The 57,671-nt window shown below is 63.4% G+C and carries 44 protein-coding genes (2 of these 44 running past the window's edge); 24 read left to right on the top strand and 20 right to left on the bottom strand.

Translation table 11 applies throughout. The features are described from left to right. The 7 genes from ACSQ89_RS42140 to ACSQ89_RS42110 all read right to left on the bottom strand — a co-directional run. Nucleotides 1-122: the beginning of a helix-turn-helix domain-containing protein gene (locus ACSQ89_RS42140; protein WP_436298082.1), read on the bottom strand. 241 nt of this gene lie to the left of the window's left edge; the window shows 122 of its 363 coding nt (coding positions 1-122); it begins with the start codon at nt 120-122; the stop codon falls past the left edge of the window. Between the two features lie 324 nt (nt 123-446). Beyond that, entirely contained in the window at nt 447-929 is a 483-nt protein-coding gene (locus ACSQ89_RS42135) for a hypothetical protein (RefSeq protein ID WP_436298081.1), read from the bottom strand. Between the two features lie 2 nt (nt 930-931). After that, nucleotides 932-1,423, bottom strand: coding sequence for a hypothetical protein (locus ACSQ89_RS42130; protein ID WP_436298080.1), 492 nt, complete (start codon nt 1,421-1,423; stop codon nt 932-934). Then, complete coding sequence (locus ACSQ89_RS42125) at nt 1,416-4,922, bottom strand: hypothetical protein (RefSeq protein ID WP_436298079.1); 3,507 nt, start codon at nt 4,920-4,922, stop codon at nt 1,416-1,418. Before ACSQ89_RS42125 ends, ACSQ89_RS42130 begins: the two co-directional genes overlap by 8 nt. 838 nt (nt 4,923-5,760) lie before the next feature. Further along, a complete protein-coding gene (locus ACSQ89_RS42120; RefSeq protein ID WP_436298078.1) occupies nt 5,761-6,852 on the bottom strand; it encodes a hypothetical protein in 1,092 nt (363 codons plus the stop codon). A 61-nt stretch (nt 6,853-6,913) separates the two neighbouring features. Continuing rightward, nucleotides 6,914-7,507: a hypothetical protein gene (locus ACSQ89_RS42115; RefSeq protein ID WP_436298077.1), complete on the bottom strand. Its 594-nt coding sequence runs from the start codon at nt 7,505-7,507 to the stop codon at nt 6,914-6,916. A 5-nt stretch (nt 7,508-7,512) separates the two neighbouring features. Continuing rightward, nucleotides 7,513-9,030: a UvrD-helicase domain-containing protein gene (locus tag ACSQ89_RS42110; RefSeq protein ID WP_436298076.1), complete on the bottom strand. Its 1,518-nt coding sequence runs from the start codon at nt 9,028-9,030 to the stop codon at nt 7,513-7,515. A gap of 372 nt (nt 9,031-9,402) precedes the next feature. Here ACSQ89_RS42110 and ACSQ89_RS42105 point away from each other — a divergent pair, with 372 nt between their 5' ends. Further along, nucleotides 9,403-11,553 carry an RNB domain-containing ribonuclease gene (locus ACSQ89_RS42105; RefSeq protein ID WP_436298075.1) on the top strand — a complete coding sequence of 717 codons (2,151 nt, stop codon included), beginning with the start codon at nt 9,403-9,405 and terminating at the stop codon, nt 11,551-11,553. Between the two features lie 382 nt (nt 11,554-11,935). On the opposite strand, the gene ACSQ89_RS42100 is transcribed toward ACSQ89_RS42105, so the two are convergent. After that, entirely contained in the window at nt 11,936-12,238 is a 303-nt protein-coding gene (locus ACSQ89_RS42100; RefSeq protein ID WP_436298074.1) for a hypothetical protein, read from the bottom strand. A gap of 451 nt (nt 12,239-12,689) precedes the next feature. Further along, nucleotides 12,690-13,721: a hypothetical protein gene (locus tag ACSQ89_RS42095; RefSeq protein WP_436298073.1), complete on the bottom strand. Its 1,032-nt coding sequence runs from the start codon at nt 13,719-13,721 to the stop codon at nt 12,690-12,692. A gap of 95 nt (nt 13,722-13,816) precedes the next feature. Between ACSQ89_RS42095 and ACSQ89_RS42090 the strand changes: the two genes are divergently transcribed. Next, the gene (locus ACSQ89_RS42090; RefSeq protein WP_436298072.1) at nt 13,817-14,773 is read left to right on the top strand and encodes a hypothetical protein; all 957 of its coding nucleotides are present in this window, start codon (nt 13,817-13,819) and stop codon (nt 14,771-14,773) included. Between the two features lie 860 nt (nt 14,774-15,633). On the opposite strand, the gene ACSQ89_RS42085 is transcribed toward ACSQ89_RS42090, so the two are convergent. Both ACSQ89_RS42085 and ACSQ89_RS42080 read right to left on the bottom strand, forming a co-directional pair. Further along, a complete protein-coding gene (locus ACSQ89_RS42085; RefSeq protein ID WP_436298071.1) occupies nt 15,634-15,993 on the bottom strand; it encodes a hypothetical protein in 360 nt (119 codons plus the stop codon). Between the two features lie 593 nt (nt 15,994-16,586). Next, complete coding sequence (locus ACSQ89_RS42080; protein ID WP_436298070.1) at nt 16,587-17,996, bottom strand: replication initiation protein; 1,410 nt, start codon at nt 17,994-17,996, stop codon at nt 16,587-16,589. Nucleotides 17,997-18,619: 623 nt separating this feature from the next. Between ACSQ89_RS42080 and ACSQ89_RS42075 the strand changes: the two genes are divergently transcribed. Beyond that, nucleotides 18,620-19,873 carry an AAA family ATPase gene (locus ACSQ89_RS42075; protein ID WP_436298069.1) on the top strand — a complete coding sequence of 418 codons (1,254 nt, stop codon included), beginning with the start codon at nt 18,620-18,622 and terminating at the stop codon, nt 19,871-19,873. A gap of 3 nt (nt 19,874-19,876) precedes the next feature. Beyond that, nucleotides 19,877-20,950, top strand: coding sequence for a ParB/RepB/Spo0J family partition protein (locus tag ACSQ89_RS42070; protein WP_436298068.1), 1,074 nt, complete (start codon nt 19,877-19,879; stop codon nt 20,948-20,950). A 220-nt stretch (nt 20,951-21,170) separates the two neighbouring features. Here ACSQ89_RS42070 and ACSQ89_RS42065 read toward each other — a convergent pair whose 3' ends face one another. Beyond that, entirely contained in the window at nt 21,171-21,827 is a 657-nt protein-coding gene (locus ACSQ89_RS42065; RefSeq protein WP_436298067.1) for a hypothetical protein, read from the bottom strand. A 718-nt stretch (nt 21,828-22,545) separates the two neighbouring features. Here ACSQ89_RS42065 and ACSQ89_RS42060 point away from each other — a divergent pair. After that, on the top strand, nt 22,546-23,007 hold the full coding sequence (locus ACSQ89_RS42060; protein ID WP_436298066.1) for a hypothetical protein: 462 nt from the start codon (nt 22,546-22,548) through the stop codon (nt 23,005-23,007). A 48-nt stretch (nt 23,008-23,055) separates the two neighbouring features. Beyond that, nucleotides 23,056-23,856: a hypothetical protein gene (locus tag ACSQ89_RS42055; protein WP_436298065.1), complete on the top strand. Its 801-nt coding sequence runs from the start codon at nt 23,056-23,058 to the stop codon at nt 23,854-23,856. Nucleotides 23,857-24,467: 611 nt separating this feature from the next. Here the strand turns inward: ACSQ89_RS42055 and ACSQ89_RS42050 are convergent. The 3 genes from ACSQ89_RS42050 to ACSQ89_RS42040 all read right to left on the bottom strand — a co-directional run bounded on the left by ACSQ89_RS42050 (nt 24,468) and on the right by ACSQ89_RS42040 (nt 28,357). Then, entirely contained in the window at nt 24,468-25,883 is a 1,416-nt protein-coding gene (locus tag ACSQ89_RS42050) for a hypothetical protein (RefSeq protein WP_436298064.1), read from the bottom strand. Between the two features lie 756 nt (nt 25,884-26,639). Next, nucleotides 26,640-27,227 carry a hypothetical protein gene (locus tag ACSQ89_RS42045; protein ID WP_436298063.1) on the bottom strand — a complete coding sequence of 196 codons (588 nt, stop codon included), beginning with the start codon at nt 27,225-27,227 and terminating at the stop codon, nt 26,640-26,642. Beyond that, nucleotides 27,224-28,357, bottom strand: a complete 1,134-nt coding sequence (locus ACSQ89_RS42040) for a hypothetical protein (protein ID WP_436298062.1) — start codon at nt 28,355-28,357, stop codon at nt 27,224-27,226. Before ACSQ89_RS42040 ends, ACSQ89_RS42045 begins: the two co-directional genes overlap by 4 nt. Nucleotides 28,358-28,980: 623 nt before the next feature. On the opposite strand from ACSQ89_RS42040, the gene ACSQ89_RS42035 reads away from it, so the two are divergent. From ACSQ89_RS42035 to ACSQ89_RS42005, 7 genes are all read left to right on the top strand, one after another. Continuing rightward, on the top strand, nt 28,981-30,867 hold the full coding sequence (locus ACSQ89_RS42035) for a hypothetical protein (protein ID WP_436298061.1): 1,887 nt from the start codon (nt 28,981-28,983) through the stop codon (nt 30,865-30,867). A gap of 240 nt (nt 30,868-31,107) precedes the next feature. Further along, nucleotides 31,108-31,551 carry a DotD/TraH family lipoprotein gene (locus ACSQ89_RS42030; RefSeq protein WP_436298060.1) on the top strand — a complete coding sequence of 148 codons (444 nt, stop codon included), beginning with the start codon at nt 31,108-31,110 and terminating at the stop codon, nt 31,549-31,551. A gap of 42 nt (nt 31,552-31,593) precedes the next feature. Further along, nucleotides 31,594-32,367: a type IV secretory system conjugative DNA transfer family protein gene (locus tag ACSQ89_RS42025; RefSeq protein WP_436298059.1), complete on the top strand. Its 774-nt coding sequence runs from the start codon at nt 31,594-31,596 to the stop codon at nt 32,365-32,367. Nucleotides 32,368-32,378: 11 nt separating this feature from the next. Further along, nucleotides 32,379-33,668 (top strand): ATPase, T2SS/T4P/T4SS family, encoded by a 1,290-nt coding sequence (locus tag ACSQ89_RS42020; RefSeq protein ID WP_436298058.1) that lies wholly within the window; start codon nt 32,379-32,381, stop codon nt 33,666-33,668. Beyond that, nucleotides 33,665-33,976, top strand: coding sequence for an IcmT/TraK family protein (gene icmT / locus ACSQ89_RS42015; protein WP_436298056.1), 312 nt, complete (start codon nt 33,665-33,667; stop codon nt 33,974-33,976). Before ACSQ89_RS42020 ends, icmT begins: the two co-directional genes overlap by 4 nt. Nucleotides 33,977-34,186: 210 nt before the next feature. Beyond that, the gene (locus tag ACSQ89_RS42010) at nt 34,187-34,645 is read left to right on the top strand and encodes a hypothetical protein (RefSeq protein WP_436298055.1); all 459 of its coding nucleotides are present in this window, start codon (nt 34,187-34,189) and stop codon (nt 34,643-34,645) included. A gap of 116 nt (nt 34,646-34,761) precedes the next feature. Then, nucleotides 34,762-35,175 (top strand): hypothetical protein, encoded by a 414-nt coding sequence (locus tag ACSQ89_RS42005; RefSeq protein WP_436298053.1) that lies wholly within the window; start codon nt 34,762-34,764, stop codon nt 35,173-35,175. 35 nt (nt 35,176-35,210) lie between these two features. Here ACSQ89_RS42005 and ACSQ89_RS42000 read toward each other — a convergent pair whose 3' ends face one another. Beyond that, nucleotides 35,211-36,629 carry a sensor histidine kinase gene (locus ACSQ89_RS42000; protein ID WP_436298052.1) on the bottom strand — a complete coding sequence of 473 codons (1,419 nt, stop codon included), beginning with the start codon at nt 36,627-36,629 and terminating at the stop codon, nt 35,211-35,213. A gap of 464 nt (nt 36,630-37,093) precedes the next feature. On the opposite strand from ACSQ89_RS42000, the gene ACSQ89_RS41995 reads away from it, so the two are divergent. From ACSQ89_RS41995 to ACSQ89_RS41970, 6 genes are all read left to right on the top strand, one after another. After that, nucleotides 37,094-38,461, top strand: coding sequence for a hypothetical protein (locus ACSQ89_RS41995; protein WP_436298051.1), 1,368 nt, complete (start codon nt 37,094-37,096; stop codon nt 38,459-38,461). 114 nt (nt 38,462-38,575) lie between these two features. Beyond that, the gene (locus ACSQ89_RS41990) at nt 38,576-39,340 is read left to right on the top strand and encodes a hypothetical protein (RefSeq protein ID WP_436298050.1); all 765 of its coding nucleotides are present in this window, start codon (nt 38,576-38,578) and stop codon (nt 39,338-39,340) included. A 163-nt stretch (nt 39,341-39,503) separates the two neighbouring features. Next, on the top strand, nt 39,504-45,581 hold the full coding sequence (locus ACSQ89_RS41985; protein ID WP_436298049.1) for a strawberry notch C-terminal domain-containing protein: 6,078 nt from the start codon (nt 39,504-39,506) through the stop codon (nt 45,579-45,581). 28 nt (nt 45,582-45,609) lie between these two features. Next, nucleotides 45,610-46,167, top strand: a complete 558-nt coding sequence (locus ACSQ89_RS41980) for a hypothetical protein (protein WP_436298048.1) — start codon at nt 45,610-45,612, stop codon at nt 46,165-46,167. A gap of 78 nt (nt 46,168-46,245) precedes the next feature. Further along, a complete protein-coding gene (locus ACSQ89_RS41975; RefSeq protein WP_436298047.1) occupies nt 46,246-47,094 on the top strand; it encodes a hypothetical protein in 849 nt (282 codons plus the stop codon). Further along, nucleotides 47,067-47,489, top strand: a complete 423-nt coding sequence (locus ACSQ89_RS41970) for a hypothetical protein (protein ID WP_436298046.1) — start codon at nt 47,067-47,069, stop codon at nt 47,487-47,489. Before ACSQ89_RS41975 ends, ACSQ89_RS41970 begins: the two co-directional genes overlap by 28 nt. Before the next feature lie 487 nt (nt 47,490-47,976). Here the strand turns inward: ACSQ89_RS41970 and ACSQ89_RS41965 are convergent, their stop codons facing one another. Then, nucleotides 47,977-49,359: a Fic family protein gene (locus ACSQ89_RS41965; RefSeq protein ID WP_436298045.1), complete on the bottom strand. Its 1,383-nt coding sequence runs from the start codon at nt 49,357-49,359 to the stop codon at nt 47,977-47,979. Between the two features lie 232 nt (nt 49,360-49,591). On the opposite strand from ACSQ89_RS41965, the gene ACSQ89_RS41960 reads away from it, so the two are divergent. From ACSQ89_RS41960 to ACSQ89_RS41940, 5 genes are all read left to right on the top strand, one after another. Beyond that, a complete protein-coding gene (locus tag ACSQ89_RS41960; protein WP_436298044.1) occupies nt 49,592-50,191 on the top strand; it encodes an HAD domain-containing protein in 600 nt (199 codons plus the stop codon). A 98-nt stretch (nt 50,192-50,289) separates the two neighbouring features. Continuing rightward, complete coding sequence (locus tag ACSQ89_RS41955) at nt 50,290-51,783, top strand: helicase HerA-like domain-containing protein (RefSeq protein ID WP_436298043.1); 1,494 nt, start codon at nt 50,290-50,292, stop codon at nt 51,781-51,783. A gap of 270 nt (nt 51,784-52,053) precedes the next feature. After that, on the top strand, nt 52,054-52,929 hold the full coding sequence (locus ACSQ89_RS41950; RefSeq protein ID WP_436298042.1) for a hypothetical protein: 876 nt from the start codon (nt 52,054-52,056) through the stop codon (nt 52,927-52,929). 912 nt (nt 52,930-53,841) lie between these two features. Next, a complete protein-coding gene (locus ACSQ89_RS41945; protein WP_436298040.1) occupies nt 53,842-54,369 on the top strand; it encodes a hypothetical protein in 528 nt (175 codons plus the stop codon). An 86-nt stretch (nt 54,370-54,455) separates the two neighbouring features. After that, a complete protein-coding gene (locus tag ACSQ89_RS41940; protein WP_436298039.1) occupies nt 54,456-54,980 on the top strand; it encodes a hypothetical protein in 525 nt (174 codons plus the stop codon). 91 nt (nt 54,981-55,071) lie between these two features. On the opposite strand, the gene ACSQ89_RS41935 is transcribed toward ACSQ89_RS41940, so the two are convergent. From ACSQ89_RS41935 to ACSQ89_RS41925, 3 genes are all read right to left on the bottom strand, one after another. Beyond that, nucleotides 55,072-56,469, bottom strand: a complete 1,398-nt coding sequence (locus ACSQ89_RS41935; protein ID WP_436298038.1) for a hypothetical protein — start codon at nt 56,467-56,469, stop codon at nt 55,072-55,074. 278 nt (nt 56,470-56,747) lie between these two features. Then, the gene (locus tag ACSQ89_RS41930) at nt 56,748-57,044 is read right to left on the bottom strand and encodes a hypothetical protein (RefSeq protein ID WP_436298037.1); all 297 of its coding nucleotides are present in this window, start codon (nt 57,042-57,044) and stop codon (nt 56,748-56,750) included. Between the two features lie 112 nt (nt 57,045-57,156). Continuing rightward, a protein-coding gene (locus ACSQ89_RS41925; protein WP_436298036.1) for an esterase/lipase family protein crosses the window boundary here: on the bottom strand, nt 57,157-57,671 show its 3' portion. Its footprint extends 1,204 nt past the window's final position; only the last 515 of its 1,719 coding nucleotides appear in the window; its start codon lies off the right edge, out of view; it ends in the stop codon at nt 57,157-57,159.

Here is a 57,671-nt window from a genome sequence, read left to right as displayed (position 1 = left end):
GCTCGACGCGCTAGATCCACTTGGGTCCATCGCTTCGCGGTTCGCAGTGCACGGATGCGCTCTCCGTAGAAAGCTGTCGACCTGATGGCTATCATCTCGGAGCCAAGAAGGCGCTTGTTCATGATGTTCCTCGTGGGACCAGTTGTGATGTCCAAAACAAGGTACCAGGGAGAGTGGAGTTCGGTAAGGTCTCACCGTTCGAAGTTCAGCATCTCGCGCACCTTCCTGTTGGTCACGCGGTAGCAGGCAGCATCGCGCCGTATGTACCAGCCTGGCAGTAGACGCAGCTAGCAAATGGGCACTAGGTTGGGCGGAGCGGGAGGTCTGTCGGCCGGCATGCTGGCCGGAGAAGGAGAGCAGCCAGCGGAAAGTCCGGCGACAAAGATCTACAGAGCGGCGTCGGCGGACCTTCGAGGCTCAGTGCGCTGATGGCTGGAAGCAGGCGATCAGCCGCGCGGCCTTTCTACCTCTTCTTCCTCTGATTCGTCGCGCGTGGGCAGCGTTGGCCCAGGCAAGATGAACTGCGCAGAAGACGCAGCCTGCTCGGCGGCCATCCATTCCCGACATTGCGCCCGACCTTCACTTCCGAAAACGGCACGTACTGCGTTCGACCAGTTGGACCGCTCCATCCGGATTCGCAGCTCCTTCAGCGTCGAGGCCAGTCGCGCGTTGTCGGATGTCATCGCTTGGAGGCGATATCCAATGTCGCGTGATTCCTTGCACTTGACTCCCCGAGCGGAGTCGAGCCGTCGGAGCTCCATCTGCAACCGAGCAGTCTCGGCAGCTTGCAGATTCTTTCTGGCGAGAAGCTCTTGCTCCGCCTCGACATCCGGCATGTATTGGACGCGCTCCAGAAACCCTTCTATCGTGGCGACGCGCGCCCAGTTGCTGCCGGGCAACTCGTTCTCTTGATCCAGGAGGGCGCTCATCATCAACCCATCCGCTCAGTCGAATGATCAGCCGGTTCACTCTCGGCCTCGCTGCCGAGCTCGTGGTCGAGACCGTTGAGTCCGAGGTAACTGCGAGCGACAGACGCCTCGAGGCGATCGCGAACAGCCAGCTCAAGCTCGATGAGTGCCGCGATGCCATCTGCCGCCGAACCCTCGTCGCTCGGATTCGCCAGCTTGAGATAGACGTTGTGCGCGGTGCGCGTCAGAGTGACGCCGCGCTGGTCGGCCGCAGCAAGGGACAGCGCTCTGAGGAGCTCGGCGTAGCTGAGCGTGACCTGAGCGATCGGCTGCCTGTTGTCGGGCACCGGCCGGGCCGCCGGAGTGCGTTCGCCCGCGCCCTGGTGCGCATGTCGACGCGCACGTTGGCTATCGAGCCGACGCTGTAGCCCCATACGCGCCGAGGCAAGATCGTCCTCGGGCGTCCATTGGCGAGTGCCGTAGTCGATCGCCCGGCGAGCCTTGTCGTCAACCACGGGGGGCCTCCGCTGTTTCGAGTTCTACCTGCTCAACTGCGTCCGCCGGTGGTGTCCCTTCGACAGGAGTCGCCGCGCGCGCACCCACGTCGCCCAAGGAACCGGTCATCTGAAGCTTTGAGTTGATGTAAATGAACTTGTCCGGATCCGTGAAGTGGCTCTTCGGGCGGATGAAGCGGAAATAGGTGCTCACCCCGCCGCGAACGATCTCGAGCCCGCCCTCGACCGCACCGCGCACCTCGGCCGCAAGGGGCGACTTCCGGGAAACAACAATTGTGTCGGCGATCGCGTCGGCCATCGCGTCGTCGATGCCTTTCCAAGGTTCTGCCTTGACGACCTTGCCGTCGACTACACGGGTGCGGGCGACCAGTGCAGGACCTCCCACGGCGGGCGCCTTGCGGGGCACCTTGATCAGCGCGGAGGTGATGGGATTGCCAACCTGCAGTTCGACGACCACGTGGCCGGTCGGGAGTTCTGCGTCGGGCTCACGCGCCTTGGCCCACTCCTCGCGGGTGTAGCGGCTGCCGGCAGGGAGGTCCTCGTGCGGCCAGACATCGGCCTTCGGGTAAGTGACCGGAATGCCGTTGGCTTCGTAGCGCGGTTCCTCGAAGAGCTTGGCGAAGTCCTGGTGTTGGCCGTTCGCGCGCGCTTGGTCAGGCGACAACCGGGGCGGCCCGCCAAAGCCAAGGGGCTGGGTGGGTGCGGAGACGGCTCTGCGCACGGGGGCGAACCCTACTTCTCCCGATGCTGCCGGATCGACTGATGCGGGAACTGGGCTGGTGCGTGCCTTCCCCAGCGACGTGGGGCGGTTGAACCCGAAGCCACGTCCGACACCTGGGGCGATCGGAGCGCGCGCGTTGGCTCCGCGCGCGAATGCCAGGACTGGCGCTGGCCGTGCAGAGGCAAATACGGCGGCAGATGAGACCGAGGAGACCGATGCGGCAGGACCACCCGCCTCGTCGGACGGTTGCTCCGCCTTGGTCACCCGCGGCGAGGAGGCGCCAGGCGCTTCCGCTTCGGTGAATGAATCGAGGTAGCCGTCGTCAAGGTCCGGCATGCCGGCTTGCTCCGAGTCATCCGGTGAAGGTTCGCCCCAGGACTCGATGAGATCGGGAGGAATGACGCCGGTTGCGATCCGCGCAACATCCTGCGGCGTACTTGACGCGGCCTCCAGCGGAGCAGTAGGTGTCGTGGACGCGGGCTCGATCACGGGATCGTTCGCACTCACCAGAAGCGGATCCTTGTTCTGGGCCTTGCGGGCCTTGTTCAAGAGTGAACGCTTCGACGCCTTTTTCCCCGCTCCCACAATGGAGACGGATGCAGGTTCGTCTGGGCTCGGCTGTTCGGAAGGAAGCGGATTCATGGTAGGCGCCTGGTTCGCCGGATTGTCCCGCATCTGACTTATAGAACGGAATAATGTTTTGGCAACTCGTTCCGACTCCGATGTAAGGATCGAATCGGCGCCCTCCTCCTGCCGATCTCCGCCGCTCGCCATGCCGCCGCCTATCGTGTCGGCCACGCACGCCGGCCACGCCGGCGGGAGGACGTCCGGAGCATCGGTCGCGCCGGCGCGATCACCTGTCTTACGCAGCAACCGCTCCAACACTGCGTTCATCCCGCGGCGACCCTCCGCCTGCGTTTGCAGCGCTTGATCGACGGCGGCCGCGGTGGCGCGCTCGTTGTCCTGTTTGAACGCCTCGGTCTTCGCGTCGAGCCAGGCCTGCACGTCCTCCGCGCTACCGTCCCCGGTGTATCCGTTGCCGCGGAGCCCCTTGAGGAAGCGTGCTTGCTTCCTCTTCGCGTTCAGGCGATTCCGAGCCTCCAGCTCGTCGGGGGTCAGCTCTGCTGCTTTGCGATAGGCCCTTGCCGGAGCCTCGCCTCGTTTGCGGGCTTCGGCAAGGCGGACCTTGTCGTCGTGACGCTTGAAGAACTTGCGGACCTGGTCGGTCCCGAGCTTCAACTCGTGAGCAATCCAGGCGCACAACTTCTGCTCCGGCACTGAGGTATCTCCACCCTTCAGCGCCGCGACACGCTCGTCGCGCAGTCGCAGCGCCTGGTCGTTCCACGAGTGGCGAACCGCGCGGCGCTCGGCGCGGCCTACCACCTGGCGATCGGCCCGCGCGCGCTTCTCGTTCTGATCGATAAGCGTGCGCATATCCCGCATCTCGTCGCCTGTGATGCCGAAGACGTTGATGAGGTAGTCGTTCGAAGGCGTGTATTTCGGATCCCACAGGCCGCCCGCGTGACGGACCTTGTGGCCGGCCTCACTCGCCTTGATTCGACTGACCAAGGTGTCCAGCGAACCGGACTTCTCAGGATGCTCGAACCCACGAGGCCCAGGCAGATCGGCGCCGTCGAACGCCCGCATCAGTCCATCGATCTCGCGATAGACGTTCTTCGAGTTCACGACCCGAGCTTGAGCCAGGAAGTTGACCATCCAGAGCATGGTCAGATCGCGCGAGCCCTCTTGAACACCGGTACCGCCAGTCGCCTCAGCGCGCCGATGCATGAGGTCGCGCAGGTCGAGGAAGCGATTCCAGGCCAGTGAGACACCGGAGAAGCCATTGCCCTTCCCTTCGGCCCTGGCCTTGGCCTCGAGGTCGAGGCGAGGGAGGCGCGTGGTTCCGAACTCTTCGAGGAGGCCGAGGTCGCCGCGCGCGCCCGGCGGCAGAATGAAGTCCGGGACCAATCTGTTGCGGCCAGCCAGATGCGCTACCTTCGCGCCCGCCTTCTTGATCGCCTTCGTGGTCTCCAGGTCCAGCAAGTTGACGGTTTGCCACAGCGTTTCGAACGAGTGGCGCTGGCCGCCATCCCAGACGACGCCGACCAGGCCACTGCCCGCGCGCCTCTGTTCGGCTATCACTTTGCCGTTCATTGTGTTCACGACGCGGAGCACGCGCGCTGCATCGGTAGCCTTGATGTCGGCGCCGAGATCCACATAGAGCTGGCTGAGGGCGCGCTGGACCTGATTCCAGGCCGGCAGCAGGCTGTCAGGAACCGGCTTGTCGAGGAGCCACTTCAGATAGAGACCGCGGCCCGAGGAGACGACGTGGCTCGGAGCGGGGATCCCAGCGAAACGCGCTCTTGCAATGAGCTTCTCGACGAACTCCGGGGTGGGGTCAATGCCTTCGTTGTAGCAGTCAAGGTCCACCCAAGCGACCTGGAGCGACTTGACGTTGGAGATCTGGCGCGACCTCTTGCTCGCATACAGCGCGTTGCCCACATAGAAATCCGGGAGGCGCATCTTCTCTGCAGCTGCGATCACCTCGTTCAGCTGGCTAAGGTGGTAGCTCCGTTGGGGCTTCGCGACGCCGGGCCCCAGGTTCAAGATCGTGAAGAAGCCGCTGCGGGAAAGCTGCTCGGACGAATAGCCATCGACACCGAGCGCGCGCGAAGTCTCGAGCACACCCCCATAGGCCAACTGCGCCAACGTGGACGGCTCGCCGCCGCCCCCGCCGTCCAGATCCTCGTCTTCAAAAAGTAGGCCGCTGTCTTGCACTGCTCGTCGCAAACGAACGAGCTCCGGTGGCCGCGCAGGCCAATTTCGAGAATGCCGCGGCCCCGAGGACCACGCTCAACGTTCAACTACCGCGCCGAATATCCCCTTGACTGGTACAGGTTATGTTGTCGGCCAAAACAGGCTGCCGAATCTCCACTTGGTAGAGAGATGGTAGAAGTCTGGTAGATGTAGTGCTGGATCGCGCTGCGCAACGACCACAAGGCACGCGAGCACGGCGTCGAACGAGCTTCAGAAGAGGTCGTCGCGTTGACACTTGGTAGATGCATCTACCATAATCGCGCCAACGTTTTGCCCTTTGGTGCTTTTCACACTCTGGGTGGCGCGATTCGGTGGTGATGCAGCTCTGTGTCCCTCAATCCTGCTACCCGGTACTGAGAACTGCCTTGAAAGGCATCTTCCTCGGTACTGAGGCAGCGGTTGAGTTTGAACGCGAGGATCTTCGGACTTCGTTTCAGCCTTGATCGGTGACTTGGTCACCCGCAGCGAGCATTCTGGATTTATCCGGTGCTCGCTTTTTTTTGCCTTTCCGATTCATCACTCGCCTGATGGCAGGCGCACTCTCAACCCCGTGATGCAAATGGCGCGTGCGTGCCGAAGCAGCGATCGCCATCGTGCTGGCGGCCTGTCACCGGATGTGTAGCAGCCCGCCTCGATCTGACAAAGAGCAGCCCCGAGGGAGTTGTCTGTTCGCATCATTGTCGCTCCACGCACGAATCCTGCGCAATGTTTTGGCACGTTTTTACGTTTGTACCAGACTACTCGCGCGGCGTCGTAAACCAAAAGATGTCAGTTCGCGACGCCGCGTGTCGCCGAGAGCTCAGCGAGGGGCGTCGGCCGCCGGGCCTTCGTCGTCGAGCACCGGGGCCGCCAGGATGTACGGCTGGCCGTTCACCATCACGTCGCTGGCCGCGATGGAGGTGCGCACCTTGAGCGATTGCGGCACCAACGCCAGCACCCTCTCTGCGTTCTCCGCGCTGTCAGCCAGGACAGTGAACGACTCCACGTGCGTGTAGGTCACGGTGTCGCCTTCATGGCGGCCGTTGCAGGCGCTGGCGAGCGTCTCGTGCCCGGCAGCATTCAATGCGACCTCGCCGGCCACGGCAGTGGTCACAGGCTGGCCGGCAACGGGTTGCGGCACACCGGTAAGCCCGCTCCCGTAGTCGTCGTACTCGTCGTCGCCGCCGCCCTCCATGAAGCGCAGCTCCTTCGGCGCCGCGATCTGCACCGTGAAGAGCTCGCCGCCGACTCGAGTGATCTGGGCAACCGCATCGCGCGCCATGCGTGCCTCGTTGGCCAACGCGAACTTTGCCATGGGGTTGGCTGCCAGGCCGACGCTCGCGTAGAGCTGTTCCCAGCGCGCACCACTCAGATGCGCGAGGGTTGCCTTCAGAGGAGCGACAAGAGCGGTCGGTACCGAGATGGTGACCGTTTCCGGCAGACCGCCAATCGCCGACATCAGGTCGCGACGCTGCTGGTCCATGCCCGCGCCCGGCTCGGCGCCGTCGACGAGCTGGAGCAGGTAGATCGGCTTCAACAGCGGGTCGGTGCGGAATTTGCCATCTTCCATGCGACCGAAGACGCCGCCGAAAACCTGACCTTCGCGACCGCCGCTCGGCAGCATGATGGTGATCTGCTCGGTCGCCGGGGCCGCAGCCGCGCCGTCGGCCTGGCTAGCGGCGTCGGCGGCCGGCTGACCAGGTGCAACGTTTGCGGTGGTGCCCGGATGCTCGGACGCAGTCGTCAGCACCGCTTCAGCTGCGACTGGCGTCGACGCCACGGCAGACGATGCGGGAGCAGCTGGGGCCGCGGCGGGTGCCGTGGCTGGCGTTGGCGCGAACGCGGCGGAGCGGCCGAAACTGAATCGAATGGGCGGCTTGGTGCCGGCGGCTTGGGTTGCTGGGTTCGTCATGATGCTGTCGCTCCTGGTGAATGGCTCTTGGGAGATGCCGTGTTGCTGACTGAAAGTTGGTTCAGGCGCGGGGCGCCTGATGGGACTCTGTGGATTCGGACCGGGCCGTGCCGCGCGCACGGATTTGCTCGCCGATGGCCTGGATGTCGGGCATCGCGTAGAGCCGGTCCACGAGACGCCCGTCCGGAAGCGAGATGAACTGGGCCTCCACTTCGCCGCTGATGATGTCCGTCTGGACGATCAGCCTTGGGAGGCCATTCATGATTTCGACGTACGCGAGCATCTGCGGCAAGCCGACGAGCTGGTCGTCGCTCAATCCGGCGGGGCGAATCTCGAGCAGGCCTCGATGCGGGTCCATGGTCATGGTGTAGGTCGGTTCTGCCTCGACAGGCTCGGTGGTTCCGTCCTCCACGTCCCAGCGCTGCAGGGTGCGCTGAGTCGGCGCCTGGGCTGCGCGCTCGAGCTGGGCGATGCGGTCCTGTTGCTCGAGGAGCTTTTGGAACATGGCCAGCATCAGGCCATCGCCGTCGGCGGACATGTCCCGCCACGGTAGACCGTTCCTCAGTGCAGTGAAGGAAAAGCGGCCGTTCTGGGTGCCGAGCTCGATGGCGTACTTGCCGTCGGCGAGAGTGATGGAGTCGGTGGTGCTGGTCATGGGGCTCAGGCCGCGGGGCGCGCGCTGGCGCCGCTCATGAACTCGAGGGCGCGCGTGCGCTCCACTTGGAGCATCGGAAGCTCCTTGAGCCACTGCTCGGTTTCATCGTTCAGGCGGCACATGCCGCGGGCCCGGGTGATGCCGACATACAGGAGGTTGACCTCCTGCTGGGTCGCCTGCGAGAGCTCTCCCGTCTCGCAGATCTCCTTCTCTGCCTCGAACAGGAACTCGAAGTCGTTCCCAATCCGAACGCAGTCCCACTCCATGCCCTTAGCCTTGTGGAGGGTGGTCAGAGTGAGCTCGGCAGCCGCCGGGTCCCGGACCTCGTTCTTGATCACCTGGTCGATCAGGTAGGGAATCTTGTGCTCGTGGCGTTCCACCACCTTGATAAGCATGCGGGTCTCGGCGTCGCGCGACGATTCCGAGTAGTCGACGAACTCATTCCAAGAGCGGAATCGCTTCATGAACGGAGCCCGGACGGCATGGAGCGAGCGAGCCCAGATGTTGTACGCATCCCGGATCACGTCCAGGTTGTAGTTTCCGACGCCGCCGAGCCAGTGGACGCCGCGGCCTTGGCGAGACACGGCCTCGTCGAAGAGGCCTGCATTCGTGCGTGTCAGGAGCGTGGACTGCCGGCCCCAGCCAGTGTCTTTGCCCATGCCCTGGATCACGATCGACTCGCCCTTCAAGTTCTGGAGGATCTTGTTGGCGACGTCGGCCGTCCGGGGCCCGAAGCGCCAGGTGCGGGGCATGGTGACCACGCGGCTGCCATCGATCTCGCGAAGGTTCTGCATGGCGTTGGTCGCTCCGCGGAAGCCGTAGATCGACTGGTGGCGGTCGCCGATGGCCAACAGTTTGCAGTGGTCGAGCTGCGCCATCACGAGCTGCTCCGTGAGCGGGTTTGTATCCTGCGCCTCGTCGAGGATCAGGTAGTCGTAGCTCAAGCGCGGGCTCTGCATGGTCCACAGCTTCAGGTACGTATCGTGCGTCACGGGCATCGTGGAGCCCGGGGCGATGATCTTCTTCCAGGCCGCGCGCGTGTGCTCGAGCACTGCGCCCTGCTCCGCCGGCGTCAGACCCCAATCGGCGACTGCCCCCAGGTGCGACTCGTTGATGTCGCTGTCGACGCTCGAGTAGAACGAAGCCAGAGTCTTGCCGATGCATCCCGCGATGCGGTTCTCCACCCCCAGCTGATCGGCGATGTCGCGCGGGCGCCAGGAGGGAACGAGGCGGCCCTCGAACGTGTGACCCAGCGCCTTGAATGCCAGGCCGTGGGTCGTGAAGACGCTCACATTCGAGGGGAAACGCTTCTTGGCCTCGTCCGCATTCGCGCGGCCGAAGCTCATGTAGAGGAACTTGTTCCTTGGGCGCGCAGCCGCGAAGCCGATCGCTGTGGTCGTCTTGCCGGCGCCGGCAACCGCCTCGCCGATGACGACTTTGTCCTGGGCATCGATGAGCTGCTGCTGGTTCTCGTCGTACTTGACCTCGGCCTTGCCACCCGACGTCGGCCGAGGCGTCGTCACGGCGGCAGCCTCCGCAGCCACCCGCGCAGTACTGAACGAGAAAGCATGTGCGCGCGCCGTCTGCTCGAACTGGGTGCGCAGTGAACGGGCTCGTTCGAGAGAAGACAATCCACCGCCCGCCCTTTGCTCTGGAGGCTGCGTGCGGACGCCAGGCCTTGCGGATCCGGGGGGTGCGGGAAGAATCGCCATGGTGGTCAGTGTGCGCGATGCAGGAAGATGCACACAATTTCTTTTGTTTGCATCGGACTATTGGCGCGCTGTAATTTGGTGGCGCAACAATACTCGAAACATCCGAGATCACGGCTTTTTTTTGGGTCCGCCGGCAGGCTCGAAGCCTTGACGGAGGCCCAGCCTTCCTGAGCACAATGTTTTATGCACAACGATATCCCCCTGTTCACCATCGACGAACCACATTCCCGTGACCTGGACGACGCGATTGGCGTCGCGAGGTCGAAGACCGGGTGGATCGTTCGCGTTGCGATCGCGAATCCGTCGGCAGCGGTGGCGATGGGCAGCGCGGAAGACCAGGCCGCCCGCCAACAGGGAGCGACGGTTTATCGTGGGCGCCAGGCCACCCAGCCGATGCTGCCGCGCCCCATTTCGGAACTGCAGGCCACACTTACCGCTGGCGAGCTTCGGTCCGCCATGCTCATCGACCTCGAGCTCGACCTGGCCGGCCGGCTGTCTGGCGCCCACCTCTCGCTCGGCGAAATCACTGTCGCGCAGCGCCTCGCCTATCGAGATGTCCCGGCGATCGCCGGCGACCAGGTGCACGAGCTTCACCTGCCGATGGTGGATGCGATCGCGATCGCGAGAGGTTTCCTGAAGCAGCGTCGCGCGCGCGGCGCGCTTGCCATCTTCGACCAGCAGCAGAGTCTGCTCACAGACGAGGAGGGTCGCATTCGGTACTACGACGCCAGCGAGATGGTCGGCCACATCCTGGTCCAGGAGATGATGATCGCGGCAAACGCGGCGGTGGCAGAGCTCGCGGCCCGGAAGGATGTGCCCTTTCTATATAGATGCCACGAGCCCCGGATCTCGGCGCCCCGCGGCACAGCCGCGCCGGAGTCGCTCGAGGCCTGGATCGCCGGCGGACACGCATCGTCTGCAGCGGCCGCCGAGCGACTGAACCTCATCGCCCAGAAGGCACGCTACATGAGCACCCTCACCGGTCACTACGGCCTGAACGTGCCCGCCTACGCCCACATCACCTCGCCCCTGAGACGCTACGCTGACCTGGTCGCCCAGCGCCAACTCGTCGCGCTCATCCAGGGCACTGCCCTACCCTATTCCCAAGACGATCTGACTGAGATCGGCAACGACCTGTTCGAGGCCTCCGAGGCGAACGTGGAAGCGACCTCAGAATTCTTCAAGGCTCCAGTGCTTTCGAAGGCACTAGCCGCGATCGAGTCGAACGCACAGCACGCGCTGCGCGGCCTGGCGGACAACGAGCTTGGCCAGGCGGTGAAGGTTGGCCTGGCCGGTACCTTCGCGCCAGCGCTGGTTGACGAACTGCTGCGCCGTATGGCCGCCGGCACGTTGGCAGACAAAGTCTCGGTTCGGTTCATCGAGGGTCGCGGTTTCCTGCCGCAGGCGCTGGCCGATGGGTTCATCGCGATGGTGAGCGCCAAGCCAGCGAGCGCAATGTCTTTCGTGAACCATGCGCGGGCGATCAACGCCATCGCAGCCTTCGATGTTCAGTTCGCGGAGGTTTCCGTACCAGGCGCCGCGGGCCCGTCCTTTCGCGCGACCGCCACCATGCGCGATGCCGAACGTGGGGCGACCTACACCGCGGTGGCCACCGATGTGAGGAAGAAGTCGGCCGAGCAGGCCGCTGCGCTCCAGACGCTGTGCGACTTCATGAATGTCGCGCGTCCGGTGGTGCGCGCCGTCAACACCGAGGCAACGTCGCCCTCTCCGGCCACCATTTCCGCGGCGGTCGGCAGTCCCCAGCTCCCGAACGCCAAGGGCGCCCTTCTCGAGTTCTGCCAGAAGAACAAACTTGGCACGCCGACATTCATCAGCTCGTCGACGGGACCATCGAACGCGCCTTCCTTTGTATGCGTGGTCGACCTCGCAGTGAATGGTGGACGCGCGAGCGCCAGATCGCGCGAGTCCTCGACGAAGAGACAGGCTGAAGCCCTTGCAGCCCAGGCGCTGCTCGAGCAGCTCGTGCGCGCGGCCAGCAATGAGAACCCAGACTCTGCGCCGACGTCGCCGGTTGGCGGAGCTGGCGAAGTCCCGGCCAGCGACCAGGCGGCCCACGCCGGATCGGTACCGGAGGTGGTCAATCCTGGTCGGGCGATCCAGCTGCTGCAGGAGTACGCGCAGAAGGCGCGCCTGGCACCACCCGTCTACGAGTTCGTCGAGATCTCGAAGACCCCGAGTTCGTTCGAGTGCCGCGTGCACCTGGCGCGGCCGGGCGACTCGATAGAGTTTCGCGCTGGCGGCGCGAGCAAACAGGCGTCCAAGTCCGCCGCGGCCGTTGGCGCGCTCGACCTGCTCGCCGCCATCGCGACCTGATGATCTTGGACCCTGGACGCTCCAGGGTCTAGGCCTACCGCCGCGCCGCTCCCGCCCGGGCACCGCGCAAAGTTCCGCTTGCCGTAGAACCTGGCCTCGGCACGGCCACGATCAATCGCTGGTCTTTGTTGCGGCTTCCATTTCGTGGCGCAACAATGATCGAAACGATCCGCTCGAGCGTTCCGCTTGTCGTGAAGCGCATCGAGGCGCCGACCACGCGTTCACGACGCGGAAGTTTGTCCGCCGGGGCCGTTCGCACCTGGAAGCCTGATCCGGGCTGGATTTCTTCCGTTTTGGAATGGTCCTGCTCGGACTGGTCCCTTGGGATCCCTCATCTAAGACAAAGCAATTCCGTCCGTCCGCCTCGCAGCCCGCCGGTGGATCACCTTGGACTCAGCCTGGCCGTTGCATGACGACCCTTTGGGCTGGACTGCAGCGCGATCTCGCACTCATAGAGAACGCCGGCGAGCGAGAACATGAGCTGCCAGCGCGAGCCCGGCACCCGCGGCCCGCCGGTCTCGTCCGCAAAGACGATGATCCCTGCTTGAGTTAGATGTTCGATTGCGAACTCGCTGATCAGGGTGCTGTCGAATGCGTCGGATGTGAGCGTGACCGTTCGCGCGGCGTCGTCGTACTGGACGTGGATCATGAGATCCGGCAACGACGAGCCGACGTGCTTCAACATGCAGTCTCCGGGACGCGAGCTGTCCAGGTAGCGAGGCGGTGTGGTCATGATGGTCCGATGCGTGGTGCGAGCTCGTGGTGCCGTCATTCTCGTCCGGCGCCGGACGGCCGCAAGGGCCGTTCGCACCTGGAAGCAGGATCCAGCCTGGGATTTGCTCATCGAACTGAGTTCCTTCGAGATTGTCACACTCGCTAGGCCAAGAAAATCAACGGCTTACGAGCGCCATTTTCAAAGTTGCTCCGCCTGGTTTTTCACAGTTGGGCCAGTGCTCCGAGGCCTGTCGCCCAATGACCGCGTATCGGCAATCCTGAAGTCCGCTGCAAGCCGGCTCTGGACCTAAGCCGCCATGCTTGGCCTTTGGAAAGCCCAGATACACGAAGGTCCGCCTGGCGCGCCGCGCGAAGTTTCCGAGGCCGAGCGCCTTACAGACCAGACGACAAAAAATCGGAACTTAAGCGAGATGGATCTCGAACTTCCCCGCCGCTACGAATTCCAGCGGTGGGAGTTCTCGGTCAGGAAACAGGAACTCCATCTGCATCGCAGAGACAAACGTGCCATGAAAGGCCAGCCCTGTCATACAACCGCTCGCCTCAACTGAATAGCGAATGCGCGCATCAAAGGGAAGCTCGCCCGCCTTCCAGGTGTTGATGTCAAAAGTGGGCGTGCCACGACTGACCAAACATTCACGACCTCCCATGAGTGTGTTGGGTTGAAGTTCGTTCGTGGAAATAGTCTTGTCGTGCGACAGCAACAACATCGCGTTGAGGCCGACCGTCGCGTTGAATGCCTGCAGCGATTCGATCGAGGCCTGCGTTCTATAGGCAACGACGATGCCGCCATTTGGCCCCCTCTGCACATGTCCTTCAATGATGGTCGTCACCAACTCATGGACCGGCGCGACAGCCGGCTCCATCCGTTCCACCTTCATCCGGCCACTGCTGACGCGAGCGATTGAGCCTAGGCCAGGGCCCAACGGGACACCCCTGTCGATCACTACGTCAGGGAACGTGCGCAACAACCCTTCAGGCCCCAACGTGTTGACGATCGCCTGCAGGTTATCCGGCAAGTCCTCATAGGTCAGGTCGAACAGCGGTGGTACACCTGGGCCCCGGCTTGTCTCGTGCAGCCTGAACTGACGCCCGTTCGTGAGGACAAAGTACACGGCCTTGACTTCGGAGTGGTTGGCATAGGACCACGCTTGAGCCTCGGTTTCAGCGTCCAAAGGGGCGCTCGGTGCCTTGGCTTCGACGACCCATCGAACCTTCCGACCGGCCTCGCAGATGTAGTCGGCCCGGCCGCGCAGCAACGGGTCCGTTGCCTTGCGGCGACCGAGTTGAATTCGGTCGTACGTCAGCGACTGCTCGCGAATGATGTTGTGCTCCGTCCCCCTGCGATAGCCAAGGTATCGCAGAAGAGGCGCAATAATTTCTTCGCGCACGTCAGCCTCTGTCATCGCATCAAACGGCTGAATTGGGAATTCCATGTCCTTGCCCTCCTGCTTTGGAGCGTATCAGGTCATGAGTTAACGGCAGGCCGTGTGCTATCGTTCAGATCGAAACTTCCACTCATCGACGGGCTATGCTGGCCCAGCAATTGACGCGGCCGGGCTATGCAATCGGTCTCGAATTGCGCAAGATCGAGCGCCCTGTTTTCCCGCCGAGGCGCAACCCAAGAGTGTCAGCAACTGACCGGCGCACTTGTCACCGAAAAATGGCGTTGAGTAACCATGATTGTTCGACATCAATGAATCCTGCATCCCGAGTATTGGCCGTCGTTCAGGAATTTCAGGGCATTGGGACTGGCCCGACGATCAGCAGCGGATGGAAAAAGGTCCTGCAGATCGACGGCGGTAACGACGTCGACGATGAAGTCTTCGCAGCGGCGCAGGCGTTCCTGACAGAGGTACGTCTGATCCAGTCCCGCCTCAAGGAAATCGGTGTCCCTGAATCTCTGTTTAGCACACATGCGGCCCGTCTCCGGAACGCCTTCAACCCAACGCAATTAGGCGCTCAATGGCAAAGCCACAGGGATGCCGTTGCGGCCGAGGCGGGAATCAACGCTCTACAGTGGGCGAGTTGGACGCTCAAGCATTTTGATGACAACGACATCGATGCGGAATCCTTCATCGCGCTCAATGCTTCATTGGCGGAGCAGGAGCGACTTCTTGCTGAAACCACGCTCCCCATGTCCCTTCGAGCAATGCTCGAGCGGCAGGCTTCAACCTTGAAGGCCGCGCTGCGGCTCTACAAAATCCAGGGGGTCACGCCTCTGAGGGAGGCAGTTCACACGGCGGTGGGCGAGATCATCAGCGAAAACAAGTTGGGTCCAGAGGCGCTAAGAGACGCAACGCCAGAAGCGAAGAATGCAGTTCAGCGCGGCTTGCTTGTGCTGACAAAGGTTGCCGAGGTGGCCGACAAAGGCTCTAAGGTGGCAAAGTTTGCGAAGGAAATGTACGAATGGAGCGTCACAGGCCTGGGCTACGTCCAGTCTCTCTATCCGACGCTGCCACCGTCTCCGACTGGTTACAGCGCGTAGTCTAAAACTCCGCCCCACCGGCATGTTGCTTGCGCTCGCACGCCATCGGAGGTTCGTGCGGCGCGCCACTGAACCTCTGCAAATTCCAATTTGGCGCCAGCGGAGCTTCGCGCCCCTCGCCAGATTCTGTCTTCAGGCCCTCGCCCCGGAAACCGCTCGGAGAACCGCGTCCCAGTGTTCGCCTAGATTGCCTCGCGAAAGATGAGCTGTGAGAGGGTGGGCGGTGCGGGCGAGCGTCACCCTCGCGAGTTCCGGGACCAGTTCGCGCCAAGTCGCCTCGCTGCGGACCAACACGAAATGGGACCCAACCTGCAGTTGATGTAGCACCAGCTTGCGAGCAAAAGCGCGGGAGGGCAGTCGCAGTCCCGCATCAAACGACGCTGACGCCCATGGGCACATCTGGACCGCCAACACGTTGTTGCTGACATGCTGGTCGCCCAGCGCCTCACGTAATTCGCGCAAGCGATCCCAAGTCCACTTTCCGTAGCCGGCCCTGTACGCCGGCGCCAGGCTTTGAAGGGGCCACCCGGGGGTCAGGGGTGGCGGGTGGTTGAAGGCATAGCCAGGCGACGTGTCGTATCCTGGGTTTGCCAAGAGCCAGGTCAGTGGCGCGCCAATGTGCCCCTCGTACGGCGTAGGCGGAATCTCCGTGCGCAAGCGAGTGCGCGCGTCTTCAGATCTTCGCGCGTTGTACGCTTCGATGAAGGGTAAATCAGTGCTGCAATCGAAGTCGAAGCCTGGCGGGGCCATCATCTCTGCCAGTTGTGAAGGGAAGTGTTCTCGATGCTTGTCTTCAGTGAGCGGCGGGCGTAATGGTCGTGTTCGACAACAACCGCCTCCGTGCCGCTCCAGCGTACCGTTTACCCCTGGGGCGGGTACTCGACTCGGCCGTTGGCACCGATCGTGACATGGCCCTTGTGCACGAGCTCGCCAAGGAGCTTCTCCTTGTCCTGATCCGAGATGCCGCCTTGGAACTGAAACATCGCGCCGATGGAATTGAGCACGGCGTCGCGCCGGCTGGCCTTCAGTTTCCTGAGTCGCTCGGCCACGTACGTGACCAGCTCGGGGTCTGACGGCGTCGTGGTGCTACCCGGCGCACGCCGGTCAGGGTTCTGCTCTTCCTCTTCCTTGCGACCTAGTTGAATAAGCAACTGGGCAAGACGCAGCTTGTCGCGATACCCCAACTGCTCTGCGTGCTTGGAGACTTCCTCATACTTCATCCGGGGCCTCTCTCATTGTTCGTTGCCGATCATATCGGCCGCATTTCAGGGCGAAACAGGGGGCGGTGAAAGTCCGGTCTTGGCTGCGGCCGTAGGCGATTGTTGCTGGACCATAGGTCAGTGTGCACGCGCTTCGAGACGTTGCTCCGATCGCGGCCTATTCGCCGGCGGCCCCCTGCCCTACCCTTGCGTGGAACTGCAAATGAGCCTTCGGTGTCAGGGCCGCCGTTTCCTTAATCTTGATCTTGATGGAATCTCTGTCCTAACAATGAACGAGCTCACTCAACTGATTCCCGAGGAATTGGCTCCCTTGGGATCCCTCTCCAAGACAAAGCAATTCCGGGTGTCGTCCTTGATGGCTGGCCCTGCCCCGCCGCGGCGCATGCTCTAACGTCCTTGACCGACCCAGCGCATGAGGAGCGCCTCGGCGGCGCGCCTGCCGATTTGTTGTTGTCTCGCCGATTGGTTCGCAGCGCAACGATGAGCGGAATACTGCGAGCGTCCGTTCGTAGCGACATTTTGCTGCGGGGAATAGTTCGCCGAGAAACGATGATCGCAACAATGCGCCATCCCGGTCTGGTGCGTCCCAAGTCTCAGTGCACGCCCGCGTCCCCGAGCTGCGCGGCTACGGTGAGGAGATCCTGATCCGTGGGCACGTTCCAGTCCTTGCCGACGGTCGCCTCTGCATACATCGAGAGGAAACGTCGCTTGACCAGGTCGTGCGTCCATCCGTCTGTCTTCAGGCGTTTGATCATCTGGGGATGAATCGGGCCCGGGCCCTTCAGCAAGAGCTGCTCCATGGTGCGGAGGATTTCGCCGGCTATCTGCGATTGCTCCGGAGCCGAGAGCTTGCGGAAGTCATCTTCCACTGCCTTCAGCCTTGCCGCCTTCCAGGCCGTTTCATAGGCCTCTCGGCGCCGAGATTGAAGTTCTTGTGACTCTCGACTTCCCGGATCCTTGCGCGCCTCCACTGCCACAGCGCGCGTCGTAGCCCGCTGTGCGTGTCCAGGCATCAGGGAAAGCAGGTACCGCTCCGGATCACGGATCGGCTCCGGGAACGGTGTCTCGATTCGTCGCCGGAGATCTGGCAGCGCTGTGGCCAAGGCCTCGGCTCCGTACGTGTCGACGATCTTCTCTACACGAGCATCGCTGATGCCAAGATCCCTCGCCTGACGCACCGACTCCAGATCCGCTTTCTCTGGAGCTTGCTCGAGGGCAAGCTGGCGCTGCTCGTTGGGTCGAATGAGAAACTGGATCTCGTGGATGAAGCGGCCTTGCTTATGCTCCCTCAGTTCGATCTGCAAATCGGTGACCGCATTGACCTCTGCGATCGCGGGCTTCAATACGTCGCGTTTGAAGAAAGAGTAGTCCAACTTCTCCAGGCGTGCAGCGTCCGGCGGCCGGCCGGTGATTGGGTCGTGCCACCAGCGCCATTCCTTGCGCGGGCTCTGCCCAACGTTCTTGTAGCGGTTCGCCACTTCGTAAAGGCACACGGCCGCGTAAGTGCGAAGCTGCGCGATCATGGCCAGGTTCATTCGCGCGAACACGCGCGGATTCAGAAGCTCATGCCGAAGGGCCGGGGCGAACGCCCACGAGATCCACACCTGCCCGCGGACCTTCTCGATTGAGGCCTGGGCGAGTAGGCTGCAGCCAATCCACTCATCGCCCTCCCCTGTCGTGGGCGACTGCCACTCCACCGTGGTCGTCAACATCGCCCTGAAGTGTTTCTTGACCAGCTCGAGATCGTTCGAGTCGTACTCAAGGAGGTGCACGACTTCGCTCAGCGGCGCGCGATGGACCTCGACGTCCTTGCCCTTTCTCAGTTCTTCCTGCGCCAGACATAGGAGGACGTTGTACGTCTTGCGCCCCAGCACGGTGATCGGATGCGACCGCGCTGACATCGCAAGTGTGCTGACCGGCTTCTTGAAAAGACGGTCGCCGTCTGCTCGATCCTGAGCCTGGATTTCGCCTGCCGATCTGAGGGACACCGACGCCTTCTGCACAACCTGTTCCTTTGAATGCGCGCCAATGTAACCCCGATTCCGCTCAGATGAAAGCACGAGTTCATGTGTGGATCGGGCCTCTTTTCGAGTAAATCGAACCCGCGCTCACGCCACCATGCCCATCGCCGGCGTCCAATATCCTGCCGGAGCTCATGTGAAGCACCAGATCGAGCTGCTGGAGGAACCCCGGAATCCTGTCGGAGCTCATGTGAAGCGCCGCCGCGGTGCTCATCAGCCCGCACAAAATGGTGTTTTCGGCGCTGCCGAGAGTTTCAAGCGACTCCCGTACTCACCCTGCCAGGCTCCTGACAAGGCTCATGTGTCGTCCCGCACCGACTCGGTTGAGCTCCTGTAGAAGCTCATCTTTCTCCTGTATCCCCTCGAAAAGATGACGTAAGTCATTGATTTATAACGTAAAAATGACCGGTAAAGGTATTAGAGGGTATTGAAGGGTCTTAGATAAATCAAACCCGTCGGGCTTTTCAGAGAAAACCCAGATGCAGCTCAGGCCCGTCACATGAGCTCTATCAGGAGTTTGCTTTGCAGTTTCTGTGTGATCGGGGACAATTCGTGCAAATCGCACAAACTGTTTTGTGCGACAGCAGTTCGAGCGAAGGAGCGCCATGAAGGAACTTGAAATCACCATTCCGGCCGAGATCTTTCTCCAGCCGTCGACGATGGCCGACATTAAAGCGCAGGCCCAGCGTGCTAGCGTGATGGTCGAGGAAATCCGGGCCAAGATGCTCGCCCCGTCGGCATCGAAGACGAGCCCTGTGTTCATCCAGAAAGAAGTGGCCGAGGCGTGTGGGCTGGAGCCAGGCCAGTTCTCCTATCGAATGAAGAATGCCGATCTCCCTCGCCTGCCTGAAGGTCACTGGGACGCGAAGAGTCGGCGACGCGAGTTCAGTCTTGCGGAGACGCGGACGTGGGTCAAGGAGTTTCGGAAGGATCGGCTGCGGCCTGCTGGCGGTGAGGCAGTCGTGATCGCAGTGGCCAACTTCAAGGGCGGCGTAGGCAAGTCCACAACGACGATGACGATGGCCCAGGGCCTGTCGCTCCTGGGCCATCGCGTCCTGATCATCGATGCGGATCCGCAAGGGTCTCTTTCGACCCTGACGGGGCTGGTGCCAGACATCGACGTCCAAGAGGAAGACACGTTCCTGCCCCTTTGCCTGGGCGAGGAGGAATCGATCCGCTACGCGATCCGCTCGACCTACTGGGATGGGCTGGACATCGTCGCCGCAGCTCCCCTCCTCTTCGGTATCGAATTCAGCCTTCCAGCTCGACAGGTCAAGGAAAGTCGTGATGGCTTCGAGTTCTGGAACGTCTTGAACTTGGGGATCGACGACGTGCGGCAAGACTACGACGTCATTCTGATCGACACGGCCCCTGCCCTTTCCTATGGCACGGTGAACGCTTTGTACGCCGCCAACGGAATCATCATGCCCCTGCCGCCCAATGCCCTCGACTTCGCTTCGGGTGCCCAGTTCTGGACGCTCTTCACAGATCTGACCGAGAACTTGATCGGTGCCGCAGGTGTCGAGAAGACGTTCGATTTCATCAACGTGTTGCTGTCGAGGGTGGATAACGACGACGCCAGCACCATGGTGCGCAAGTGGATCATTCAGACCTACGGCGACAAGGTGCTCCCGGCGGAGATTCCGCGGACGGTAGTGACTTCTGCAGCGAGTGCAGAGTTCAACACCGTCTACGACATCTCGCGCTACGACGGCAACGCCCGAACGTATAAGCGCGCTCGCGACGCTTACGACAACCTGGTGCAGTACATGGAAGGCGTGGTCCGGGCCGTCTGGCAGCGAGACATCAAGCGCAAGCAGGCATCCGGCCAGACCAGCGTCGTAATGGAAGGAGCGTGATCCATGGCAACGCGTAAATTCTTGGAAAAGGGTAACTCGATCGTTTTGCCATCGGAGCAGAAACGTGAAGAGCATGCGCCAACGGGTGGGACCACCACCGGACCATCCGCTGTGAACGGCAACCCGGATCAGGCGCCAGCTCGACCGCCGCGGCCGCCCAGGACTGCAATTGGCGGCATGGCCGCTTTCATGCGGGAAGAGTCGTTGGTGGTGACTGAACTGGAAGCACTCAAGGTCGAGCATGCACGCTTCGACGGGGCTGATCCGGTTCGGGCCTTGGACCCGCAGACGATCCGGCGTTCACGCTGGGCCAATCGGCACACCAGTTCGTTCGACACGCAAGACTTCGCCAACCTGCGCGACGAGGTTCGCAATGCGGGCGGCAACATCCAGCCGATCAAGGTGCGGCCCGTTTCGCCAGATAGCCTCACGCCGGAGGAGGTCGCGGCCGGGACCCTCTACGAGATCGTCTACGGCCATCGTCGGCACGCGGCCTGTCTTGAGTTGGGCCTTCCGGTGAACGCGGTGATCCAGGCTCGCACGGATCGCGAGCTGTTCGAAGACATGGAGCGTGAGAACCGGGAGCGCGCCGATCTGTCTCCTTATGAACAAGGCGCCATGTATCTGCATGCGCTGAAGGAAGGGCTCTATCCCTCCATGCGTCAGATGGGGGAAGCGCTCGGCGCCAATATCTCCGTTGTCAGTCGAGCCTGCGCGCTCGCGGGGTTGCCTCAAGCGGTGGTCGATGCGTTCCCGTCTCCGGTTGAGATTCAATTTCGCTGGGCGAAGCCGCTCAGCGACGCCCAGCAGCGAGATCCTGACGCGCTACTGGAGCGGGCACGGCGGCTGCGCGGCAACGGCGTAAAGCTCACAGCGGCCCAAGTGTTCAATGCGCTTGTTGACACCTCGCGTGAGGTTCAGGGTTCGGCGACAGACGTTGAGATTGCCGGGCCTGGGGGTAGGGCGGTGATTAGCCTCGACCGCAAAGGGCGAATGACGGTCAAGTTCGATCGACAACTGACGCCGCATGAGCGAACCGAATTCGAGGGCGCCCTGAGGCGCATGCTTGGGAAATAGAAGTTAGGTCGAAACGCTTGAAAGCGCCCTCGTGGGCGCTTTTTTCTTACGTCTGCCGAGTGACCAGAAGGCAGGCGAGGGTGATTAACCGTTAATCACTGCCGTCGCCGGCCGGCACTCTCGCGGTGATTAACGGTTAATCACTCGCTGGCTCTCGGGTCGCCCCGATCGCCACGAACCCTTGGGATGTGAGATCGGGTGGGAATCCGCTCAGGAGCGACTACCGCTTCCCCAGCGACTCCAAAATCTCGCTGAGCATCGACTTCATCACGCCTATGTCCCGATCGCGCCGGGCTTCCACCAAAGGATCCGATCCGCCTGCCGCCCGAGCTCCACCTGACCCGATCGCCTCCTGAGCGCGGACGACAGCTTCGTCCAGTTTCGTGATCAGGTTGTTGCGCATCGCCGAGAACTGCGCCACCTCACGCTTCACCTCAACCATCTCCTGGCGGAGCGAGGACATCTGCCGGAGCAGCTCCTGAAGGAGCTCGTTCGAGGGAACCGGGTCGGCGGCCGCCGCCGCAGGTGGCGGCGGGGAGGGCGCCTGCGCTGGCGCGACCAGGCGGGTGAGGCGAGACTCGAGACTATCCGCTGCGCGGGCCACGGCCAGGTCGAGCACCGCCTGCGATCCGGTGTCCGTTAAGTGCGGCCAGAGCTCGTAGACCCTGCTGATGGCCAAGCGCGTGTCCAGCCGCAGACCTGGCCTGCCACCGCGCTGCCGGCGCAGCAAAGCCTCGCGGGTGAAGGAGGAGGGGGCCTGCACTATCTCGAGCGCGGTCGACTCCGGCGCGATGCAGTTGGTGAACTCGCCAGCAGCGCTCCACTTCTTCAAAGATGACTCGGTCGGCGCCTGGTGGCCATGCATCATCGTCAGCATCCTGGCGAGTTCAGCCAGAGTGCAGAAAGGCGGCCAGCCCTGGGCGGTATCCGTAGCCGGCGCTGCCAAGGACTGAACACCGGACTCACCGTTTGGCGGCACGGAGGGGAGGAGGCTCACAGGGGCTTCAGCCATGGCAGTAGGTTTGGTTACTGAGTAACTGAATTATGCGACTGACTTGGCCGATGTTCCTCGAATCGACCTTCAGATGCGTTGTTTCCGTGAAACAATCCGCCGCGAGCGGAAGAAAAATCGGCTAACTTGTTGTCGCGTAACAAGAAAATCTGCGACCCAGTAAAACCGTGAAACATCCGCTTTCTGATTGCCCCAACGACGACGACGAACGAAGAGGTAGGTGTCGTGCGACACCGTAGCCTTGGTGTCGCGCGACAGAGGAGCGCGCGCGCGGGTGGGACTGGTCGCGGGGCCGGGTGTCGGTTCTCAGCTAACTCTGAACCTTTCTCACCCAACTCTGAACTCGCGCGACCGACGCGAAGACGCCTGTGATGGCGCGCAACGCGACGATCTGCCGACTTGCCGTGCTTGGCGACCGGCCTGGAGCCATCCAACGAGGAAGTTGATCGAGTAGGGGATCGAGCCTTTGACATGAGGACAGGCGTCTCGCGCGCTGCAAAGCCGGACTCCGCCTAGACTTCCGCACTCGGGCCAGTTGCGGAAATCTCGCCTCACGGCCGCGCCCCACAATAGAAGAAAATCCATGCAGCAGGACCAGCCTCAGGACAATTGCTCCGATTTCTCCACGGTGGTCAGGGCCGGTCTGCCCGTAAGCAGTTCCTCACAGGGCCGCGACGTACGCGGCCGGTTCCTGAGAGACGTCGTGCGCACCTACAAAAACCCGATAGTTGGGATCGACATTGAGGACCTGGAGGTCGTGTTTCGCGGTGTGCGATCGCCTGCCCTGGGAGTCGGGGTTGCGTCAGGCAACTACAGGCCGCAGCGGGCGGCGCAGCAAGCCTTCCAGGCGGCAGGCGGCCGCTCCGCCGACCACGCGTTGATCGTTGTTGCATTTGCGCCGGGCGACATGCGAAATGGCGAGGGCAAGATGGCAGCCAGGGAGATTTACCAATATATGGACCCGGACTGCTTCGTCAATATCGGCCTGATCGAGGACGAGCAGATTTCTCGGGGCACGATTCGAGTGAGCGTCCTCCTTGGCTGATGCCCGCGGCCTCGAGGCTACGATCTTCTCGTCAACGTAGAGTGTGCAATGAACATTCGAAGTTCTCTGCCGCGGCCGCAGCGAATCCGGTCGCTCTTCGAGTTCTTGGAGCGGAACAAGGCGATCAACCTTCGGATTCAGCGCGGCTACGTTGCCGAGTCACTCGCGCCGAAGAGGGTCGCGGACTGTGCACTGCTTTTGATGCAGCGTGTACTGAACACACAGAGCCAGCCAAAGCTCGATCCGATTGCGAAATTTCTTCAGGCCGCGTTCAAGTCGAACGCACTGCGTTCCTGCCAGGAATTCCGGTGTTGGCTCCTCGCGCAGACCGGTAACGAAAACATCCGGGAAGCGCTGGGGCACTGGCAAGGTTGGGGACCAAAGACGGCTGCGCTCTTCGTGCGCAATCTGGCCATCATCGAAATGGCCCCGCATTTGCGGAAACGCTTCTGGCCTGACGTGGACGTTCTAAGAAGAGAGGAGATCGAGGTCCCGGTGGACGCTGTCATCCTCGAAATCTTCGCGCACTTGGGCCCGCTCGTTGGGAAGGCCCTCAAGAACTACAAGACAATCAACAACTACTTGCGCGACGAACTCGAATATTCGGCGAAGGAGATGCTGGTTTGGGACGACCTATGGTTCTGGGGCTTTATCACTCAGCGCTCAGCCCCTCAGTCCCAGGGCGGTGGTCGGACCGTGGGATGGAACGAAGGCAAGTACTGGAGCATCCCGCACGCGCCGAGACGGCCGGCCGACGTTGCACAGATCATGCGGTTGTCCCGCGAATTTGTCGCTCACCTGGTACCGAATGGCACGTCGCAATTGGCTGTCACGAAGAGAAGGGCTTAGTCTTCTTGGGCGCACTGCAGTGTGCGCGTGCCAACGGACGCTTCCGGCCCAGAAGCAACCTTCGCACCTCCTCTGCGCCTGACATCCGTTGCGCTCCGAGCAGTCCGGCACGGAGCTGCAGCTAGGGGCAGACACCGGCCGGATTGCCGGAGGAGGGCGACCGGCCAGCCACAGAAAATTCAAACTTAAATGAGCGGCGACCCTGAAAGTTCAGGGTTGGATCAATGCCGGGTTCACCCTGTTGTGAACACAGACGACGCAAACCGTTGAACCGTCAAGAAGCCGAGTTCAGGGTGGCAGGAGTTCCGACACCTGGGGCGGGCGCCCGGGACGGGTGGAGTGCGAGGCGAGACCTCGTGTTCAGCAGCAGCTGCGGCGATGACGCGCCGACGGCCGGCTTGCGAAAAAACGCCCCGGCCAATGACGGCAAGGGCGGAAGAGGTCGGTGGTCGACCTTGGAGAAGCGATTGAAGTTGGGGCCTGGTGAGGGGCGGCCAAGTTCCCTCTGGGGTTCGGATCCGCGAGCGGGCCGCGTGACCACGGAGGCCCCCCGTGTGAAACGGCTCTGTTTCGCTCTTTGTTGCGCCGCGAATAAATGAGCGAAACAAAGCTCATTCGATTGCCGGCGCGTCTGGGGCAGCTGCCGCGGGTGCGTTGCCTGATCCGGCCGCCTCCACCGGCGACTGATGTTCGGCCGCTCGGTCCGCGGCCTGGTCGCGCTGGTTTTGGGTGTCGGCCAGGCCTGGCGCGAATCGACCGGCGCGACGAAACGCCCGATCAGATCCTGCGTAGTGGCCAGCGATCGTTCGCTTGCGCTTCATGTAATGGCCCATGACCATCGCGGCCACTTCCGGCCCGACCGTAGCCTTCATGTTCGCAGCCGCCGTCGAGCGGGTGTCATACAGAGAGTATTTCCGTCCGTCCGGGAATGCGCGATTACAAGCGGCATACAGCGCCGTGCGACAGCCGTTGAAATAGCGCTCGAAGGTGTGCTCGTCCCCGCTGGCCAGGTACTGCTGCAAACTGCTGAGGTGGGCGTCCACGGCGCCGACCCATCGATACGGCACCTCGACGTCGCGCCAGGCGAGCCCCGCGTTGCGCAGCTCCCAGGCGCGCAGGCGTCGCAGGTTTTCGATTGCCACTTCGTTGTTGACGTCGACCATGGCTTCGGCCTGATCGAAGAAGGTCAGGTTCCTCGAGACCAGCTCGGAATGGCGCTCGGCTGCTTCCAGGACGGCTGACACGTTGGCCTGGTCGGCGCCGGCCATCGCAGCCAGGTCGGCATCGGCGCGATTGAGCAGTCTCTCGGGGATGTGGCGCCAGTTGAAAAACGGCTGCTTTTTGAGCTTCAGGTTCGGAAGGCGAAGGATGTTCCGATCGCGGTCGAGCCAGAAGGCGGTCTCCCATTCGCCCGGCCGTGCGCCCGTTGCGATCCCGGCGTTCAGCCACGCGGTGGTCTTGGCGCCCCAGTTCTGGAGGGAGGGCCTGGCCGCCAGGAGCCCGTTCAGAAGCGGGCCGAGATCCTGCTCGGGAATGGCCCGGGCGGAGGCGCGCGATCGCCGCATCTGGATCGCTTGGGCACTGCCCAGCCGTGGGTTGTACTCACGAGCGAGCGCGAGGCCTTTCTCGCGGATCTCGGCCGAGAAGTCCATGTCGGGCTGGTTCAAGGCCCAAACGATGGCAGCGCGGTAGGTCGTCTTGGTGCCAGGCGCCAGGGCTGGATCTGCGGCCAGGTTTTCGATGAGATCCTCAATCGAAACGAAGTCCGGATCCTTGTTGAGCGCCAGCGCCACGCGGTCCACCATCATGAAGTAGCGCTTCCGGTAGAAGACCGCGGTGTCTTCGTTGACCGGCTGTACGGCGGACTCATACCAGTTGCTCAGCGGTTCGACGGGCTGCCCAGTCTGCGATCGATCGGGGTTCGGGCCGGAGCCGTGATTGCGCGCGGTCTGGAGGGTGTCGGGATGGATTAAGCGGAGATCCTGGTCCGCCTCTGAAGTCTGGTTTCGGTCTTGATTGTTTTGCATTGGTGCTTGTTTCTGGGCGCAAGTTGGTGGAGCTGGAGCCTTCTGGGGTTTGTGTTCTGGGGTGGCAGGGCTCTGGAGTGGACTTAGACCATCGGTGGGCTAAGTGGGCGGTGGGACGCTCTGCCGGGTGGGGCCTGGTGCCTGCCTGAACTGCACACCGCGAGGACCACGTCCGGCCCGGATTTCCCAGAAATGGCTAATAACTGATAGCGGTTTTGGAAACAATTCGGGAAAAGGACCCGAAATCCACCCCTGCGGCCAACTGCTGCTTACCGAGGTAACTAGCAGTCGCGTTCCGTTTCGGGCCTTTGTAGACCGAGGAGGCGGCTGTTTAGCCGCGCGCGGGCAAGTGCTAGTTAACTTGATAAGCCACAGTTGCCTGCCACGCGGGCCCGAAATCAGCGCCAGACGGCCGAAACTAGGAGTCGGGCGGGGAAATCCTCCGATTGCCCACCAACTGCTAATTACCCCGGTAAGCAGCAGTCGCCTGCCATGATGTCGGTGAATCGGCTCGCCGGTCCGGGCGCCGTGCCGAAGAGAGCCGGTTGCTCGCGCTGCCAGCAGACTGCTAGTTAAGCCGGTAACTAGCAGTGGTGCGCACGCGCGCTCGGAGGCGAAAGCGCCAGCCAACTGCTGCTTACCGGGGTAATTAGCAGTTGGTTTGATCGAAAGATGGACAGCCGCCCCTCCCATTGCCACTCGACTGCTAGTTAACCGCGTAACTAGCAGGCGCCTTCCATGCACTCGGACCAAAGGTCATTCGAGGGACTCGCCGGCCAGCATGCGGCGACCCGTGAAGCCGGGCACGCGCGGGGGAGGGCGGTCGTCGTCGCGCGTCGGGCTGCTTGACTCCGGATTCTTCGGCGTCGGCGTAACCGATCGCAGAAAACCGGTCATCTCTGCTGGTTGGCCGGAACCAGGCGCCGCCATGCTCGACGGCGTTTCCGGTACGGCAGGCCGAGGCGCGCCAGGTGCGGATGCGGTAACCGACGCCTGGCCCTCAGTATTCACGTGGCCGTGCGGTGGCTGGGCTTCAACCTGGCTTGGCGCCGCGGGCCGCTGGACGATCGACACCGCCCCCATCACCTCGTCGACCAGGCCGCCGGAGATCCGGGTCGAGAGGCCGTCCATGCGGCGCATCCGTTCCTCCTGCACAACCAGGCCCATCTCCATCAACTGCCGAATGAAGCCGTTGCGAGCGCGGTCGCCGGGGCGTCCGCTGAACTGCTCGATGGCGCGGAAAAGCATCGGGCTCTCGCGCCGGAGGAAGCGGATCCGGATGTCGAGGACGTCGTCGTTCGTGGCCTGCTCGCCGTTCTTCTTCATCGCGAAGCCGCCCTTCAAGCCGCTTCGGCAGCTGCCAGGGCTTCGGCTTGCGCGATCCCTTCGCCGATCAGTTGCAAGCCTTCGACGTTGCTGAAGACCGAGTGCTTGGGCACATAGATCGGCATGTCGGGCATGCGCTCTGCGATCTCTTCGGCGTAGTGCGCCGGGTGGCCGCCGACCATCACCACCATGTCGATGATGTCCCAGGCGCCCTTGATCCCGTTCATCATGATGCCCACCGGATCGCGGACGGCGCGGCGCGCAGCGGCCAGAATCTCCGGGTCAGCCATGTCGATCGCTCGGCCGTCGAGCTTGAACACAGCGCCGGTTCGCAGCGAATGGTTCAGGCGGCTCAGGTTCGACGGGGCGATGGCGCGGCCGATCTTCGCTTCCAGGTGCTCCTTGACCGTGGTCATGACGCGGTGGCGGCCAGCGTCGCCGGCGGCGCCCGACACGTCGGTGTTCGGCTTGCCGCGGTTCACGAGCAGCCAGTCCAGCGTGTACTCGCCCGGATCGACGGTGACGATCGTCAGGGTGTCGACCAGCTGGTTCCAATCCGCCAGGGGCTTCAGGCCCGATTGGGGGAAGCGGGCGATGGTCTTGTTGATGCCGTCAATGTGGCGATCCAGGCTGTAGAAGCCGCCCATGGGTTGCGGGCGCACGACCACCTTGTCGATCTGCACGCTGCGCTCGCCGTCCAGGTCGATCCGGCCGGTGTAGGCCTTCTTGAGGGCCGCGGGCTTCCCGGGGTCACGGAAGTGGCTGACGGGCAGGCCCAGGACGAGCACGTCGATGTGGGTCTCTTCCATATAGGAGAGGGCGCCTCGCATCAGGGCGTGGTACGGCGCGCTGTCGTAGTACTTGTCGTCCAGGTGGCGACCGAAGTCCGAGCTGGAAGCGGCCCGGCTCATAACGTCCGGCCCGACGACGAACGACTCGCCGTTGTACGTCACGACTTTCACGTCCTCGCTGCGTCGCTCCTCGAGTTCGTAGCGACGGCGGTCGACGCCAAAGGCGACAGAGGGGAAGAGGTCGTATTCGACAACAGCTTCTCCGCCGTTCTGGCGGTTGTGCTTCGTGAACTTGGTCAGGCCGTAGCCCAGATCGATGGCCACCACGACGGGTGTGTCTACTGCTGCGTTGCTCATGTGCGTTGGATCCTTTACGTTTGTGCTGATAGTACGCTGCAAACAAGAATCTCACACCAAAAACCGATCCGTCAAGGTTGCAGAAAAACAAATGGCATGGAGCAGGCCGAGTGTTGTTTGAGGGACGGCGGAATGAAAGCCGTTGCATCGGCTAAGGCAGTTGTCCGCCAGATACGTCCCAGAGACAGCCCAGAGAAAGCCGTTGCATCGTTCTGCACATCGGGCGATCGAGGTGCGATGGAGCAGGGCTGGTAGCTCTATCTACCAGAGAAAGCCGACGCCTCTACCAAAGGCCTCGGGCCCTGCCCGGCAACACAACTTGGAGCCCGTCCCTTGGTAGATCTGTCGGCTTGTTCCATACCGGGGACTTTCGGCAGCTGAATCTGCCTTTGCCGCTACTTGGTAGATGCAACGGCTTTCTCTATGCCATCGGCACGGATCCTCTATTCGCGAGCACCCGGATCGACGGCGGCCCCCCGATGCCTCTTACTGGGAGCTGGAACTACCACCTTGTCTCCGCAGACCCCTTCATGCAGGCTCCGCGGAAAGTTTCCGCGGCTGTTGCGAGCTTGAAATCTATACTCGCAGCGAACTTTGTATTTCGCGTCAATAGGCCAAAACGAATGATTAATTCCAAGGGCGATCGCTACTGCTATCTGAACGCACGCCACACACTGGAGACTGTGGGTGCCGCTGGCGACGCCGGATTCTTCTCGAAGCTGCACCAGCTACTGATCAACGGTACCCAGGGCAAGGCACCGCCCAAGCAATGGGCCTCGATGATCAAGGCGCTCCAGACGAAGGGCGTCAAGCGCTCCGAGCTTGATGACAGCAAAGTCCTCGAGCAGCTGGAGGCCTCCGAAGCGAAGTCGCTCACGAAAGAGCAGGTCGCCAGCCTGGTCCTGTCGGGCCTGCCGACCGTCAAGGAACTGGAACTCGCACAGCCGCGCTATGCGAGTTGGCGCCATCCAGGCGGCGTGTACAAGGAGCTTCTCTTCGTACTCAATTCTCAGCGGGACAACGTCCAAGACGAACTGAGCGAGCTGGAGTACCGCCTCGAGGCGATGCAGTACGACGCCGCAGATCTGGCCTTCAGCCTAGAGTCCTTGATGGACGATCCGGAGCTGCCGGCCAGGATGCAGGCTCAGATGAAGGCGCTGCGCGAGCTGCTGCCGAAGGCCTGGGACTATGCCGCCCCCCACTTCCAGGAGGCGCTCGACGGTTCGGTCGACAAAAACATCATGGCGCACGCGCGCTTCACCGAGCGCGGTTCTCTCTTCTTCGTCGAGGAGATCCAGAGTGACTGGGCGCAGGCCGGAGGGAAGGCGAGTAGGGCCGCCGCACGCGAGGCAGTCATTGCCCTGCTGGCTCAGAAGCTTGGGGTTGCCCACCTTCCGACTTCGGAACGGGAACTGCTCATCGGCGCGATCAAGGCGAGAGCCACCGTCGAGCTTCGCGGGGTCAAGTACGACCCGAAGGACCCCGAAATGAGCGCCGCGGCCGAAGAGGGCCGCCGCAAGGGGTGGAGCGGCCGGACGCCGGCGGCGCCCTTTGTCACCAACACCGAAGAATGGTCGGGCCTGATCCTGCGCCGCCTTATGCAACGAGCTGCCGCAACACCCGCCGTCAACCAGTTCGCCTGGATCACGCAATCCATGCGCAACGGCGGTCGTGCTGGAGGGGGCGCCAGCCTGGATGACTTCTACAAGAACATCCTGCCGAAGCTGGCCGACAAGCTCCTGAAGCCTCATGGCGTCAAGGTGACGATGGGGCAGGTGGACCTAAACGGCGTCACCCACCAGGTGCCCCAATTCGAGATGACGCCAACAATCAAGGAAGCGCTTCGCGGCCCGATGCCGCTCTATAGCCTGTCTCCGGTCTGGAAGGGCGCGCGCAACGGCCAGGCCGAAGTAAACCGTGTCCTGGCCGAGTGCGAGCTCATGATGGGAACGACCCGCCACGTGAAGCTGATGGACGCGCTCTACGACATCGCGACGCAGCGCCAGGTCGCCGGCAAGTACATCAACGATGGCATCCTGCTGAATCTGCACGCCCAGAACCTCGACCGCGCGGCACGCCACGAGGCCTGGCACTTCGCCACGGAGAACATGCTTACCGTCGACGAGCGGGTCATGATGCAGCGCGAGTTCGCATCGCACAAACTTCTCGCGCGCCGCACGCAGCAGACCCTGATCGACCTGGGCGAGCTCGATGCCGCGCGTCAGTGCGCGCATCCCGAGGAATGCGCTGCGCACGCCTTCGCACTCTGGAGCACGGGAGAGATGGAGATCACGGAGCCGGCGCCGAAGGGGTTGTTCCAAGAAGTGTGGTCGGTGCTCAAGGACTGTGGCCGCTGGCTGGCCGAGCGCGTCTCGGGAGTGAAGTCGCCCACGACCGAATCGATGTTCGAGGCGCTCCGCAGTGGCGAGATGGCCAAGGTGCGGGAAGCCCGCGGCCTGTGGCCAAAGGCGGTGGACATCGAACACCGGGCGCCGCGGATGACCATCTGACTCCGGGACGACGGGTGCGCCGCAGCTAGATGTGTTGCGGGTGTTGGTAACGCACGAGCGGGCGTCGTGCGGCTGGGGCCCCGTATCAAAAGCTCGACAGGCGCATTACGCAATGCATGCGGAAAGCGGCGTCCGTCTTGCTGGTCTATTCACCGTGAGATAGTATCGGCACGAATTAAAGGCAGCTGGCCTAGTTCTCGTCCTCGTTTTGACATTACCCCGTCCCGGGGCCCGTCCACAATGACCCACTTCTCGCGGATCTTCGGCGCTAGCGCAGTTTCTGCAGCGCTTCTCGCACTTGCCGCCTGCACGACGCCGCCGGCGCCCGTCGTCTCGACGGATCCGGCTGCCGCGCAGCTCGACCGCCTCTTCCAAAAGTCCGCTGGGCAACCAGCCTTCACGGGCAGTGCCGACGCAAAGGCGCCGGCTCCCCGCATGGCCGACGGCAAGCTATGGGTGACCTGGCGCGGTGACGCGAACGACCTCCTGAAGAACCTCGAGCCGGTTACGGGCCAGAAGGTGACCGTCACCGGCCCGACGCCGCGGCTTCCCCTCTACGTCCAGGTGCACGCGCTCGGCGTTCCGGTCGACGAGGTCATGCGCGACATCGGGTATCAGCTCGGCCAGCGTGCGGACCTGGTGCTCCTGCCTTCGGGCATCGAGATTCGCTACCGCGCCTTCTGATCCCACATGAGCAGGACCCCTTTCATCAGCTCGGCCAGGCGCTTGGCCATTGCAGCCATGGCGGTTGCCGCGGCGCAAGTTGCTTCGGCTCAGACCCAGCCCCTTTCGATCGAATCCCTCATGAACGCGCAGGGGGCGAGCGAGTCCCAAAGCCGGTTGAGCCTCGTCCGTGAAACAGCGCTGCGCGAGACCGCATTCGGCCTGGGCACGCGGCTGGGTCTGCTTGAGCGCTCGCGCGAGATCGCTGCCGAGGTGGCGAAGCGCGACCGCGAGCTCGACAAGCGCTTCGATTTCGGCGGCCTGATGATGGGGCCGGGAGTGCTGCCACCTGTCATCATGGAAAGCAAGGACGCCATCTCGCTGGAAGCCACGACCATGCGCGTGTCCGGCGCGATCTACAGGATCGACGAACCAGCCCGGTTCGTGGCCATCGCCCCCACCTGGCGCGATTGGCTGCTGCTGGGCTTGCCCAATGAAGACGCGGCGGACATGTCGACGGTGAAAAGCCTGCTTCCGCGCGACAGCGTCGAGCAAGCCTTCTGGAAGAAGGAAGTTGCCCAGGCGGTGGCCACCGGCCGCGCTCAGGCGCAGCAGATCTTCGAGCTGAACGTCGCCAATCTCGAGAAGACCTACTTCGGCATGCGTCTCTTCTACGATCTGTGGAAGCGCGGCATGGTGACGATCCCCGTCGTCGCGAGCGCGCAGACGATGGTCGATCACGATAGCCCGAACACCATCTCGGTGGGCAATACGATGTTCCGCATCACCCGCCAGGCCGGCTTCGAGGATTCGAGCCGCTGGAAGCCTCTGGAATAGGCGACCGAGTTGTGCTCGATGCCGCCGAATCCACCGTCCCTCGCTTCGCGCTGCCGATCGGCAACATCCGGCGCGCGGACCTGAACGAGTTCCTCGCCAAGGTCTACGACCTGGGCGTTTCGGACATCAAGTTTTCCTCGACCGACTACGTGTGGGCCGAGGTGAACCGTCTCTGGCATCCGGTCACCGATCGCCGCCTGGACGACTCTGAGGTGAACACCATCCTTGCTCTGCTCTTCAACGAGAGCGGCCAGACCGAGATTGGCGCGGCCAACGCGATCGACTCGCGGGTCGACGCCGTCATCTCCCGCGACAAGGTGCTCGCCTTCCGCTTGAACGCCACGGGATGCTCGGTGGGCAACACGCCTTCTGGCGTCAATATCACGCTGCGCGCGATGCCGCAGCAGATCCCCACATGCGCACAGCTGGGCCTGGAGCCCGAGCTCATGCAGAACCTGTTCCCGCGCTACGGGATGGTCCTCATCGTCGGTACCACTGGTTCGGGCAAGTCCACTCTGCTGGCAGCTGCGCATCGGTACCGCCTCGAGGAGCGCCGGCACGACCCGGTCCACATCCTCACCTACGAGCAACCGGTGGAGTACCTGCTCAAGGGCTACGCTGGCGGCTTCATGCCCGAGCCGACGCAGACCGAGGTCGGAGTGGGTGCGCAGCTGCGCTCCATGGACATGGTGGGCCCGAACGCGATGCGCCGGAAGGGCCAGGTCATCCAGATGGGCGAAATCCGCGACATGGACAGCGCGCGCGCCGGCTTTGAGCTGGGCGCGACCGGCCACGCCGCGTACGCCACAATGCACACCGAGACGCCTGACCGTGCTCTTTCACGCACGCTGCAGCTTTTCCCTCCGGTGGAGCACGCCCGCGTCGCCAACGAATTCATCGAGCAGACTCGGCTGGTCATCGCGCAGAAGCTCGCGCGCCGCAACGACGGCAAGGTGATCGCGTTCCGCTCCTGGTGCGTCTTCGACCGCGAGGTCAAGCGAAGCATGGAGGAACTGCCGACTCACCAATGGGGCCTGGCCGTTCGCAAGCTGGTGACCGAACGTGGCAACGACTTCGAATCCAAATCCTTCGCGGCACTGGCTGAGGGCCTCATCAGCTTCGAGAGCTTCGTCGAGGTGTCTTCGATGACGCTGCGCGAAGCCAACGAATACTGCGCGCATCGGGGCTTCAATCCGGGCGCCGCAGTGGTGACGTCCCTCCCCACATTAGCGCCGATCGCGCCCGCTGGTGCTGACGGCAGCACGAACGTGGCGGCAACGGCCGAGGCGGAGCCCGCATGAGCAACTACTGGCCCCGCACCGGGAAGTCCTACCGAATCCCGGGTACCCCGCTGCCGCCGCAGGCCGGCGCACCGATGGTCCTCGCGCTCTTCCACTTCTCGTGGTGGACGCTCGCGATCGCGATCGGGGTGTGCGCCGTGTTCGGCTATGCCGCGTACAAGAACCGAACCATCCTCTGGGCCGTGAGGCGCATGCGCAGCAAGATGCGCTCGGGCGTCATTGCGGCCAGGCCTCGCTTCTATCGGCAGCGCTTCACCTTTGACCAGCAATTGTCCGACATCGATTTTCGCCAATGGGGCAAGAAGTAAGTAGCTCACCGTAGCTCTCCCCGCGGCAACCCTCCAAGTTCTCCCCTCGGCGTGAAACCGGCTTCCGGCCGAAGGAACGCTTTTGGCCTCCGACTTCGGTCGGGGGCCGTTTTCTCGTGGGGTGGGGAAGCGGTGCGCTGGCGCGGACTGGAAGTGACAGCCGAACGCTGCACGACCCGTTACCATGAGAAACATTCCCAGGAGACTCCATTGAGCAAGTTCCTCTGTGCAGCCCTAACCGCGCTCACCATGTCGGTTGCACACAGCGCTCCCTCCGAAGCACAGTACGACGCCCTCGCAACCTTCAGGGCTGACCTGCAGGTCTGCTACGAGGATGGTCAAGTGACGCCGCATTTCTTCGCTGCATCTGATCGCGCAGTGGACATCATCCTGGCCATCGTGTCGTTCGACAGGGAGAAGCTCCACGGGATGACCATGGCCGCCTGGCAGAGGACGTCGGCCTACCCGGAGCTATGCCGCGATACCGAAGTCAGTGGGTATCAATTGCAATCCAGAGCCGAGCAAATGAAGGCCAATCACAACGAGGGCCAAAGGGAGTTGAGAGAGGCAGCAAGGAACTTCGGCAACTCTCAGCCTCCAAACTTTCTGCCGCAACAACCTACACCGGTCATCGTGTGTAGACCGGGCTATTTTGGTACTTGTAGGTAAGTTCACCCCACCAGCGGACGCTGGGCAAAGCGCTGGTCGCACAAATCCCGCTCGCACCTTCCCCATTAATGGATCCAGCCGACGCGCGCCCCGCCCCGCGCCCAAAGTCAACACTCATGCACAAGCTTGTTCCATCCCTTCTCGCTTTCGTCTGCTTCGCCTCGACGGCGGCCGGTCTTAAGGAATACCTTGGTGACCTCGAACTGCTCGCGCCTGAAAAGGAACGGCGCATCGTGGGGACATGGCTCAAGGATGAGCTGTTGGGGCACCGTTGCACTCGGAGCATCGAGGAGGCAAGGTCGAGCTTTTACGAGGTTACCCGTTGCGACGATGGTGGTGGCGGCAAGCACGGCGAGCGCATTCAGCGGGTCAGTGCGACCAGGTACCACAGAATAGACAACACGGCTGGCGACTACTACGTAATCATGAAGAACGGGGATCTCGAGTTGCGCGACACACATGGCCGAATAGGGGTGGAACCCCGGTACGGCGCGTTGTGGCCTTCCAAACCTTCAGTGCGGCACAACTAGTGCCGCATGTGCGATTCCCAAATTCGAGCGGCCGGTCAGCCGCAATCCAGCGCCAGCTTGCGCTTCTCTGGGTCCGGATCGATGTCCCCGATCTCCATCGTCACGCGAGTGCCCCGGCCTTCTATGGACGCGATCGCCAGACGCGTGTTCAAAGCCTTGGCCAGGCGGGTGACAAGCGATAGGCCGATGCCCATTCCGTCAGGCGCAAGTTTGGCGGCCGCCTCAACCCGATAAAACTCCGCGAACACTTCGTCGATCTGGCCGGCGGGTATCCCGATCCCCTGGTCCCAGACTTCTACACGCAACCGTGGGCCGTGGATCCGAGCAACGAGAAGCACCTTTCGGCCGGGCCGGCTGTACTTGATCGCGTTGGAAAGCACGTTCCCGATCATGCGCTTCAGGCGCGCGGAGTCGGTCTGAATCACGGCATCTGCGACCCGCACGCGCAGCTCGAGACCCTTTGCCCTTGCCAACGGTTCGAAGGACGCCTGCAGCCCGACGAAGACCTGAGCAATCCTCACAGGCTCAACCGCAAGGTGAATCTCTCCGGCGTCAAACTTGGACAGATCGAAAAGCGAGTTGAAGAGGCTGTTGACCGCGTTGCTTGCACCCGTGATCTTGGGCGCGAGCTCGAGGTGTGACTCTGGATATGCTTCCAGGTACTCTGCGTAGAGGGAAAGTGCAATCACCGGCTGTCGCATGTCGTGCGTTGCCGCTGCCAGGAATCGGTTCTTGGTCTTCACCGCCTCAAGGGCTTCTCGGCGCTGGGCCTCGAGGTCGTACTGCAACCCCAACTGATCTTCAGCGCTCTTCTGGGTGTCCGAGCTCATTCGGTTGATGAGCCACGCCTGGAAGAGAACGAACGCGAGGATCCATCCATCGAAATGCTGCTGCGGCTCAGGCAGTTGCCAAGCCGAATAGACAGAACAGACGAGGACCGCCAGGAGGAAGGTGTTGGTGTAGGAGCGCAGGAGCATGGGCACGAGCGACAGCCTGTTCAGCGGCACGTACAACATAGCTCCTACGATGATCCAGCACCCGAACTGTCCCGCGGCTGGCCCTTGGTCGAAGAAGAGCAGTACGGAGGAGCCCCAGATCGCGCCGAGGATGACGTACAGGATCGCCAAGTGACGCATGTACTTCGTCTGCGCTCGGAGATCGGAGTCGCGGTACTGCCGCCTGTAGGCCGCCTCGGCGGCGAGTCCCAGCGTGTTGAAGCATAGAACTGCAGTGAACCAGCAGATGAGCTGCGCTACCGGTGCGACGGTCCAGCAGATGCACACCACGGCAAACGCCAGAAAGGTAGCGACGGGCTTGCGACGCTGGGCTGGATCGATGTATCTCTGGATCAGATGACGTTGGACGTAGGTCCACCGTTCGTCCGCGGCGCTGCGCTCCGTCGAAGTCGATGAGGCAGTCCTTGAGATAGACGCATGCGCGATTGTCTGTCGCACTTGGGAAGAGCGCCTTGTCTCATTGGCCCTGGTACATGGCTTGAGTAGGCTGGGCCCTTCAGCGTCGACGTCTGGGTCACAGACGCCGAAGATTGAGGCGGTCACATGAGTACGCAATTGGGGGTAGCCCTCGATGGTAAGACGCTACCTACAGCGACGGACCGAACTCAGCCTTAACAAAGTCCCCGATCTGTGACTTTTCTCGCCCGAGCGGCCGACTTGTCGCCCAGGGAATCGACCGTCGTCGCCTGGGCGCGCCCAGCCGTACGAGTCCGAGGGCTGTCAGCCGTGAACACTTCATTCGTACCGAGCCCTCATGGGGTTGCAGCGCTGCAACGCAGCCATGAACCAAAAACAAAAAAAGAAAATTCCCCGCGTCAAGCTATGCTCACAAACAATTAAATGACCGGCAGCAACGAAGCGTTGGAGTCGGAAGTGCAACGGATCGAGGACGTACGAACGACATGGAAGAACTGGACCGCCAGCTGAGCGCCGACGAAAAGGCAGCAGTCGCTGCCAAGGTGTGGACGCTCGTGAACGCCCTTCCGCAACGCGATCTAATCGAGGAATCGGACGCTCGTCAGTGGATCAGCCGCGTGGTCGAACTTCATGGCGAGCAAGCCATCTGGCACGCGATTCGCCTGAACGGCTTCGGCGGTTCGGAGATCGGCGTCCTGGTGCGCAATCAGCACGGCGTCCGCGCCGACCATATGGCCAGCGCACACGACATCGTCTTGGGCAAGCTGATGCGCAAGGTTCCCGACGAGACCAACGAGCATATGACTCGCGGTCACGAGAACGAGGACCGGCACGCTTCCATGTTCTATAGGAAGTACGGCGCCCATCGTGACCTGCCCGCATTCGAAACGCTGAAGGCAGCCCAAGGGTCGCTTCCGTGGATGCGCTACAGCCCCGATGAAGTGGCGCAGCTGCCCTCGCGCATGCTGGCCGCGACCCGGCCGATGGCCGCCGAGCGAGCGATGTCGCGGTGGCTCATCGACTACAAGGCGCCGAGCAGGGTCGAAGACGACGCCGAGATTCACTTCCAGTACGGCTGCCAGCTCGCCCAAGGCGCGATCCTCTGCGAAGAGCAGGGTGTCGAGCTGCACGGCCTGATGCTGAGCCAATTCGACTGGGCGAACTGGCGTCTGAAGGACGACGTGGTGGAAGTGAGCGAGGAGCTGAAGCAACTCGTGCGCAACGCCGGCAACTGGGCATGGGACTGCGTGATGCACAACGTGGTGCCGCCGTACATCCGCACGCCAGTTCTCGCCGACTCCGAAGGCTTCGTCGCAAAGCATGTCGAGTTGGCTGAGCGCATGGCAAACGTGTCGGCGCTGGCCAAGGCGGCGGATGACCGCGCCAAGGAACTGCGCGCCGAACTCATCCTGGGCCTCGACGGTCGCAAGCTCGATGGTCACAAGATCGTCCTGCCCGGCGCCGGCGCGCTCACCTCGAACCTGAAGATCGATGCGGAAAAGGTCCAGGCCGACCTCACTCCCGAACAGGTCGCCAAGGTCGTGAAGAAGGATGGCTACGACGAGAAGCGCATGGCCGCTCACTTGAAGTCGCTGGGCGTCGACCTGAAGCAGTTCAAGGCCGACAAGATCGATTCAGACAAGCTGGCCGAGCATGCCGACGAGTTCGGCATCGACCTCGACGCCTACATGGCCGAGCAGCACGTCTTCCGGATCGACAAGCCGCTCAAGGAAGAGATGGAGCGCTACGTCGACACCCATTTCCCACTCGTCGCACTGCCGCAGGCAGACCCCGAAGCGCCAGCTGCGGACGAATTCGCGGAGGAACCGATGGCGGAGGCGCCGCGCGGATAGGCGCGCTCCATCCCCAAACGTGTTCGCGTGGCCAAAGATGAGGCCGCACAAGCCTCGCGAACATTCAAAACGTGTGCGGTCTCATCTTTGTTCTCATTTTTAGGAGTTGAACAAATGGCTATCACCAAGAACACCACCGAGCGCAAGAACCTGATCTTCATCTCGCTGGTCGAGCGCACCAACAAGCACCTGTCGGCCGCCGAAGTCGAACGCAACCCCGATCTGAAGTTCGCTGGTTTCCTCTACAAGAACGAGCAGGGCCAACACGAACTGGCCCGCCAGCTCACCGGCAACGTCGTGAGCGTGAAGGTGGGCACCGACTCGTACACCGCTCCCGGCGCGCAGCCGATCGAATATCCGATCGCCACCGTGCGCCTGACCGACGGTGAGAGCGTGAAGGTCCGCCTGGACCAGCAGCTCGGCCGCAACGTGATCGGCCTGCTGGCAGCGAACGCGCTGTCGCACGGCGACGGACCGATCGACATCTATGTGAGCCAGGTGCGCGCCGGTGAAAAGATCGGCAATGGCGAGCCGTTCGATCGCGACAAGTCGTTCATCAGCGTGAAGCCGGCCGGCGCCGCCACATCCGCCAAGTTCACCCCGATCTATGCCGGCGAAGACGGCCAGATCCTGCTGGACGGCGAAGGCAAGCCGGCAGGCCTGCCGAAGGCGAAGACCGTTCGCTTCCAGGGCAAGGACCAGCTCGACTGGGAGGACATCAACAACATCGCCGTGTACACGGCCGCTGGCCTGGAGAGCTACTACAAGGACAAGGACGCCCAAGCCCACTCGTCCAGCCAAGCTCCCGACGACGGCGATGCCCACAGCGACAGCATCGACCCGGCCGAAGCCGCTGCCGCAGCTACCCCCCGCGGCTGAAAGGCCGGGAAGGAGTCTGGCGGGTTGACGGGACCGCCAGGCCCCTTCGGATTCCGAACGAATCCAGTTTCTCCTTGATTCTTCCCTGAACAAGCCGCACCCCTGGGCCCCGGATCCCCGGGCATCCCAGAGGGTGCGCACTTTTTTCTGAGAGTAGGGCGCGATGCCAAAGTGGATTGACCTCAACGACGCGTCCGGTGCGCGTCTGAAGATTGCAACGATCGAGGTGGGTGGCGATCCGCATCTGCACCTGTTCGTCACGGGCCTGTCCTACCTCAACCCTGCCTGGAACAAGTCGATCGCTCAGCTCGGCTTCCATCCAGGCGGTGCACGCAAGTACCTCGTCCGGCGCGTGAAGCCGGGCGAGCGTCCGAAGCCTTCGGACTTCCGCTCCGTGTTCCCGAATGCAGCTGTCCGCGAGATGACGCCGGAGAGCTACATGCTCAACCTGCAAACGGCGCGCAAGCCCGACGAGCGCCCTGCCAGCAAGGAAGAGCGCGCCGCGGCGATCGACATCAACAACGCGGTCCTACTTGGCCGCAACTCCGACGGTGAACGTGTGTTCGAAGCCGCCGGCTCCCGCTATGTGATCAAGGTCACGGGCCAGGGCGCCGAGATTCGGGTGGATGAATCCGACGCGAGCCAGCCCCACGTTTTCCTGCGCCTCCCGAAGGGCGGTACCGACGAGTTCCGCACCCTGTCGATGGTCCAGTGCGCCGACGGCTTTGTCCGCTCGATGGTGCTCGGCGAAGTCCAGCACAGCGAAGACCAGGACCGCTTCCTCCAGGCCCTGCACGGCACCGTCAACGGCGAGCAGGCTCCGAGCTTCACGATCGAGCAGCACGACGAAGTGCACGCAGCGATCGAGACCTCGCTGCTGCGCTACTTGCGCGACGGCTTCGAGGTCGCCCAGGACGCCTACGGCGAATCCGCACGTCTGACGGACATGCTGCCTCCGTTCCGCGGCCACCTGCGTGGTACCGGCACGATGCCGGCGCCGATCTCGGTGGCAAGCCAGCGCCTGCTGGGTGACACCGATGGCCTGACCGTCGTGGTGCCCAACGCTTTCGATGGCGCCAGCTTCGCGTTCCTTCCGGAGGGCACCAACGTCCGTGCGTATCGCGGCACGAAGGACATGTCGGCGCTCTCGAGCGTCGTCAACCTGCGCGCCAGCACCGAATGGCAGGAAGGCGAATTCTCGCCTGGCCGAGAAGTCGGCGCGGACGCGATGTTCATCAATGCCGACCCCGTGCTCGGCGCCGATGGCCGGCGCACGGACTACATGCTCGCGATCAACTCGCTGCGATCGCTCAAGGAAGGCGGCCGCGCCGTGATCGTCCTGGCCGCCGATGCGGTGCCGGGCGAGCTGTCGGTGGCGTCGCGCACCTTCCTGCAGATGGTCAACGAGCGCTACCAGATCCAGAGCGCATTCGAGACCGCTCCGATCCTGTCGCGCAAGGCCGGCGTCCCGGAGAACAACCCGGGCCTTCGCATCCTCTCGGTGGTCAACCGCCGGGTGGATCTGCCAGCCCCGATCACGAACCTGCCGGTCATCTCTTCGTGGGACGACCTGAAGTCCGCTGTCGATGAAGCGATGGCGCGCGCCGAGGTCCTGGACGCCCAGGCACAGGGTGTGGACGTCGAGCGCGCCGCGCTGGAAGGCCGCGTCCAGCGTCCGTACATTGCGTTCTCCCGCGTCGGCGAAGCCCGCACCATGGTGCCTTCGAACATGCAGGCGCCGCTGCAGGCGACGATGACCCGCATCGAGTCGCTCTACGGCCAGGTCGACGAGCTCGTGACGCGCGAGCTCGGTTGGGGCGAGAACGCGCTGGCCAAGCGGCTCTCGCCCGAGCAGGTCGACGGCATCTCCATGATGATCGTGCGCCAGCTGGAAGGCTACGCCAGCATCCTGGCCGACGAGACCGGCATCGGCAAGGGCCGGCAGCTCGCCGCGATGATGGCCTGGGCGCTGCGCCGCAACCAGCCCGTCTTCTTCGTCACCGACAAGGCGAATCTCTTCTCCGACCTGGCGCGCGACCTGAAGGCAATCGGTGAATGGGATCGTGTGCGCCCGATGGTGATGAACACCGACGGCGAAATCACCTGGGAGCCGGGCCCCGGCGAGCAGCCGGTGGTGCTGGCCGAGGGCTTTGCCGCCGCGCGCACGAAGGCGATGGTCGACGGGGGCATGAAGCTGGAGGAGGCCGGGCTCAACACCTGCTTCCTGACCTACTCGCAGATCGCCGGCGCCGAGAGCGACAAGGCCCAGTGGGTGAAGAACCAGCTCGGCAACGCGCTCATCATCTTCGACGAGGCCCACGTGGCCGCGGGCTCGGACAGCCAGATCGCCAGCCACATCTCCGAGATGGCGCGGCTCGCCAAGGGCGTGCAGTACGCCTCGGCGACCTGGAGCAAGACGGAAGACAACCTGCACATCTACCAGCGGGCGCTCCCGGACAGCGTGAACGTGGCCTCGCTGGCCGCCGCGATCAAGAAGGGTGGCGAGTCGTTCTCGGAAGTGCTGAGCTCGATGCTGGCGGCCGAAGGCGCGCTCATCCGTCGCGAGCACGACCTCTCGAAGCTGGACGTGAGCGTGTACACGGTCGAGGAGCGCCGCGCGCACAACGAACGCGTGAGCGACGCGGTTGCCGAAGCACTGGGCGCTGCAACCTACCTGGCCGGCGACATGTCGCAGATCTTCATGCGCGGCAACCGCGAGGCAGTCAGCGTGCTGCGCAAGGCCAAGGAAGCCCGTTCTGCGATGGTGGATCAGACGAACGCGGCAGCCCAGACGCCGGTTGCCCGAGCGAACATCATGAGCTCGAGCTTCGGCACGGGCTCGGTGCTCTACCAGGTGATGAAGGCCGTACAGGGTGCTCTGAACGCCGACCAGGTCGCGGACCGCGCGATCGAGCACATCCGCGCCGGGCTGAAGCCCGTCATCGTGTCGGAAGCCACTAACGAGGCGCTCACGCGCATGTTGATGGCGCAGACCAACGCCCAAGGCGAGGGCACTGTCCCTCGCACTGCGGGCGGCCTGCCCTCGATGATCAAGATGCCGACGATCCGTGACGCGGTTCGTGCAGTGCTGATGCCGCGCCTGACCACCGTCGTCCAGCGCGAGATCACGGAAGAGGACATTCCGGACGAGCCCGAGGAGGGCGCTTTGGCCTTGACGGACGCCGCCGCACTCGCAGCGGCCGCAATGAACGCTGAAGGCGAGGAGGGCGAGGCAGCCCCTACTGCAGAGATGGCAGCCGCCCAACGCGAGTCCCGCCTCCTGCGCACCCTGCAGCGCCAGGCCGACGGCGAAGCCGCCGCTCCCGATGACGCGGACGCCGTGAACCTGGACGAGGCGATCGCCGCCGCCGCACCGGAAGTCGAGGAGGCCAGCGCGCGCAGCAAGAAGGTCATCTCGGCACGCCGCACTGTGCCGATCATGGATCTGCCCGGCATGACGGACGCAGATCGCCAGCACTTCCAGAACGGAGTTGCTGAGCTCGAGCGCCTGATCAATGCCATCCCCGAGCTACCGGTGTCGGCCTTCGACGTCATCGAGCAGAAGCTGCGCGACGCGGGCATCACCGTGGGCGAGATCACCGGCCGCTCCTTCTCGCTGGAGCGGCTGCCGAGCGCACCGGTGCAGTCGTCGACTGCAACACTCGCGGACTCCGAGCCGGGCGATCGCGGACGGATGCTCGGGCCCCAGGTCGGCAACGTGGCCAACTCGACAGTCCCGACCTACGAGCCGGGCCTGGACAACAAGATGTGGAAGGTCGTACCGCGCCTGCGCAGCAAGCGCGCGGTCAACGCCGTCAAGCGTGCCTTCAACAACGGCGAGATCCAAACGCTGCTGATCAATCGGTCGGCGGCCACGGGCGCCTCGATGCACGCGTCTCCCCAGTTCCTGGATCGCTCGCGCCGCGTGCTGCTGGAGCACCAGATTCCGGAAAACGTGACCGACCGCATCCAGCTGATCGGCCGCGTGAACCGTTACGACCAGGTCACCTTCCCGCTGGTGGAAACCTGCACGACGGGCATCTACGGCGAGCTGCGCTACGTGATGATGCAGAACCGGAAGCTGGAGAAGATGAGCGCCAACGTCCGGTCGAGCCGCGAGAACGCGATGCTCATCAAGGACGTGCCCGACCTCTTTAACTCGATCGGCCTGGAGGCGGTGCGCAGTTATGTCCAGGACGAGCCCCTGGTGGCGAAGAAGCTGGCGTTGCCGGACAACTTCCTGGAGATCCCGGGCGTCGCCGGCGTGAACATGTTCCTGATGCGCCTGCCGCTGCTGAAAGTGGCCGAGCAGCGCCAGGTGTACGAGCAGCTGTTCAACCGCTTCGACGAGAGCTTCAACCGTCACGAGCTCCTCGGTACCAACCCGCTCAAGACGCGCGAGTACGACTGGCGCGCGAAGGAGGAGTTCTCGGGCGTGTTCTTCGGCGATACGTCGGGCGAACGGGAGAACATGGCCGAGGCCCTGATTAACGACGCCCTCACGACCGCCGAGGCCGGCGCGGCGCAACCTGCCCCCGCTGCCGCCGACGCGGCGCCGGCGCCAACTGCAGCCGCGACTATGGAGGTGAGTGACCTCGCCGCCGGCGGCCAGCAAGACGGGAGCGCGACCGAGCAGGACGATTTGCTCTCCGCCTTCGATCGACCCGTCTACATCCGGAAGATCGCCTTCAACGTCGACTTGAAGCCGATGTCGTGGACGGCCTGCGTGGCTGCGGCCTCGGTAAGCGGCGAGGTGCTCGCCGCGGAGGGCGGACACTTCCAGCTCAACGAGGAGGGCCGGGCTTCCTGGAAGCCGGAGATTGTGGCGAAGCTGAACGCCGGCATGAAGGCCATCGTCAGCATGGCGGCTGTCGCGGCCGGCATGACGAACTCGGAAGAGGCGGTGCTCACGAACCCGCCGGCGCAGCGTGCCCATCTGCGCGCCGAATGGCTGAAGGACCACATCGAAGGCCTGGTGCCCGGCGGGCTCTTCGTCGAGGATGCCAAGGTCGACGGCAACGGTGTCGTGATCGAGCGCGCGAAAACCGGCGTGATCGTCAACATGAAGCTGCCCGCCGAGGCGCGCGAGCTGATCCTGCCGCACAAGTGGAAGATCGCCGTGGTGTTCCCGGGCGAAGAGCGTCCCATCGAGTATTCGCTGCGAGCGCTGCTCTCGGAAGTGCGCGGCGATGTGCGCAAGGGCGAGGTCGCGGGCACCCTGATGACCAACGCCTACTCCCGCCTTCGCCCTGGCCAGTTCCAGCGGCCCAACGAAACGGGCTGGCGCTTCTCCAGCGTCTTCGGCAACGAGCCCCGCGTGGGTTGGACCCGCGACGAGTTCGACCTGGCGCCGGTTGGCCAACATCGTCGCTCCGGCTATGTGCTGGGCGGCAACATGTACATGGCCTACGACTGGTCGGTGAAGTCGCGGGTCGGTCGCTCGATCATCTACACGGATGACAAGGGCATGCGCCAGCGCGGCGTGCTGCTGCCGGCGACGATGAGCCACGTCGGCGCGCAGTTCATGCCCATGCGCGTCTGGGGAGGACAGATCAAGCCCTTCGTGAAGCGCCTGGTGGAAGCTCAAGGCGCTAACGGCCTGATGCTCGAAACCGAGTTCATGTCGTCGAACAAGCCCTACGGCATCCTCATCAACGACAAAGGTCTGCTTTTGCTGACCAAGTCCAAGGATGCACGCCGCGCACTGCGCTTGATGCGCGGTGAGCAGGTGAAGATGCGCAAGGAGGCCCTGGGCGATCGCGCCACGCCTGCGCGCGACCCGCTGAACGTTACCCTCGGCGTCCTGTCGCGCAACGGCCGGCTCGGCACGGGCCGCGCCGCGATCGGTCTCAACGGGCGCGCCGACATCGGCGACGAGGCAACCGCAGCCTCCTCGGCCGGGATCCCTCAGGGCTACGTCGCGGTGAAGCTCGGCTTCGACCCGACCAAGCCGGCGCTACTGGACCGCGCGCTGAGCCTCCTCGTGCACGGTACCGGCCTGGAGATCTACGCCAAGGGCATGCAGCAGCGCGCTCTCGCGAAGGAAGTGGGCCGCGAGTACTTTGCGCAGATCCGCGCCGAGACCGCGCAGCGTCGCGACCAGGTTCGCCAGGCCATCTCCGCCGCCGCGGCGGGAGCCCCCGTCGAGCCGGTCCCCCAGCCTGATCCGGCCGATGAACACGCCGAGGCCGAAGTACCCGCCGCCAACGACGAGCCGAGTGCCGAGCGCGCCGCGGCCTGACCCATTCACCACACCCAAGAGAAAGAGAATGTTCATGAACGGAAGTCCCGAAACCAATGCCCAGCCGATCATTCGGATAGGCAAAGCCAGCGACGAGCAGCCGACCCTCGTGCTGTTCGACGCAAAAGCGGCCAACCCGAATACCTCCGTCGTCGCGACGGGGTTCCTTCGCGGCATGCCAGTCATTGCCGTCATGAACTCGAGGCAGCCGAACGGGGAGCCGATGACGCCGCGACTCGAGATCTTCCGCACCGGTGCTGGCGCGCCGGTCGAGCCGGTAGCCCTTGCCCGGCCGTCGGAGAGTTGGAGCGAGTCGCCCCAGACGGATCCCTGGGCGCACGAGTTCCACGACACGCTGACCTTCCATCTCCGCAAGCCGAATCAGGCGGACTCGGAGGCGTACGACTGGGTCCACGCACACGGTACGTGCTTGCAGGGCATGTCCAAGGACCTGCACGACAAGCTGGGCTTTCGTGAAGACCTGGTGCCGCGGCCGGCCAATGCGGTCACCCCTCCGCGAAGCAACTTGTTCCAGGCGCTGGTCCAGCGGGAAGAGCCCGCACTGGCTGACGCACCGCGCGGCTAGGCCGCCGACCAAAACAGTGGCCACCCGAGCGCGAGCCGCGATGGCCCTTTCAATCCCTAACCCCTCCCCGAAAAAGCCATGCCTCTCCAGACCATCGATCTGTCCATCGCCGAGTGCGACGAACTCCTGAAATCGCTGTCCGGCCCGACGCCTTCGCTGGGCGAGTGGCGTGACGTCGTGCAAAAGGCGTTTGCGAAGGGTGTCGCCGCTGCCACGCCCATCGACACGATTCCCGCTGTCCTCGTCGAGCCACTGATCGACATCGCCGAGACGGTCGCCCGTGCCGAGCTGGCGGTGCCCACTGATTCACGCGATCGCTACGGCCTCTACGCTGCTTGGGCGGGTGAGTTCCAGGCTGACTTCGCTCGCAGGCTGGCCGCCGGGAAGGAGCCCGGCTCCAGCTACTACGACGACATCGAGACCTTCGCCCTGAGGAAGGCCTCGGAAACCGGATTCATCTCCGTCGCGCGCCCGCTCGCCAGCCAGGGCGATCTACCGCGCGATGTGTTCCGTGAATACGCACGCAGCGGCCAACGCGAAGGCGAGCTCGAGGTCGACGAGAACGCCCAGGTGAACATCTCCCAGGACGATCCCGAGCTTCCCGCGCAGGGAGCCTACGTTCAGGCCTGGACCTACGTCAGCAACGACGAGATCGTGGGGTTCCTCAGCGCAATGATGCGAGACGCGGAGCTCGCGCCCGAGGCACTGGACGAAGCGGTCCATTCCGCCGCCGAGCTCGCGATTCCGACCCAAGCTCGAGAGGAGGACATCGACCTCATCTCGATGGAGGCGTCCGACGTCAACAACGATGGTGTGGATACCCAGGTGCAGTTCCTGGTTGCCCGGCTCGGTCCGCAGGGCGCATTCGACGCGGTCGAAGCTGCGATCGACGCGGCGCCGTGTCAGTACGACGCCCCGCGGGGTTGATCGTGGAGTACCGGCTGAACTGCGGCCAGTACGTGCTGCACTCCAAGCCGCCCATGGGAGGCGACCTGGTGCCCGTGGGGCGAGTGCTCGATGAGTTGTCCCTGGCGATCGACACACGCGAAGGAACGCTGCACAAACACGGCGTTCCCGAGCTGGTGGCATCCTGGTACGAGAACACGACCCAGAAGCTGCGCGCCGGCGGCTGCGAAGAGTTCGCGGACGACCTAGTTGTCGTTACCGGGCGCTTCCCGCTCGAGGAGGTGAACAGGTGCGTCTCCAATACGGGCTACGCTGGCAGCTTCTACCGGCGCTTGCTTGCAGGCGATATCGAGGAGCTGGGGTGGGAGGCGCAGGAGGCAGCTCCTGCCGGTGCCGGCGCGAGGCCGATGGGGTGATGCTTGCGGCGCGCGCCGCGAATGGTTTCGCCTCCTTCACGGGTGGATTCCCGCGCATGTGGATCGGGAAAAGCGGCCCCGTCGGGGGGTGGAGCGTGCATAACATCTCCCCCATGAGAACCTTTCCCCTTCCTCCCGATACCCTGCGCCAATGGCGCGCTTCCCACCCTCTCCGGGCGGACGCCCAGGACGACGCGTTCGTCATTTATGAGGCGCCGCCTTTTGCGCCCTGGCGTGGTTACCTCATCGGGCCCGCTGACTGGAATGGCGGAGGCTTCCTCCCGGCATCGCCAGGTAGAACGATCCCGGCCGCGCTCGAAGCTTGGCTCAAGAGCTGACCCGTAGCCCCAACGTTGTGCTGGGTGCGATCAGCCCAAGGACGGAAGGCCAGCCAGGCCCGAGCATTCTCCAAGTCAAGTGCCCGCGCACCGAGAGGCGAGTCCCGAGCCCTGGGGGCGGGGAAGGCACTCGGCATCGGTTTACCGCCCTAAGGCGCGTGTCGCGATCCTTCGCCCGGCTGCTCGACGCCTGAGTCCGCGCGCTGGGTGAACCGGTCAATGTCGAGCAGCCGCAGTCCATACGGCGCACCGACGAATGGGTTGTCGATGCAGGCGCCGACGATCTGTGTGACCCGCTCGATGAACTCGGCCGAATCAGCCCGATCGACGCTGGACGGCACATTCACCTCGCCACCTTCGAGGATTCGACCACGAACGGCTTGGCGCAGCTCGCTGTCGTAGCGCAAGTCAATCTCGTGCGGATCGCGCGCGGACTGCGTGATCGAAAAGCTCTCGAACGAACGGTGGCAGGCCTGCACATAGACCTCGGCCAGGATCCGAGGATCCTGTTGCTCGTAGACCGCGGCCAGGCCCAGCTCCATCTCGTCCTTGTTCACGTCGAGCCAACTGATCGGCAGGATGCCGTTGCGAAGGAGCGGAACATTTGTGCACAGGCGCGCGACGCGCTTGTTGCAATCGTCGAACGGCTGCAGGTAGGGCAAGTGCACCAGGAGGAACAGGGACTGCTCGTAGGGGTCGGCGATCTGCGCAGCCTTCTGCACCACCAGGCTAAACAGGCGCTTGATCTCCATCGGAATGGTGGGCGGGATGTAGCTGCTGCCCGCGATCCGCACCTGGGTCGCGCGCATGGCACCTTGGCGCATCGGGTTCGTGAGCAAGCCGCTTGAGAGGATGGCGTGCACGCTGCGAATGTCGTGCTCGGTGATGCCCACGTCCTCCTCGCGAAGCGGATGATTGATCCCTTCCACAATGAACTTGGCCGCCTGGAAGTGGTTCATCAGCACCTTGCGGTCCCGGGGAGCCAGATTGGTGATCGGCGAATCCTCTTCGAAGAAGTTCTTCGTGGCCAGGTGTCCGTAGTCGACGCCCTCCAGGCGGCTCGATGCGTACGAGAGGTCGCTCATGAAACGGCGCATCTCGCGGTCCTGACGCGCGCCGCGCGCCCAGGTGCCGGGTGCGCAGGCAACGTGCAAGCCGGCCAGCTCGTTCGAGCGCAGGTAGCGGGTTTCGTTGGGGACGTAGTCATCCAGGACCCCGTTGTCGTAGGCCACGCGCTCGCGACCCGACACCTGTGACGTGAGGTGCATGTGCAGCGCGGCTCGGCGCAGTGTGTCCGTCGGGATGTAGTAGGCGTTGCGTCGGCTACCTGGGTCGATCAGCTGCACTAGACCCTCGTGGGCGAGCTGCTTCAGACGGCGCCACACGGCGGTGCGCTCGATGCCCGTGGTGGCGTCCTGCACCAGTGCGCACTTCTCCATCAACTGCCCGATAGAGATGCCGGCCTCGCCGGCAATGCCGATGTGAAGCGCAAGCTCTCGCTTGTGCGGGTCAGTGATTCGGATCAGATCCATGTGCATGCCGCCAGGGGGGTCGGGCGTCCTCTTCCATCTGTGAAAGGGCCATGCTACGAAAATGAGGCATTGTTGCGTGCAATGTTTCGAGCTTCATCTCGCGACAGAACCTGGGACGAAACAAGAGGTCGCCATGCAATCGGAAGCGCATCGCAAAACATCCTCCGTCACTGTTGGAGCTGCCTAGATAATTCACCGCCCCAGTAGAATCGTGCGAACAATTAAGATGCTCATGCCGCCGCTCCAGTCATACTGCCAATCGATCCTTTGCCTGGACTTCGACGGCGTTCTTCATCGTGCATCGGATGCGATCCACATCTCCGATCGACCAGCGAGCGGGCCGCTGCTGGCTGTGCAGCTGAAGGCCCAAAGGCGGCTGGTGTGGCTCAACGAGCTGTGCGACGCTCTCGCCTCACGCCCGGAAGTGGGCATCCTGGTGCATTCAACTTGGCGGCGCAAGTTCGATCAAGGAACGCTGGCCCACTTGCTCGGAGACCTGCAGGATCGAGTCATTCAGGCGCCGGCGTATTTCGTTGACCTGGATGCTCCGGCGCCTGACTTCATCCGCCAGGCTCTCGAATGGATCAACGAGACGCGGCGCGAGGCCAACGTTGCGGAGTTGACGTTCGAGGAAATCGTCGTCCTTGACGACCGCGCGGAGTTCTTTGCAAGCGACGCTGAGCTGACCCAGCGGTTGCTCGTCACCGACCCGAACCTCGGCCTATCGATGGCCCAGACCCGCATCCAGCTCTCGCGCATGCTGGACGCCGCTCGCAGTGATCGACACTTCGCGGCCCCCGAGGTCAGCGTGGGCCTGACGTCGAAGTTCTAGGGGGCGCGACCTCCGTGGCCATCTCCGATGTCGAACTCACGACAAGGCCCCTGGCCCAGACGGCGCAGGCCGCACATGCTGCTGCGTCCCCGGCCGTCATGCGCATCATCTTCGGATTCGATGACCCGATGCTCCAAGGTGGCCAGCAGGTCCCCGTCGCCTGGTCGGAGGCGGACGCGGTCAACGGCCATATGCTGCTTGCAGGTAAATCCGGCAGCGGAAAGACATTCACACTGCGTCGGATCGTCCGCCAGGTCACGCGCGCTCAGCGCGGGGTCCGCGTTCACTTGATGGATGTGCACGGCGACCTCGAACTCGATGAGACGTCGACGGTCATCTTCTCCGAGTCGACTCCCTACGGGATCAACCCACTCAAGCTATCGTCCAACCCGCATTACGGAGGCGTCCGAAAGAGAATCCAGGCGTTCATCGAAATGGTGAACGACTCCAGTCGCACCCCGATGGGTGATCGTCAGGTCGCCTCATTGCGCAACCTGCTGCAGGATCTCTACGCCCAGCACGGGTTCCGTGCCGACGACGCGTCGACGTGGCGCGAAGAGCCGGGCGAGATGCCCGCGCATGGCGAGGGCCGGATTTACCTTGACGTGCCATTCGAGTCAAAGGACGGCGCAAAGGATGCTGCGCGCGCCGCTGGGATCACGTTCCAGTTCGACCGGGACGCGAAGTGCTGGTGGACCGATCGCCACGAGGGCCCGCTGAAGCGATATCCGCAGAAGCGTTTTGGCAAGCACTATCCATCCCTCGCTGACGCAGCCGCGTTCGCCAAGACACGTCTCCGCTCGTTGACCACCGGCGGTGGGACGAAGGCGACGCGGCTCCTCGAGGAGCACAACAAGAAGGTCGTCGCCTGGCAGGCGAAGGCGCGCAAGTTGGGCGCAGGCCTGGCCAACGGTGAGGACGTCGAAGAGGCCAAGAGGGAAGTCGAGCACGGGATGGAGGGCGTCATCGAGACCTTCACGGACTACGTGACCGGTATCGCAACGGGCAAGGAACTGGACGCGCTCATTCGCTACGACACGCTCGATACGATGCGCTCGATCGTGAACCGCCTGGAGACGATCGTCGCGAGCGGAATCTATCGCAGTGCCGAGCCGCCCTTCGATGACGCGGCGCCGGTATGGCGCTACAACCTCACCGCGCTATCGAGCACCGAACAGAAGATGTTTGTCTGGACCCGGTTGACAGAGATCTTCGAGGCGGCGCGCGAGAAGGGCATCGTGAAGGGTGCAGCTGAAGTGCGCGATCTCATCGTGGTGGACGAAGCGCACAACTTCTTTGCCGACAAGGACACCAACGTGCTCGACAAGATCTCGAAAGAGGCACGCAAGTTCGGCATCGCGCTGATCGCTGCGAGCCAGAGCCCCACGCACTTCTCCGAGGACTTCCTGGCGAACACCGGCACCAAAATTCTGCTCGGCCTGGACTCGCTCTACTTCGACGGTACGGTGCGCAAGATGCGTATCGACAAGGACGTGTTGGGCGCCGTGGTCCCGGGGAAGGTGGCTGCCATCCAGACCTCGGTGCGCGGCGAGCAGTCGCCGCAGTTCAAGCTGGTACGGGTGTCGGGATAGGCTTCAAGGCACGCCGTCCAACCGAAGCGAGCGTAGCTTGCCATATCGCCAACTGAGATTTCATCATTTGATCTGGACGCGTCGGCGGAGATGCGGACCTATATCGGAAGGCGTCTTGTCCTAGCTCGCAAGAGCAGTCACCATTTCTCTCGGCTGCGAGGGGACGTGTGGCTCAACACCTTGAACGTTCGGCGCTCCAAAATGTGACCGGATCGTTTCGACGTCTCTTCGCACCGTGGTGCGTTGTCCTTTTTTCGCAAAGGAGATGTCATGAACGCAGCTTTCCTCCAAGCCCTGAAGACTCAACAGGCCCAGATCCTAAAGACAGGCGTCTTGGGAGCGACCGGAAGTACCATCATGCGGCGCAATACCGCGCTCTTCGGTGCGCGTCGCGCGATACCTGCCTCGAAGACACTGGCTGGCCGATTCGCGAAGCCCGGCCAGCCCAAACCCAGGTCAACGATGGTTACGGTCGGCGAGAGCCCGGAAGGGTTCGGGAAGTCCGTGAGCTGGGACGCTGCAGATAATTCCATCGCCACCATAGTTTTCCTTAGTGCGGCTGATCCGGTTGGCGTGCTGATTTCGGGGGTCCAGAAAACCGACACCATCGAGGTTGTCTCGGCAACAGGCCTTGCTTCGTTTGCTGAGGAAACGAAGAACGAAGGGGTGGGGGCGTTCATCGGCTTGGTTGCCGCCGGCGGAGTTCTGACCGCGTCGATATTTGGAATGCCAGAGCTGGCTCCAGTGATCGGCGCTGCGGAAAATTTTGCGAAGGAGAAGTTCAAGGAGGAGAAGGTCAAGACAAAGCGCCGCGATCCTTTCGGCGAAGATCCAGGGTCCGGTCACAAGGCCAAACAAGAAGGCGGCGTGCTGATCAGCCTGCCAGCCGCCGGAAAGGCGTTCTACAGCGGGAACAGTGATCACAAGGAGAGGTGGATCAAGGAGCCTGGCACGAGGGCCTTAGCCAACTATCCCGCGCACGTGAAGAACGCCTTCTTTCTCACGGGGCGGGAGACACGGCGAGCCACGGCAAGCGGAGACATCTTGATCTACCCGTGGGACCATATCTTCGAGGACAACTTTGGCTACTACCGCCTGCACCTGATCCTCACGCGGGGCGATGGGCAAGAGCCAGTAGTCGAATAAACAGGTTCCTTAAGCGGCACTCGGAATGTCTTTTGACATACGGTCTTCTTTGACAAACGCGTTAGCCTTGCACCGGAGACCGCACCAGGCATGGTCGTCTATTGAGCGGGGATGAAGCCCGGGGGTGAGGTTACGCCGCCTCGTTTGTGCATTGGCATTGGGGAATGCGCGCCCGGACGGTGTGATCATCGAGACCGATGGTCGAGCCGAACGACGATGGCCGTTGTTCGCTTCGGCCATCGATGGCCACCTGTCGTTCGGGGGATGCGCATACGCTCGGCAAGGCCTACAGTAGCTCCCCTCTCAATGCAGGAGATCGTTATGCGAATGCTGCCGATCCTCTTGATCATGTTGCTGTCCACGAGCGACGCGTGGCCACAAATCCAGCCACGGGCCGCAGATCCGCCCGGGAGAGCCCCTCCGGCCGCACCCCCGCCCCAGCCGCCGCGTCCGCCAGCTCCTCCTCCAGCGGTGGCGCTCCCGCCTCTAGCACCTCGGCCCCCACCGGTCGCTGTCCCGCCTACACAGGAGCGCGCGCCACCGGTGGTGGTCCGACCCCAAGGGGAGCGGCCAGTTTTCGAACCTCTACCGGGCCAGCCACCACGCGAGGACGTGTTCAAGCCCACGCCGGCGCCCCCCGGGGGCGGGGTGCGGCCCCCGACGGGCGCCCCCCAGCCCGGGCCCGTTGCCCCGATACCGGCCCCAGCCCCAGCCCCGGCACAGACGCAGGCGCAGGATCCACGGGAAGTCGCGCGCCACAACGCAGCGATCGCGGCCGACCTCGCCAGCCTCGATCGAGCATCCCGTGTTCCGGACCGAGCCTTTCCCAGCCGCAACGATGCTCTGCGACACCGTGCCCTGGTGAGAGAGGTCGACCAAACCGCCAGGCTAGTCGTGCAGCAGGCCGATAGGATGCACCCGGCCGAACTGGCCCTGTCGCGCTACTACATCCGCAGCGCCAGTGCTGAAGCGAGGCGTCTCGCGGAGCAGGGCCGAATTGGCCCGAGGGAGATCGAACGTCTGAACAGCGTGGCACAGCCAGTGAAATCCATGAACGAACGCTTGGTCAGAGGGTACAGTCCCTTCGACTGGCGCACGGTAACAGTCACAGTGCACGACAAGAGCGGTCGCCACGTAAAACAATTGCGTGTCTACATGCTTCCGGCCGGGCTGATCGACAGACCCGATGACCGGGATTTGATCCGCCTACTTCTGGGAAGGCTCACGTTCGAGAAGCCGACATCGCCAACGACCGGGGTCGTTCCGCGCGGCGAGATGCGTCTGTGGGTGGGGCCGCAGTACCAAGACGACTCCATGACCGACCTGGTAATGGCGCGCAAGGTGAAGCGCCATACGCCAGTGCACGGCCATATGAGCACGGCCCCTGATCCGAACCTGCTCTTCATCGCGCCCGAAGGCGTGACTGAAGTCGGCCGATAGCAATGCTTCTCCGCATGGCCTCCGCAGCACCTTTCGCAAGCCTAGCTGGCATCATCGTTTCGGCCGCGAGCGCGGTCGGAGCCACGATGCTGCTGTTCAACGCCTTCCTCAAAGGACTGGCACCGCCCATTGGTAGCGCGGATCTCCCGATTGGCATGGTCTCGTTCGCCACCACGGTCGTCCTGCTGGCGCTGAGCCTGCTGATACGCAAGCGAATTACTGCGCTGCGCCAGCAGCGACTCGCCATCCTTAGCATTGTTATGCTGGGGCTCGCCTTCGCGGCCTTCTTCTTGTATCGAGACATGGTGGGCACCTACGTCTTCGAGTACCCGCCCGACGGGCCATTGGAAGAACGCCACAAGCATGTCCGCGGCGAGTTGCACGCCATGGGGTTGGAGCGAGTGCGCGGCAAGAGCATCGCCGAGGCTGTCCGGCACTATGGCGGCCCCGAGTTCGTGAGTGGCTACGAGATTCTGTGGACCGAGGCCTCGCAGGGCACGGTCGAGCGCCGCCTGGAGGCCGGCTACTTGGGGCTTTCCATGCTGCTCACGGTAGCCCTGTTTGTGGTGGCGATCACCGTTTGGAGAGCATTGCCCGCCGAGAGGAAGTAGGGGCGTTGTCCGGTGGGGATCACGCCTCTTGCAGGCGGTACTGCGTTGATCTTGCAGCTCGCGCACGGTCCGCCGCCGAAGCAGCCCGGCCTCACGGCCCGTCGCGCTGCCCTGCCATCTCCCGGGTGCGCTGCTCATGAAAGGCAGCGACTCGGCTCAGTACTGCCGCGGCACCGCTTTTCCATCCTGCGACCGACGCTTCGAAGGCCTCCTTTGCCCGCTCTGCAGACGGCCCCTCTGCTGGGACGAAGGTGGCGCGCTCAGGCATCGTGATACGGGCCTCCGGCCTCGGGCCGACCCCGAGGATGAAGTGGTCGACGGGCTGAGCACCAAGTGCTCGCGAAGCCCTCTGCAACGCGCCGTCGCTGCGACTGGACGGCGCTGTGCGAGCGGCCTTCGGTTGATCCTGTCCAGCAGCCGCCACCTTGATTGCATCGCGGAGCGACGGCTTGGTTGGGGCAGAAGCCTTGGCGCCTGCTACCGTGCTCAGCGACCGGCTCGGATAGGCACTTGGCGCAGGATTTGGCGCCGAAGGCGGCGGGCTCCCAACGGAGACCACTAGGGCGGTCGGTACCGATGGAGTCGCCACCGCCGGCGGCGGTGGCGTTGCGGCCTGGTCAGCCGGATGGAGCGTGCGCCCAGTCAACGCGAGGACGGCGCCGACGCGCTCGCCTTGCAGCGGATCGGCGCGCTTCACCGTGTCTGCGGCTACGGCGACCGGCACGCCCATCTTGTGGGCCTGCGCCAGGTGCTGCCGATACGTGCGATGCGCAACGTCGTAGAGAGCCGCGCCGTAGGCCATGCTCGCAGCGTGACTGCGAACGCCCTCGAAGGATTCGAGTTCGCGAGCGTCCATTTCGGCGCCGGTGAAGATCTTCGCGCGCAGACTGCTGCTCGCGTTGTAGGTGGCGGAGACCGCAAGCATGCCGAGCTGCGGATAGCGCTTCAGGTTTTCCTGAGCTTCGGCCAGGAACTCGGCGGCCTTTTTGGCGCCGCGCACCGGATCCAGGTCGGTGGCGCCCGCGTGCTGCTGGTCGATCTGGAAGAGGCCAAAGCTCGCCTTCGCCCCGCTCTTGACGACTTCGTCGATGCTCTTGCCCTTGTTGAGCAGCTCGACGCCCTTGCGATCGAACCCGACCTGCACCACCCCGCTGCTCTCGGTGAAGTACGCGCCAGCGATGAGGCGGGGCTCCACGCGGATGCGGCGTTCCTGGTACAGATCCGCAGACGCCTGGTCGGCCAGGCGTGCGACGTCCCACGGGTGGAGCGTCCAGTGTGTCTCCTTCTGCTTCGTGGCGTTGTTGAAGACGCGGGCCGCAATCGGCGCGAACTGCCCATAGCCGAGCACTTTGGTCTGTTCGGCCGAGGGGAGCTCGACCGTCATGTCCTTCGGCAACGGTATTGCGCGGCTGATCTCGGCCGCCGCCCGCGTGTCCGACGGAACCGGTCTGCTGAGGATCTGAACGCGGGCTTGGTCCATGTCGTCCATGGTGGGCGCGGGAGCTGGCGCAGAGGAGATTGCAACCGTCGGCGTTGCGACCGAAGCCGTCGCTGCCGGCGCGGCCTGTTTGGCCAGGTCGCCGCGCGCCTGCATGTCTCCGATCAGGTCGGCTATCTTCTGGGAACCTGGTCCCATCAGTGCTGCGGTCGCCGCAAGTCCTGTGGCGAACAGCGCCGCGGCCTTGAACAGCTTGGGGCTCTTGCCCCGGACCTCGACATCGACAGCTGGCGGAGTGCCGCGAACTTCTGCATCTTTCACGACCGGTCTCAGCCCTTCATGCGGTCGGTGGCCACGGGCGCGCCGGTGTTCTCGTCGAGCTCGGCAAAGACCAGCCCTTTGTCGGACAGCAGTTGCTCGATCACCTCAGGGCTGAGCGGCTCGACCTCGGACCCGAGTTTCTCGGCGATGCCGTCCTGACCCGTCACGGTCAAATGGGTGGCATGCACCTCCACCTTGCTGAACGGCAGCCGGCCGGCGCGGGGCAGGGCGCCGATAGCGAACTGGGCTTGGTCGCCTTCACCAAGGCGGACGATGGCGATTTCCGGGGAGTCAGGTTTGGTCATGGAGCCTCGCATGGTCAATGCACCCGCGCGCGCGAGCCGGTGCGATGGCGCAATGCTAGGTCCGAACCGTCGGATCCTGCTGGATGTTTTCTGGATCCGAGGCCAGGATCACTCAACTCCAGGCCTGCGCCACCATGCGCAGCTTCGCCGCGACTGCACCAGTCTTGGCTGTCGTGCCGTCCTTGTGCAGCGCGACTTCCACGGTGAGTGTCTTGCCATCAAAGTCCTCGGGCGCAAACTCTTCGGTCCATTTGCGTTCGCGCTCCGGAATGTCGGTGTCCTCGGAGATCTTGAGCCACTCGTAGTGCACCTTCCAGATACCCGGAAGCACTTTGAGGTCGGCTTTCTTACCGGGATCGTCTGTCTGGCTCTCTGCGGGCTCGAAGATGGTCACGATGAGGGAATCTCGGAACAGCGTCACGCCCTCATAGTGGCCGTCGGCCCAGAAGGCCTTGTTCACCTCGTAGTCTGGGGCGCGGATTCCCAGCGTGACCGAGTAAGAGATCCCTGCACGCTTTGCGTTTACCTTGGCAAGCTTCGACAGGAAAACCGTGGAGAGGTGGACCGATTCAACCTTCGACGCTCGATTCTTGATCTGCTGGTAGGTACGGCAGGCGGGAGAGTCCT

Origin of the sequence: Variovorax sp. LjRoot175 (assembly GCF_964253805.1) — a bacterium.
Taxonomy (GTDB): domain Bacteria; phylum Pseudomonadota; class Gammaproteobacteria; order Burkholderiales; family Burkholderiaceae_C; genus Variovorax.
This window is presented reverse-complemented; position numbering and strand designations above follow the sequence as displayed.

What these genes read in the sequence shown, in the direction of transcription:
- ACSQ89_RS42090 (WP_436298072.1), top strand. Translation starts at nt 13,817, where the DNA reads ATGCTGGCCCAGCAATTGACGCGGCCGGGCTATGCAATCGGTCTCGAA.
- ACSQ89_RS42070 (WP_436298068.1), top strand. Translation starts at nt 19,877, where the DNA reads ATGGCAACGCGTAAATTCTTGGAAAAGGGTAACTCGATCGTTTTGCCA.
- ACSQ89_RS41930 (WP_436298037.1), bottom strand. Translation starts at nt 57,044, where the DNA reads ATGACCAAACCTGACTCCCCGGAAATCGCCATCGTCCGCCTTGGTGAA.
- ACSQ89_RS41980 (WP_436298048.1), top strand. Translation starts at nt 45,610, where the DNA reads ATGTTCATGAACGGAAGTCCCGAAACCAATGCCCAGCCGATCATTCGG.
- ACSQ89_RS42075 (WP_436298069.1), top strand. Translation starts at nt 18,620, where the DNA reads ATGAAGGAACTTGAAATCACCATTCCGGCCGAGATCTTTCTCCAGCCG.
- ACSQ89_RS42085 (WP_436298071.1), bottom strand. Translation starts at nt 15,993, where the DNA reads ATGAAGTATGAGGAAGTCTCCAAGCACGCAGAGCAGTTGGGGTATCGC.
- ACSQ89_RS41985 (WP_436298049.1), top strand. Translation starts at nt 39,504, where the DNA reads ATGCCAAAGTGGATTGACCTCAACGACGCGTCCGGTGCGCGTCTGAAG.
- ACSQ89_RS42040 (WP_436298062.1), bottom strand. Translation starts at nt 28,357, where the DNA reads ATGAGCAACGCAGCAGTAGACACACCCGTCGTGGTGGCCATCGATCTG.
- ACSQ89_RS42115 (WP_436298077.1), bottom strand. Translation starts at nt 7,507, where the DNA reads ATGACCAGCACCACCGACTCCATCACTCTCGCCGACGGCAAGTACGCC.
- ACSQ89_RS42060 (WP_436298066.1), top strand. Translation starts at nt 22,546, where the DNA reads ATGCAGCAGGACCAGCCTCAGGACAATTGCTCCGATTTCTCCACGGTG.
- ACSQ89_RS41935 (WP_436298038.1), bottom strand. Translation starts at nt 56,469, where the DNA reads ATGGACGACATGGACCAAGCCCGCGTTCAGATCCTCAGCAGACCGGTT.
- ACSQ89_RS41960 (WP_436298044.1), top strand. Translation starts at nt 49,592, where the DNA reads ATGCCGCCGCTCCAGTCATACTGCCAATCGATCCTTTGCCTGGACTTC.
- ACSQ89_RS41990 (WP_436298050.1), top strand. Translation starts at nt 38,576, where the DNA reads ATGGCTATCACCAAGAACACCACCGAGCGCAAGAACCTGATCTTCATC.
- ACSQ89_RS42030 (WP_436298060.1), top strand. Translation starts at nt 31,108, where the DNA reads ATGACCCACTTCTCGCGGATCTTCGGCGCTAGCGCAGTTTCTGCAGCG.
- ACSQ89_RS42120 (WP_436298078.1), bottom strand. Translation starts at nt 6,852, where the DNA reads ATGACGAACCCAGCAACCCAAGCCGCCGGCACCAAGCCGCCCATTCGA.
- ACSQ89_RS42095 (WP_436298073.1), bottom strand. Translation starts at nt 13,721, where the DNA reads ATGGAATTCCCAATTCAGCCGTTTGATGCGATGACAGAGGCTGACGTG.
- ACSQ89_RS42105 (WP_436298075.1), top strand. Translation starts at nt 9,403, where the DNA reads ATGCACAACGATATCCCCCTGTTCACCATCGACGAACCACATTCCCGT.
- ACSQ89_RS41950 (WP_436298042.1), top strand. Translation starts at nt 52,054, where the DNA reads ATGAACGCAGCTTTCCTCCAAGCCCTGAAGACTCAACAGGCCCAGATC.
- ACSQ89_RS41975 (WP_436298047.1), top strand. Translation starts at nt 46,246, where the DNA reads ATGCCTCTCCAGACCATCGATCTGTCCATCGCCGAGTGCGACGAACTC.
- ACSQ89_RS41995 (WP_436298051.1), top strand. Translation starts at nt 37,094, where the DNA reads ATGGAAGAACTGGACCGCCAGCTGAGCGCCGACGAAAAGGCAGCAGTC.
- ACSQ89_RS41965 (WP_436298045.1), bottom strand. Translation starts at nt 49,359, where the DNA reads ATGGATCTGATCCGAATCACTGACCCGCACAAGCGAGAGCTTGCGCTT.
- ACSQ89_RS41940 (WP_436298039.1), top strand. Translation starts at nt 54,456, where the DNA reads ATGCTGCTGTTCAACGCCTTCCTCAAAGGACTGGCACCGCCCATTGGT.
- ACSQ89_RS42135 (WP_436298081.1), bottom strand. Translation starts at nt 929, where the DNA reads ATGAGCGCCCTCCTGGATCAAGAGAACGAGTTGCCCGGCAGCAACTGG.
- icmT (WP_436298056.1), top strand. Translation starts at nt 33,665, where the DNA reads ATGAGCAACTACTGGCCCCGCACCGGGAAGTCCTACCGAATCCCGGGT.
- ACSQ89_RS42035 (WP_436298061.1), top strand. Translation starts at nt 28,981, where the DNA reads ATGATTAATTCCAAGGGCGATCGCTACTGCTATCTGAACGCACGCCAC.
- ACSQ89_RS41955 (WP_436298043.1), top strand. Translation starts at nt 50,290, where the DNA reads ATGCGCATCATCTTCGGATTCGATGACCCGATGCTCCAAGGTGGCCAG.
- ACSQ89_RS42005 (WP_436298053.1), top strand. Translation starts at nt 34,762, where the DNA reads ATGCACAAGCTTGTTCCATCCCTTCTCGCTTTCGTCTGCTTCGCCTCG.
- ACSQ89_RS42055 (WP_436298065.1), top strand. Translation starts at nt 23,056, where the DNA reads ATGAACATTCGAAGTTCTCTGCCGCGGCCGCAGCGAATCCGGTCGCTC.
- ACSQ89_RS42100 (WP_436298074.1), bottom strand. Translation starts at nt 12,238, where the DNA reads ATGTTGAAGCACGTCGGCTCGTCGTTGCCGGATCTCATGATCCACGTC.
- ACSQ89_RS41945 (WP_436298040.1), top strand. Translation starts at nt 53,842, where the DNA reads ATGCACCCGGCCGAACTGGCCCTGTCGCGCTACTACATCCGCAGCGCC.
- ACSQ89_RS42050 (WP_436298064.1), bottom strand. Translation starts at nt 25,883, where the DNA reads ATGCAAAACAATCAAGACCGAAACCAGACTTCAGAGGCGGACCAGGAT.
- ACSQ89_RS42065 (WP_436298067.1), bottom strand. Translation starts at nt 21,827, where the DNA reads ATGCTGACGATGATGCATGGCCACCAGGCGCCGACCGAGTCATCTTTG.